Raw genomic sequence first — 57,671 nt, 5'->3', positions numbered from 1 at the left:
ACGGTCAGCAATGTAATGGGCGTTTTTCACATTCTCAGTCCAAAGTCCGGCTGCAAGGCCGTATTCCGAGCGGTTCGCCCGCTCAATGACTTCATCTACCGTATCATACGGAATGGCGGCTAAAACAGGGCCGAAAATTTCTTCTTTTGCGATGGTCATGCTGTCATCCACATCCGCAAATACAGTCGGGGAGACAAAATACCCTTCTTCAAACGGGCAGCTGCCGCCCGCGACAGCTTTGGCTCCTTCCGCTTTTCCTTTTTCAATATATGAAAGCACGCGCTCATGCTGTTCCTGACTGACGAGCGGGCCGATTTGTGTATCTTGGTGAAGGCCGGCGCCTTGCTGAAGCGATTTCGCATATGAAACCATTTCGCTGACGACCTCATCATATTTGTCTTTGTGAATGAAGACACGGGAGCCTGCGCAGCATACCTGCCCCTGATTAAACATGACCCCGTTTAAAGCGCCGGGAATCGCTTTCTTCAAATTGGCGTCAGGCAAAATGATGTTAGGTGACTTTCCGCCAAGCTCCAGTGTCACGCGTTTAATTTTTTTTGCGGCTTTTTCCATGATTTTTTTGCCGATTTCTGTAGAACCGGTAAAAGCGAGTTTATCGACATCGTCATGGTTGGTCAGCGCTTCCCCGGCCGTCTCGCCGAACCCTGGGACAATATTGATGACGCCGTCAGGGAAGCCCGCCTGATCTATTAACTCCGCTAAATAGAGGGCGGTCAGCGGTGTCTGTTCCGCCGGTTTCAAAACGATTGTGCAGCCTGTAGCAAGGGCGGCGCCCATTTTCCACATCGCCATAAGGAGCGGGAAGTTCCAAGGGATGATCTGCCCCACGACGCCGACAGGCTCATGGCGGGTGTAATTAAAATATGAGCCGGCGACCGGAATCGTTTGTCCGGTTATCTTTGTAGACCATCCGGCATAATAACGCATATGCTCAATTGCGAGCGGGATATCCCCATTTGTCGTTTCATTAATCGGTTTTCCGTTATCAAGTGTTTCAAGCTGCGCGAGTTCCGTTTTGTGCTCTTCCATTAAATCGGCAAGTTTATACATCAGCCTGCTTCTGGAAGCGGCCGGCATAGTGCGCCATTCGCCGTGATCAAAGGCTTTGCGTGCCGCTTTCACTGCACTGTCAATGTCTTCTGACTGTGCCTCGTAAAGCGTCATCAGCGTTTCTCCGGTTGCCGGATTCGGTGTGACAAATGTTGATCCTGAAGCGCTCGGAACAAATTTTCCGTCAATATAAAGTTTCTTCGTGCCCTGTAAAAATGTTTCCAGCCTTTTTGTGATCTGCATCGTTAAAGAACTCATTCGTAACAAACCTCCCGAAATTTTTTTATGGTCTGTTTTGAGCATCTTGATGTCCGCGCAAAGTAAGCGCATACAGTCATTCTATAATAACACCTCCGGTAAAATCAATCGATAACCGTTATTGCAATTCACAAGAAAAAACGGCTACAATAAGCTTATCGATTAAGAAAAGGAGTTTTATAAATGATTCATAATAATTGGCAGACAAAAGAAAGCGTCAAAAAGGTCAAATGCGTACATACAGATGCGAAAAAATACATTGTCAAAAATGTGCTGACGCCGGGTAAAGAGTATGAAGTCAAAAATGAAACAGAAGAATTCATTTTTGTTGTAGACAATACAAACAAAGTCGGAGGCTTCTACAAAGAGTATTTTGAAGAAGTTTAAAGCTGAATGAATTCATTTTGCCTGAGCCATACTAAAAAAGACTACATATAAAAGGTGGCTGCAAAATGAAAAAAACAGAGCAAGACAAACAAAATAAAACATCAGATCAGCTCCAGCAAGTGCAACCTGAAGAAGGCACCGACACGACGATGGAACAAATTTCAGATACCTATAAAGAAGGAACGATTGAAGATACGGATCGTTGATGTTTTGTTGAAACCGCGGCATTGGAAAAGCCGCGGTTTTTTATGGCGAGAATAAAAAACTGACTTTTCGAAAAAAATACCGTTTTCTTGAAACCTTTTCTTTCGCTGAACCGTACTACTTCATAACAGCGGCACCTTTCGCGAAGGGCTTTTTTGATGAACGTTCTAAAAATGTAATCTGTTCGTAATGGTTTAAATGCCGTCTATGTCGTATTCTTATATAGGGATAAAGAACTTATTTTTTTATGATTGTAATAAAACAATAGTATAGAAGCAGAAAGTGGGGTTCTTCATTGGGAATTTTTTCTGTCAGCAGATCAACCGACACAAAAAAGCTGGAGGCTTTGCTCGTTGAGGGAGAACGGATCGAAACGATTTATAAACTGCGGGTTGACCAAATATGCTTTACGAATAAACGAGTGATTTTCTTTGATAATAAAATGTTCTCCAAAAAGAAAGTGCGCGTATTTCTTCCATATAAAACAATTGAAAGCTTCGCCATTCAAGAAGCGGGGATGTTTGATCCAGATACCGGGCTTGTATTAATGACAAGGGGAAAAACTTTCGAATTGGAATTTGCAAAAGAAACGGACTTGACTGAGGTTCAAGCCATCTTAACAAAATACTTATGCAGTTAAATATCACATAAAAGCCATCCGAATGCATGCGGATGGCCTTTTTATTATATAATGCTTGTTTTTCCGGAGTTCGAATCAATGAGATCCGGATCAGCAATAGAACTGATGGGGATATAAATCGGCGCCAAATCACCATTTTCTTCACCGAATCCGTAGTTGATCTTATTGGATAAAAAATAATCGATTTGCTGATACGGGCCGATCGTAATGGAAGAACCGCGGTCGACTGCATTTACTTTAAAGCCTCCTACATTTACCAAAACCGGCGAAAACATCATAATGGGCCTCCTTTTCCGGCAGGGATTTTATCGCATGCAGACTCAAAGGTAGATGGAGAATCAATTTGATCCCGGTCATCCACTTTGCCGTTCGTGCCGATGAAGCCGCTTGCATCTCCGAAGTTCTGTCCGTATCCCTGATTCTTTTTATCAGAATTCTGCCATTCCGCCAGTAAATTTTGTCCGACATTCACCGCTGAAGCATTTTCAAAGGAATTAATTTTCAACATGAAAATATTAATATTGATATATGGAGTTGGTTGAACCACAGGCAAACCTCCTTTAATACAGGTGTATGCCGGCTGTTATGACCGTATGCTTAGACAGGAGGCGATAAAAATGGATTTCGATAAGATGAAGCAGTGGATGGAAATGGCGCAAAACATGTCCGGCGGCGACTTTTGGAAAAACGTTTTTGATGATGAACAACTGAAATCATTTCAAAACGGCCATTCTCATTTTCCCTTTCAACAGGGAGATGGGCAAATGAAAAGAAATGAGGATGCTTTTCCTCTTATAGATATTGTGGAAACCCATGATGAGCTCCAATTTTTACTGTATCTGCCCGGCTACCGGAAACAAGATGTTCAGCTGCTGTCCTACGGAGAATATATCGTCGTAAAAGGCACGAGAAAATCCTTTTTCAATGAACAGGATTTTAAACAGAAGACCGGAAAATACGGCGATTTTGAAAAAAAACTCGACCTTCCGCATTCCGCTCAGGGAACGAAGGGAATGCAGGCGGTATTCAAAGACGGGATTTTATATATATCGATTGCTAAACATCTGGGGGATGCAAGCCAGATCATTATCGAAGGCTGATCTTGTTTGCTGTGCCATCTATCAGATCTGAATCATCGATACTCATGATAGGGATGACGACAACGGTGCAATCACCGTTTTGTTCACCGTACCCTTCATTTCTTTTATTGGCTGCTGTGTTTCTCACCATAACGGAAGAGCCGGTGTTAAAAGTTGCTCCGCCGCTGATTCCGTTCATTTTTATATACTCAAAATTGATAACGGATGGAAAAAACATCATGATTCGCCTCCTTTTTGTATATCATGTTTATATATTCGCAATGCGGGACGCATAGAACTTTCCAAGAGTGACGGGGAAAGAAGTGATTTTTTTTGAAAAAAATAATGAAAGAGATTTTCAAAAAAGTGTGTGAAGAGGAATTAGACCGGCTTAAGAAAGTGGAACAACAGCTTGATGAGCTTCAGGATAAGTGTCATTTTGAGCCGCAGACGGTGGAAGGGGAAAAAACATATGTCCATATTGAGCACGTCAAAGTGGACAAGGTTGAATACAATATTGATTTTGAAAAGCTGAGTATAGAAGAGCTGAGCGGTATGCTGAATATCGGCGCCACTTACCATACACCGGCGCACAGGCTCAAACAAGCCTGCGCTGAAGAATTTCGGGACAACCCGCAAACTGATGCTGCGAAAGAAAAAAGACAGACAAAGCAGCAGACACCCAATGTCACCATCAGGGGGAGAAAGCATTGACCCCGTTGTTTCAGCCTCCTTTTTCGAGGGTATGTATTAGCAGATACAGCGAAGAATACAGACGAAAAAGGAGATGATGAATATGTCATTATCAAAAGTACAGCAGGACAGCCTTTATCATAAATTAATCGATTTAAAGGAAAGTCTTCAGGGAGAATCAAAAGAAAATCATTCAATGAGTGAAGACACAGGAGAACTGTCGAACGGAGTAGATAACCACTTAGCTGATCACGGAAGCATTTATTTGGACAGGGTCACGAATCAGACGCTGGACGGTGTCGATCAGAATCTTTTAGATGAGGTGAACGCCGCGCTTGAACGAATGGATAAAGGAACATACGGGATTTGCGAGAAAACGGGAAAAGAAATTCCTTATGAAAGACTTGAAGCCGTGCCGTACGCCAGAATGACCGTCGAAGCGCAGCGAGAAACAGAAGGGGATGTGAAAACAGACGCTCCGTCATATGAAAGGGAATTTCACGAGCAGGTGAAAGACCTCTCAAATAAAGAAACCGTTGATCAAAAAAGCTCACAAACATACGAAATCCTGGATCGCGAGCAGGATTCACAATAATAGCAGCAGGTACATTCATATGTACCTGTTTTTTTATTCCATAAAAAATCTCAAAATCGAAATAAAATCATTGACTTTATATAAAAAAGAAAGTAACATACTATTTGTAAGTAAATATTAAAAGATTACCGGGAGGAATTTAGAATGTCTCAAGTATTATTTGTAAAATCAAGTGACCGTACGGCTGAAGAAGGCGTATCCGTAAAATTATACGAAGCGTTTCTGGCTGCTTATAAAGAAAACAATCCGAATGATGAAGTGATCGAACTTGATCTTCATAAAGAAAACCTTCCTTACCTCGGAAGAGATATGATTAACGGAACATTCAAAGCTTCAAAAGGAATTGAAATGACAGACGAAGAGAAAAAACAAGCGTCAACTGCTGACATTTACTTAAATCAATTTGTCAAAGCTGACAAAGTCGTGTTTGCATTCCCGCTTTGGAACTTCACAGTGCCTGCTGTGCTTCATACTTATGTTGATTACCTGTCTCGTGCAGGAGTTACTTTCACATACACGCCTGAAGGCCCTAAAGGTCTGATGGGAGATAAAAAAGTAGCGCTCTTAAACGCACGCGGCGGCGTATATTCTGAAGGACCGATGGCATCTCTTGAAATGTCATTAAACTTCATGAAAACCGTTCTCGGTTTCTGGGGTGTCCAAGATCTTCACACTGTTGTCGTTGAAGGCCATAATGCTGCACCGGATAACGCTCAAGCGATCATTGAAAAAGGACTGCAAGAAGCGAAAGATCTGGCTGCAAAATTCTAATTTCCATTAACTCTTGCGCCCCTACAGGGTGTGAGAGTTTTTTCTATTATAGAAGAAACTGGCGGCTGCTTTTGATCTGATCTTATATTGATATATTGATATTTTGTCGAAAAAACAATTTTTATGTAGAATAAAGCATTTTTCACAAAGAAAAAAGGTTTTCTGTAAAAGAATTAACCCTCTTGCCAAAATACGACTGATGGTGTAGGATATAAGAGAAGCTACATTGTTCGTATTGTTAATTAAGTTTTAACCTTTAAGCTGTAATAGGGAGTTTTATATCGAAGCCGGAATGTCATGCCTCCATTGCAGAGGACGACAGGAACGCTTCTGCAAACACCCACTTTGAGGAGTGGTGGTTTAAAACTTTCTTACTTGCGTACGGCATACGTAGCGAAAGCCATTTCCCTTGCGGAGATGGCTTTTTATTTTGAATTTCCCTTGAGCAGCGTACTTTATCAGTATGATAAAATAAAAGAATCAAAGACAAAGTGAGGTTTTACAAGATATGCTGGAGAAAGCCCAATCCCTTCTGGCGCATTATTTTGGCTACGACAGTCTTCGCGCGGGCCAAAAGCAGGCGATACAATCAGTTGCAGAGGAGAGAAAAAACACGGTCTGCATTATGCCGACGGGGGGCGGAAAATCAATCTGCTATCAGATTCCCGCACTGCTGTTTGAAGGAACCACAATCGTTATTTCCCCTCTTATTTCCTTAATGAAAGATCAAGTCGACGCGCTTGAAGAAGCGGGTATCGCGGCAGCTTATATTAACAGCACCCAGACAAGCCGTGACATTCATGAGCGCCTGACCGGTTTGAAACAAGGGGCTTACCGGCTCTTTTACATCACACCGGAGCGTTTGACTTCTTCTGAATTCATTCACATCCTGCAGAATATTACGGTTCCTCTTGTCGCCATTGACGAAGCTCACTGTATATCGCAATGGGGACATGATTTCAGGCCGAGTTACCGGAATATCGAAATCCTTTTTAATGAATTAAAAGAACCGCCCGTCATCATCGCATTAACGGCGACGGCTACGCCTGAGGTTCATGATGACATCTGCAAGCAGCTTCATATTAAGAAAGAACAAACTGTATATACCGGTTTTGCCAGAGAGAATTTAACGTTTAAAGTAGTAAAGGGCGAAAACAAAGACCGGTTTATCGAGCGGTATCTGGAAAAGAATAAACACGAAGCCGGCATTATATATACAGCGACAAGAAAAGAAACCGACCGTTTATATGAGAAATTAAAACGCAGCGGCATCAATGCCGGCCGTTATCACGGCGGATTGGCGGATGATGACAGAAAAGACCAGCAGGAGCGGTTTCTTAACGATCAGATACAAGTGATGGTAGCTACGTCCGCTTTCGGAATGGGAATCGATAAGAGCAACATCAGATTCGTTTTGCACGCGCAGATTCCGAAAGATATGGAGAGCTATTACCAAGAAGCCGGACGGGCCGGGCGCGATGGTCTTAACAGCGAGTGTGTGCTCTTGTTTTCGCCGCAGGATATTATGGTGCAGCGTTTTTTAATAGACCAATCGGCCGCCGGAGAAGAAAAACAAAAACAGGATCTCAAAAAACTGAGACAGATGGTGGATTACTGTCATACGGAAGATTGCCTGCAGCGGTTTATTCTGAAGTATTTCGGCGAGGATGAGGCGGAAGCTTGCGGAGCATGCGGCAATTGCACTGATACAAGGACCGCCCATGACGTCACAAAAGAAGCGCAGATGGTATTGTCATGCATCATCAGAATGAATGAGCGCTTCGGAAAAACGATGGTGGCGCAGGTGCTTAGCGGGTCAAAAAATAAAAAAGTGCTGGAAAACGGCTTCAGCAGCCTGTCCACTTACGGCATTATGAAGCATCAATCCGCAGCGGAAATCAGTGATTTTATCGAATTCCTTATTTCCGATGAATATATCAGAATGGCGGACGGCACATTTCCGACGCTTATGGTCACCCAAAAAGGCAGGGACGTTCTGCTTGGAAAAAGCGCAGTCGCGAGAAAAGAAGCCTTACAGGCCGCCGCCGTTACCGAGAATGATGAATTATTTGAGCTTCTCCGGCGTCTCCGCAAAGAAATTGCAGCTGAACAGGGTGTGCCTCCATTTGTCGTGTTCTCAGATCAGACGTTAAAAGAAATGTCGGCGAAACTTCCGAAAACGGATCAGGATCTTCTTTCCGTAAAAGGGGTCGGGGAACAAAAAAGATTGAAATACGGAGCGGTTTTTTTAGAAGAAATCCGAAATTATGTAAGAGAAACAGAGTGAAAAAAAGTTTTTTTAGAAATTTGCACATTGTGTTTTTCATTGGCGCCGGAAAAATCAGAAGCTTGAAAACCCTTGCTGTATCAAGGTTTCAGCAAGACTTACCAAGCGAGAGAAATGTTTCATGTAAAGGAACTGTAATCTAATTCAAATCGTTTTGTTATTGAACTGACATTTTCATATGTTACGATATCACCTGTTAGCCGCCAATAAAAAGCTAACAAGGGAGGATTTACTTATGAAGAAGACGATTATGTCCTTTGTCGCAGTTGCAGCAATTTCAACAACTGCATTTGGAGCTCACGCTTCTGCTAAAGAAATCACGGTGCAAAAGGGTGACACGCTCTGGGGGATCTCGCAAAAAAACGGAGTGAACCTAAAGGACTTAAAAGAATGGAATCAGTTATCTTCTGATTTAATCATTGAAGGAGAGAAACTGACTATTTCTTCAGTAGAAACAACCACATCTGGGCAGTACACAGTGAAGCAGGGCGACAGCCTCTGGAAAATTGCTCAGAAATTCGGAACATCAGTCGGCAATCTGAAAAGCTTGAATAACTTGCAATCAGATATAATTTACGCAGGCACAACGTTAAATGTGAAAGGTCAGGCTCAGGCTGCACAGCCGGCTCAAGAAGCCAGCCAGCCGCAAACTGAACAAAAACCAGCTGCCGAGACAGAACAGCCGAAACAAGAAGCTGTCAAAAACGAGCAGCCTAAACAAGAACCTGTTCAAGAACAACAACCTAAACAAGAAGCGAAGGCTGTCGAAGCAAAACAGCAGCCTGTTCAATCAAATACAAACCAACAAGAGCCTAAAAAGCAGCTGACAATGACTGCAACTGCTTACTCTGCTAACGACGGCGGCATTTCCGGTGTAACGGCAACCGGTGTTGACTTAAACAAAAACCCTGATGCAAAAGTCATCGCGGTAGACCCTAGTGTCATTCCGCTTGGCTCTAAGGTTTATGTTGAAGGTTACGGAGTGGCAACAGCAGCAGATACAGGCGGCGCAATTAAAGGAAATAAAATTGACGTATTTGTTGCAAAGAAAAGTGACGCTAACAACTGGGGCGTCAGAACAGTAAATGTTAAAGTATTAGACTAGTTTCATATAGAGATGAAGAACACAAGGCGAAATGCTTTGTGTTCTTTTTTTCTTCCCTTTTTTGACTGTATATAATCGTTATATGCGGAAAAAGAAAAAGCGTTTCTCTAATATAATAAGGAATGGATGTGAAAACGGAATCTGAAGGGATGTATGAATCTGATGGAGCCGGAATTTATATGTTTATGGAATGCCTTCACAGAATCACCGGTGTTTCAAGCAGGTATATGCACCGCTTTCGCCATTGTGCTCGTTATCGGACTGTCTATGCCTGCTGTCAGGCTGTTTCAGGCGCTTGACAGAGGGAGAGGAAGGCCAGCCGTTATTGAAAAGGTGAGACATACTGGCGTGATGAAGAATGGCAGGCACGAGCTTGTGCTTATTTTAAACGTAAAAAACCAAGACGGAACGCATGATAAACGTGAACTGACACACGCCGTATATAATGAAGAGATCAGCCATTTTTATGAAGGAGCTTCCGTATGGGTAACGGCAGCGGCTGGCGGACAAATTATGATCGCTCCGCGCACGCCGCGGCATAAGGCGTCAAAATAAAAAGACGGGGCGGTTTTCCCGTCTTTATGTATTAATGCCGATCGATCCATATCCGTCCGCCTTCTGAGCCAGCTTCTATCCTGCATGTTCCTCCGATCGGGAATGTCATCAAAGGGGAGGTGTGGCCGAAATCAGCATTTGCGATAACAGGCATGGATGACAGTTCTTCTTTTGTACGGATGACGGCACGCAGAGCCTCCTCAGACACATTTGAAGCATGCTGGAAACGTCCGATGACAATTCCCTTCACGGCTGAAAAAGCGGGAAGATGGATGAGTGACTGCAAATCCCGGTCAAACATATGAATGTCCGACATATGATCATCTTCTATAAACAGAATCACTTGTTCCATCTCCGGAAAGTATTCGGTGCCCTGCAGAAGATTCAGCGTGCATAGATTTCCTCCGATCAGTGTTCCTTCCGCATATCCGGGTTGAATAACGAGCGGTCCCGGATTCCGATAAAAACGTCTGTCCTCCTGGTTCAAATACCATTTATCATCACTCCACTCGGATGAAGGCTTTACCTCATACGGGCTGTCAGAAGCACAGCAGGCCAAGAAAGAGTTAATGGTATAGTCCAGCCCTTTTTTCATGGCAAATGAAGAAAAATGGGGACCGGAATATGTAATAAGGCCGGTTTTTTGATATATGGCATGGCCGAGAGCGGTAATATCTGAATAGCCGCAAAGGATTTTCGGATGCCGCTTGATGTTTTCATAATCAAGATAGCGGAGCAGCTGATTTGATTGGAACCCGCCGAGTGTCGTCAAAATCGCTTTGATGTCAGGATCAGCGAAAGCTTCGTGCAGATCCTGTACACGCGATTCAATGGATGATGAATCAAATTCATTTATTTCTTTCGCATGCTCTGAAAAAGAGACACAAAAGCCCAGCTCCTCCAATTTTGTCTTCGCGGCATTTATATTTTCATCTGACATAACGGACATGCTTGTGGCCGGAGACACAATACGAATGCCGTCACCTTTTTTCAATTTTTCCGGATACAAAAAAAACCCTCCTTATATGGTTTAATCTATTACACCATATAAAAGAGGATTTCTCTATTATTTTTTTACAGGTCGACCCATTTAATGCCGCCTGATTGCGTATCATTGTCAATCCAGACATCAAAGTGATGCTTTTCATAAAAATGAATGAGTCTGTCGACATGATCCCAATCACGCTTAGCGATGTCGCCCGTCACTTTCGGGATATTCTGCTCTCTGGCGATATGTTTTAAAAATTTCATGCAGATCGAGCCGTAGCCATGGTTCGGCGGGCCTTTAATGTCCCCGATATGAATGGCATTGTCATAATAAGAGGCGATCAGTGAAAAACAGCCTCTTCCCCGGTAGGCTGACTCACAGTCAGTCAGCATAATCTTACATGTTTGGCCATCATCAATCGAGGAAACAATGATCCAATCGTCATTGTTCGATTGATCAATACCAAGCACTCGCGCGTCTTTTGATACATCTATCAGATTTTCCCGCATTCTGAAAATCTGAAATTCAAGTTTATGAAGCTCTTTTTCCAGCTCTTTCTGATCTCTTTCTTCTGCAGTAAACAAAATCATACTCCTTTCACAGCGTAAAAGTCTTAGTTAAACACAAGTATCCATTGTAGTAAATGATGTCTTGGTTTGTAAATGGGTTTTGCAAAAACTTTTTTAGAAAAGTCTGCCGTTTATATGTGGATTGACGTTTTTAAGGCGGTGCGGATAGGGAAAGGAACAGTGAGCAGCGGAAAAAGGAGGAATCTATAATGGCAATTGACTCACTCATCGGCAAATTGAAGTACGTAATGACGGAATCTCCTGATAAAATGCTTTCCTTATATGTAAATACGGATATGAGAAATCCGGATCAGCAGGGGGGAGAGTGGAAAATCGCCTTGAAAACCGGTTTTCGGAGATTAAAAGAGTATCTGTCTGCCAGTGATCCGGAAGAAGAAAAATCTCTCGTCCGCATCATGGAACGTGTCTATCAATATATCGAGGGGCTTGGTAAAGAGATGCCGCGAAGTCTCGTATTTTTTGCATCGGGAGAAGGCGGTATTTGGGAGACGATTGAATTGCAGGTGCCTGTCGAAACACGATTTTATTGGGAAGAGACGGCTGTCCTTGATCAATTAGAACTTCTTCGTGAACAATTTCCGAGCACGGCTTTTATTCTCACCCAGCAGAATGAAGTGAAGATCATAGAAACCGTACTCGGAAAAATTGAAGGAGTGGAGCATTATCATTACGACGTCATCAATGAATCGTGGAAACCGCAGGATGTAAGCGGAAGCTCCGCATCGATGGACGAAGACGCCGCCAAAGCCCACGTCGAAGAAAACCAAAACAGGCTGTATAAACGATTGGCTTCAAACCTTGATCAAAAGGCCGCTTCACACCAATGGGAGCGTCTCGTAATCGCAGGGGACAAAGAAACAGCCGATATTCTCGATCAGCACATGAATAAACCGATTGATCGGATCATTCCAAAAAATCTGTTGAATGAAAACGAACATAAGGTGATAGAAGAACTGTTGAAGGAAGCATAATATGACGAAAGGCCGGGTCTCAAACATCCGGTCTTTTTAGGGCTTAAGTTTGTCTAATTTCTGACGAAGCGGGCGAAACCGTTGACATCAAAGCTGAATTCTCATACCATTTGGATAGTCAGTAAAATTGAGAGAGGTCATAAGATGAATCAGACAGAAAACAAACCTAAAAGTTATACCGGTGTCGTGCTGACATTGACCGTTCTGATCAACGGATTAATTGCGGTGCTGTTTTTTATGCCGAAATCGGGACAGGTCAGCATTGCCAATATTCATATTCTGCCGATGTTAAATGCCATTTTTAACAGCTTCACGTTTATCTTTTTGCTGGCAGCGCTCTTTATGATTAAGCAAAAAAACATTCAAGCGCACAAACGCTTTATTTTAGCGGCGTTTACGACGACTTTGCTGTTTTTGATCTGCTATGTCGTGTACCACTCGATAGCTGAGAATACTTTATTCGGCGGCCACGGCATCATGCGCGGGATTTACTTCTTTATTTTAATTACGCATATTTGCCTTTCCTTCATTATCGTGCCGCTTGCGCTGTTTACGCTGATCAGAGGATTCAGTATGCAGGTGGAGCGCCACAAAAAAATCGCGAGATGGACGATGCCGCTCTGGCTGTATGTCAGTCTGACGGGTGTCATTGTATACTTAATGATCTCACCGTATTATTAAAAAAAGCCGTGCTCTGCGCGGCTTTTTTCTATTGATTGAAAAAGGCGCCTCATCAGGGCGCCTTTTACTCTTCAAGCGTTTCAAGTGTTGTTACATTTAAGGATTGTTCAACGGTTTTTGTTTTTGCTTTTACTTTTTCTGCGTACGTGTAATCACCATAGCAGTAGGGATAACGGAAATTGTCTTTGTTCCCTCCGCAAGTGTAAAGTTTCGGATTCTTTTTGACCTGCTGCTCGGAGTATTGTTTTGCCAGTTCCTCAGTATGCGATCCTCCATGTTCAGCCACAAAATCAATATAGCCGGCTCCCATGTTGTAGCTTTGTATAATCGTATCCAAGTCTACGCCTTTTTTCTTGCCTGTTTGGTACATGAGAGTGAATTGTTTGATTCCCTGTTTGATACTGGTTTGAGGGTTTTTAATCTCATTTCGCTTTAAACCCAGAGATTCTGAAGACTGCATGGGATCATTTCCTCTTCCTTTTGACTCCTGATATATCATGCCGAGTACAAGCGATGTATATTTGGTGAGTCCTTTTTCATCCAGTTCGTCTTCAACAAGCGGTTTGTAATCTGTCAGCCGTTCAAGGACGATCGGCTTGACATCAAACGGAAGACTTTTGAGCCATTCATTATTTGAAAATAACAGAATGAGGAAGAAGGAAACCATGACAAAAACACATATCATCATAAGACCCGCGGCAGCGAAACAGCCTTTTTTCTTTTTCTCCACTGTGTTTCACCCTCAATTTCAGGAGCATTATGACTTTTTCATTATGACACAGATGAATGCGCGAAACCAAGCGGAAACCCGTATTTGAAACATAAATTTAAAATAACGGTTCTTTTGTCAGGCGCAGGATGTATCTGCATCAATTGACATTTGGTATAATTGGGCTACTTGAGAAAAGAAGGGTGAGGTATATGACTGAATTTCACGAATCCGGAAACAAAAATGACCCCGCTGTCGATTTAGATGAGGAAACTTTATTTTTGGTTGCCCAGACTTTTAAGGCGCTGTCTGATCCGACCAGAATCAGAATTCTCCATTTGCTGTCACAGGGTGAGCACGCGGTAAATGATATCGCAGAAAAGCTGAATTTGCTGCAGTCTACCGTTTCTCATCAGCTGCGTTTTCTTAAAAATCTGCGCCTCGTCAAATCACGCAGAGAAGGAACATCCATTTATTATTCTCCTGAGGATGAACATGTGTTAGATGTGCTTCAGCAAATGATTCACCATACGCGGCACGATTAAAAAACATCCCTGCTTTTTAGACAGGGATGTCAGCCGTACTGACTGTTATTGGTTTGGTCTCTGCTCGTTTTTAAAACATAAAAAGAGAAGCCGCTGTAATAAACTGCGATGAAATAAAAGATACTGATGGTCAGCGGATCGGCCCCGACCGTTTGGCTGTATGCCTCCGGATGGGTAAAGTCCGCTGTGACCCGGTACATTTCAATAACGCGATAAAAAAATCTCGATAGGAATAACGTTAATAGAATAAGTTCAATCCACAGGTGAGTGCGAAAATACATTTTTCCGCGGCGTTCTTCAAATGAAATGTTCCGTTTTGCAAACAGGACCAGAAGCCAGCCGCAAAAAGTGCCGAATATAAGATGGCCGTATAAAGCCGGGTGTGTGATGCTGAAAAACGCCAGAGCTGCGGCCAGCAATGAAAACAAAATCATTCTTGTATAAAGCCAGCGGGGTTTCAAAGGCTGAAAGCCGACGGACCGTTTCACCTTTTTATACAGAAAAAAGGCAATCATTAAGACAGGGCAGATGCTTTGAAGTGTGATATGCATGGTGTGGAACTCCCCCTCCGTTGAGTAGTGTATGCTTATCCGGCTGGTTTTAGTAGTCTGATTTATTCGCAGGCTGAAAGCATCTTTTATCACAGTATGCACGTTTCTTTTTTTTGCATAAGAGAAGCGCCCGCGCCTTTTTCAGGATTTAAACAGAAAACTCTTGAAAAACTAACGGTATTAGTTATAATAAAACTAATGATATTAGTTTTTAGGGGGATGTTGATGAGAATCTTACAATACGGAACCGTTTGGCAGCTGACTTTTTTTCCCGCGCTCTTCCCGGTGAATTGTTATTTGGTTGAAGAAGAAGAAGGAGTAACCCTGATTGACGCCGGACTGCCTAACAGTCATAAAGGAATCAAACAAGCATTGCGGCAGCTTGGGAAGCCGCTGAATGACATATTACTCACCCACGCGCACGGGGATCACATCGGTTCGCTTGACTCATTAGCTGCGGAATTTCCGGATGCTTCCGTCTGTATTTCTGAGCGGGATTCTTTCTTGCTGAAAGGTGACACTTCATTATTTGAGCATGAAGCACAAACGCCGATAAAGGGGGGAGTGCCGAAAAATGTTCAGACCGAACCTGATCGCCTGCTGAAAGGCGGCGAGCGGATCGGATCTTTACTTGTCATTCCCGCTCCCGGTCATACGCCGGGAAGCCTCGCTTTTAAAGATATGAGAAATGATATGCTGATCGTCGGAGATGCCTTTCAAGTACGGGGCGGCCTTGCTGTTTCAGGGAAGCTGAAATGGAAATTTCCGTTTCCGGCTTTTGCTACGTGGAATAAAGAAGAAGCTGTAAAAACAGCAAGAACGCTTATCGCTCATCAACCAAGCAGTCTGGCCGCCGGACATGGAAATGTTCTCTGCAATCCCGTTGAAATGATGGCTGAGGCTGCTGAGGAAGCCGAACGAAGCCTGCCGGGAGGCCGATCATAATGTCACCGAGAGTCGGAATGAGCCTTGACATGATATTGAGAGCCGCAGCAGGCATCGCTGACGAAAAAGGGCTGAATGAAGTGACGCTTGCGGCTGTTGCAAAGTCCTTAAACGTAAAACCGCCTTCCCTTTACAATTTTGTCAATGGCCTTCAAGGAATTAAAGCAGAGCTGGCTGTCTCCGGTTTAACTATGTTATATGAAAAAATGGCGGCCTCTGCAGAAGGACTGACGGGTGAAACGGCTTTGCTTGCTCTCGCCGATGCCTATATCAATTTCGCCGAAGCCAATCCCGGATTATATGACGCAACATTTCAAAAGATAAAAGATGGCCGGATTGAGAATCTGTCAAGCCTGCTTGTAGGGCTTGTTGTCAGGCAGCTGACAGCTAACGGATATGCACAGTCTGACACTGCGATTCATGCTGCGAGAGGACTGAGGAGCCTTCTTCACGGATTTGCCGTGTTGAGAAAACAGAGTGCATTTGAATTAACCGAATCAATTAAGGAAAGCCGGAAGTTTGCAGTTGTTGCTTTCCTAAGAGGTTTGCAGGAGAGGAAACAATAATATTATTATGTAAACTAAATAAAAAGACGCATCATGTAAAAAGGAGGGACAAATGGATTCATTACAACATATCATTTGTGAGCGGCGCACCTATTCACATATTTTTGATTCTCATGCACACACATACTGTCAAATGCTCTTTCCGCTCGAAGGACAGCTGGACCTGGAGACAGAAAGACGTAAAATCAGATTAAAACCTGATCAAATGTTGTATATTCCGCCCGGGCATGAACATCGGTTCCGTTCTTTGGAGCGAAATGAATGTCTCGTTCTCGACATACCGGCATATTTTTTCAAAGGTTCATTTGCCCCCGGCGTTCTGAATAAGCTTGATCCTTTTTGGACATCGATTCGGTTTCTGCTGACAGAAGAGACAAAGCAGCAATCGGCTCATTCATTGAGTCTGCTTGCAGAATATATTGCTGAAAAGATACAAGAAAACCGTACAAATGATTCAATTGCGTATATCCGCCGAAATCTCTCAAAGACTTTTACAATTAAAGAGCTTGCCGCAATGGAACATTACCACCCGGCGTATTATTCCGACTGGTTTAAAAAGCAGACGGGGAAAAGCCCGCAAGCTTATATTGCTGAGCTCCGTATGAAGAAAGCGGAACAAATGCTTATTGAAACAAAATGCCGGCTGACAGACATCAGTCAGGAGGTCGGCTTTCAAAATTTGTCTTCCTTTACCAGATGGTTTGTCAGACATAAGGGAATAACGCCGCGTGTCTTCCGAAACACCTTTCAATCTGATAAATAATCCTGAAAATCGGTTAAATAAACTGCTTCTTTTTTTGGTAACATGATTGTAAAAAAGGAGTTTTTGATATGGCAGTCATTGAAGATTTTATCAAGCTTGATCTCAGAATAGGAACGGTCGTAAAAGCGGAAGTATTTCCGGAAGCAAAGGTGCCGGCCATTAAGATGACAATAGATTTCGGCGAAGAGATCGGCATGAAACAATCAAGCGCCCAGATTACAAAACGGTACGAACCGGGTGATCTGACGGGCAGACAGGTGACAGCTATTGTCAACTTTCCGCCGCGGCGGATCGCCGGATTTAAGTCAGAAGTTCTCGTTCTCGGCGGCATCCCGGAAAAAGGAGACGTTGTCCTGCTTACGCCAGAGCAGACAGTACCGAACGGAACGAAAATCGGATAATAAAAAAAGACGTTTGCAGAAGCAAACGTCTTTTGCGTATTGAGGCGATACACCACACGCCACATTCGTGTGTGCCGCAAGGGCATGTGCATCGGCTTACACAATTCAGCTCATCGCTATATCAATATAGCATGGCGGGTGTAGAAATGCAAGAGATTTTTTAATATATGTTATATCTGGCTTTGTTTTGCCGATCCCAGATTCCTTCGTGTAAGGTTTTCTTTGAAATTTTATGATCTTGAATAAAGCAGTTCGACAAATGCAAGAGATTCATCTAATCTTATATCCTATGGTAAAATTTAGACGGAAAGAAGCAGAAAGGAGCCGTAAATGAAAGTATTTGAAGCATCCTCGTTAATCTCAGCAGCGGAGAAACGAGCAAAAGAATATGATCAGGTTAGAGACCAATTTATCAATCTCAGGAAAGCTTTTCAGGGAATGGCTGATTTAGATGACAGTGAGTTTTCAGGTAAAGGTGCTGATAACATCAAAGCATTCTTCCAAGATCACGCTGGTGTCACAGACAGCTGGCTTGATCTGATCGATATGAAAATTGCTTTTCTTAACAGTATTTCAGGAAAAGTAGCTGATGCCGGATTGGCCGATTCGTTTGTGGAAGAGTCCTTTTTAGAACACGAGCTGATCCATGCGAAGAATAAATCACAAGCCATCATGCAGGAGCAGCGCAATGAAATGAAAGGTATCCTTGATGAAATCAGAGATATCATTCATCTTGATGTTTTCTCTACAGAAGATGTCGATCAAAAGCTGGAATCAGCAGACAAAAAACGGGACGATACCATACATAAGCTCGGAAAGCTTGATCACAATCTAACGAAAGAATACGCAGAAACCGAGGCAAATGAACATTTCATCCAGGCCGATTTTCAGCAGCTCCAAAACGCAACAGGCAAAGGGAAAAACGCCACTCCGCTTCACTATAACGCCAAGGCGTACAGGGAAAGTGACATACATAAGAAAAAAGGCGAGATTGCAAGACACTCAGACACATATTTAACGTTTAAGAAGGAAGAAGCAAAAGAGCGGGAAATCAAGGATCTGAAGAAAAAGCTCGCTGACGGTGTGACCGATCCGGATGAATATTTGGAAATTGCGAAGAAGATCGGCTATGAAAACTTTGAACCTTCTCAGCAGCAATATGTCATTCAGCTTGAACAAGCAAAACAGATGGAAGAAGCCGGAGAAGTGACTTGGGATATTTTAAAAGGAGCTGGCGTTGGTTTATATGATGTCGGGAAAGACACGGTAACCGGTCTATGGGACTTCATAACCGATCCGGGGGAAACCTTGTCAGCACTGGGGAATGCAGTACTTCATCCTGTTAAAACATATGATGCTGTTTCAGCAGCAATCGAGGAATCGTATCAAAAGGATATGGTAAATGGAGATGCTTACTCCAGATCAAGATGGGTGACATATGCAATTGGTTCAGCAGCTGTGGCTGTCGTCGGAACGAAAGGCGCAGGAGCCGTTAACAAAGCTGATGCGGCGGGGAAGGTCATAAACAAGGCAGGACAGGCAGGGAAGAGAATTAAGGACGTCAAGATTCCAGATTTGCTTCCGTATAATCCTAAGTATAAGCTTGCTCTGTCGGGTGACGTACCATACAATGTGGTTGACAGCCAAAACCTTAAAAATGAACTTTTGACCAATGCAAAGAAAATCCCGGATGGAACGAGAAAGCCGTTTACTGGTCAAGAAATAAACCTTCCTTGGTTAAATAAAGAAAAGTATGGTGCTGTTGAAATAGACGGCAAAGTAAAAGTTAAAGGACAAATTAGAGATGTAAGCCGTAGAGTCTATACCTTAAAGGACATTGATATTAATCAAAAAACTCCAAAAGGAAAAACCAACCTGGAATTAATGAAAGATGGTAAGTCTCCTTATGCTAAAGACGGAACACAGATTAACTTACATCACCTCATACAAGAAGAAAGTGGACCGTTGCTTGAGATACCTAATAGTTTACATACAAAGTATAGCGACGTAATACATGGCCTTAAAGGTAATGGAGAAAGCTTCCGGAATGATGTTTACCTGGAGAAACAGTACAATAACTTTAAGACAAGGTATTGGAAGTGGAGAGCAAAACAATATGAGAAAGAATAAGGGGTTATAAACCATGGATTTTTATTTAAAAGTAAAAGAATTCATAGCTGATAATGCAAAAGAAAAAGATTTTACGGGTGGGATTGGAGAAGATAAAATTTTAAAAATTGAGCAAGATCTTCAAGTCACGTTGCCAGATAGCTACAAATGGTTTCTTAGAAAATATGGTTCTGGCGGGGTTTATGGAATCGATTTATTAGGCTATGATTTTGGCGGTGCTTCAGTTGTAGAAACAACCAGGGAATATCATGAATATAGGGGATTGCCAAGTGGCTTAGTAGTCATAGAACATGTTGATTTTTTTGGGTATTGTTTAGATACCAATAAAATCAACAGTGAAGGAGAATGTCCAGTTGTTATTTGGAGTGAATTCGGTGGCTATAAAGAACTTAATTCTGCCCATTTTATAAAGTTCTTTTATGAAAGACTTCATGAGATGAAAGAAAACTGGGAAGAAGATGAAGACTGGGACGATTAATAAAAGAAAGCTCTCTTTTAGAGAGCTTTTTTCAGATTTTCAATTTTTAACAGGCTTTATAATGAGCAAGCAGGCATTACTCAAAATACTCGCCGCGCCTATCCAAAGCAGCCATTGTGTTGCGGTCAGCCATGAGGCAGTTAGGATAAAGAGTCCAATGGCAATTGATATATAATTGCCGGCTCGGTCCAGTTTACGGTTGCAATGAATTTTGTATTTAGTATGAGAAATAAATTGATCAATTTTATCTTTCAGCTCATAGCATTTTTCCTTCATTTTATCCTCTGTTTCTTTTACTTTTCGATAAAGCATATTATTCATCGTCTGCACTCCCATATCGCCGTTTTGAAAATTCAGTCATGATTTTTTCTTCATAGTCATCTGAGATGAATTGTGCCTGATCTTCAACTTTCAAATGTGCTTTTTCTTCAAAACCATCCTGTTCTTCACCATCAAAACGATAAAGTTTTTGCAATAGCCTCCAGAATGTTTCAATTTCATCAGTTGTGAAGTCATGAAACATATCCGCTAAAAAATAGGTGGATTTTTCTGAACAGGAAATTAACGCTTTTTTTCCTTCAGCGGTAATCTCAATATTGATTGCACGTTTATCCAGTTTGCTTGGCACAGTGTGAACATATCCTTTTTTCGCGAGGCTTGAAATTAATTTGTTAGCGGTTTGTTTTGTTGTGCCCAGCTTTTTAGCGATATTCATAAGTGTGGTATCTTCCGTCGGTAAATGGGCAATAGCAATAAGAGTCATGTGCTGTCGGGAAGTCAACATTTCTAAGTATTCGTCCCCCCGAGCCTGCACTTTATTGACAACCGAAAATAATGATGCGTAACTTTGTTGCATAACATGCAGTTCCTTCATTAATAAATTAATATCCATAAGGTATCTCCTATCTGAATTGTCACCATGTTGACAATTATAATATACAACGAAATGAGAAACAAGTCAACATGGTGACTAATGGGAGGGGTTACGGCTGTTTTCAAAAATGTCACAGGTAATCGGAATGTTTACAGAAGGGGTAATAAGTAAAAGAATGCGAAAAGGGCATTAATCCAAAGTGAGAAGGTGTTTGACATGCAGAAAGTGAACTGGTCAGAACAGTATGAATGGTTCAATAAACAAGATGAAAAAGACGGGCGTTTAATGGCGCTCCTTCGTCATGAGCTTACATATGAGGAAGTCATACGGTTATATAAGAAAGGGTTTTATTTGAAATCTAAAGAAGGGGATGTTTCGTTACGTAAGAATGATATCTATCGTATGTTTGGGGTTGAAGAGAGGCAGGGCGGCGAATCTTAATAAACGGGAAGAGAAAAACTCTTCCCGCTTTTCATGGCAGCTGTTATTCTTTTTCCAGCATGGAAGTCAGCCATTCTCTTAATGCAGTTTTCTGTACATACCGCTTTCCGTTTCTCGTGATATGCGGAATGTCAGAGGTGTCGGGCAATTTGTTTTGCTTCTTCCTTCGTAACTCCTAAATAATAACCAATATAGAAGTGCAGATCTTTTTCTTTAATGAGAATGTGGTCAGTGTGTTCATGAGGATCAGGTGATTTAAAGTTTTTCAATCCGTCTCCTATGAAATATCCGGCTAAAGCGATTCCGATGCCGGTATGATATCCATACAGCAAACCTCCAATAAACGTTATCACTTTTTATACGTTGAAGCCGGCCGAAAGGATTCAGCCTTCATCAAAACCGCCCGGCGTTTATTGCGGACGGTTTTGATTGCTGAGCTTTTCCACCTGCACCTTTCCGGAGAAGAAAACAGCGCCTCCGCCCATATCCGCCAGCCGATCGGGCGTGAGCGAATTGACGAGCTGTTTTTTATCATCCATATCGGCCCAAAGACCTTGGCTGACTGCAACGCCGGGAAGCACCTGTTCGCCGACTGAAACTGTTAATTCACACTCGCCGCGGTGATTCCAAACTCTAACGGTTTCCCCGTCTTCTATGTTCCGGCGTACAGCATCCTCTGTATGAATAAAAAGCTTTGGCGCTTTTTCCAGTTTTACGTGTCTTTCGTTATTCGAAAATGTCGAGTTTAAAAAATTATGATTCGGTCCCGGGACAAATAAAAGCGGAAAATCGTCATCGCTTTCAAGAGGGATATGTGTCGGCAGCGCCGGATAACCGTCTTGTTTCATCTTTTCCGAATATAATTCAATTCTTCCGCTCGGTGTCTTGAGCTTTCCCGGAAAAAGCGGTTTTTTCCGTTTGGCTTTCATGAAGGAATGGCGTGAGAGCGCTTCGTAATCAATATCCTCGATATACGGATTGTCGGGAAAGTCCAGCGCCTGTCTGATCAATTCTTCATCGGAATCCTGAAGCTCCTGCTCGGTAAATCCCATTGCTCCGGCAAGCAAACGGAACACTTCCGTATTCGATTTGCTGTCCCCGTAGGGTTCGATCACCGGTTTTTGCAGCTGAATAAAATGATGCCAGTAAGACGTGTAAAAATCCGTGTTTTCAAAAGCGGATGCAGCAGGGAGCACGATATCCGCATATTTGGCGGTTTCCGTTAAAAACAGATCGTGAACGACTGTAAATAAATCCTCCCGCATCAGGCCTTTTCTGACTTTATTCGCTTCCGGCGCAACCACTGCGGGATTCGTACCGTAAATAAACAGGGAGCGCACGGGCGGTTTTGTTTCTAAAAGAACGCTTCCGAGCCTGTTCATATTAAATGATCGTGGCTTCCTGCCGTAAAGCAGATCAGGCCGCTGGAGCGCTTGTCTGTTATAGTTTAATACCGCGCTGTTATGCTTGATTGCGCCTCCTCCGGTGTTGAGCCACTGTCCTGTAACAGCCGGAAGGCAGGCAACGGTGCGGACGATCATTCCGCCATTGTCATGGTGCTGAATGCCGTTTCCGATCCTGATAAGGGAAGGGGAGGTTTCCCCGTACATTCTCGCAAGGCGTCTGATATCGTCGGCTTTAACGCCTGTAATAGCAGAAACCGTTTCCGGATCATAGTGTTTGACATGCGCTTTTAATTCGTCACTGCCTTCGGTGTATTCTGTGAGAAATGCTTCATCGTGAAGGTTTTCGTCGAATAAGACATGCATGATACCGAGGGCGAGTGCGGCATCTGTGCCGGGGCGAATGGGAATAAACCAATCGGCAAGCCGGCCGGTTTGGTTCTTATGTACATCGATAACGACAATTTTAGCCCCTTTTTTCCGGGCTTTTTGAGCAATCATGACTTGGTGCATATTCGTGCTGACGGCATTGATCCCCCAAAAAATAAAGAGCTTTGCATGTATGGTCTCCTCCGGATCAGTACCCGCTCCTTCTCCCATTGTATAGTTATAGCCTTCAGAACCGGCTTTGCTGCAGATCGTCCGTTCGAGATGACTCGCTCCGAGACGATGGAAAAAACGGCGGTCCATTCCCTCTGCCGCCAGTTTTCCCATATTGCCGTAAAAGCTGTACGGAAGAATGCTTTCCGCTCCTTCTTCGGCAATAAGCTCTTTCCAGCGCGCACTGATCGTATTGATCGCTTCCTCCCAGGAAATAGGCGCAAACGCGGCTTCACCTTTTTTACCGATCCGTTTTAACGGAACGGTTACGCGCTTTTCATCATAAATGCGCTCAGCCATGTGTCTGACTTTGTTGCAAATATTCCCTGATGTGACCGGGTGATCGGGGTCTCCCTGAATGTTAACGATTTTTCCGTCTTTTTTTGTCACAAGCAAGCCGCATTGATCGGGACAGTCTAGTGAGCATACCGACTTAAAGACCCCGTTCGGCTGTGTTGCAGCAGAATTCATAGCCCATTTCTCCTCTTTGTTTATATTGTAAGCATTATAACATTTCAAAATCGAACGTCAATTCAGAAAAAAAGTGTTGACATCATGGAAAGACTTTTCTATGATGAGTTTATTCTTTTAAACAGCCTGACAATTTCATCATTTTATTTTCTATCCAGAGAGGTGGAGGGACTGGCCCTACGAAACCTCGGCAACATTTATTGTGCCAATTCCAGCAAGCGTATGCTTGAAAGATAGGAAAGAATGATCTATACATATTTGTGCGCTTCAAGCGCATAAAGACGGTATATGAATCTCTTTCCTTCTTTGGGGAAAGAGATTTTTTTATGAAAAAATTTATGTGAAAAGGATGTTTTGCACCATGACGGTTTTAATTACCGCACCATATCACGACGAGGGGCTGAAAGAGCTGACTGAGCTGTTCGGCCGGACTGTGCACCGGCCGTGGAAGAAGCACGGCCGGGCCTATCGGGAAGATGAATTAATCCGAATGATTCAAGAGACAAACGCGTCGGGGCTTATTACTGAACTTGATGAGGTGTCTGAGCGTGTTATTGACATATTGCCCGATTCCGCTTTTATCGGTGTCTGCAGAGGAATGCCGTCTAACGTGGATATTGCGGCGGCGACTAAAAGAAAAATCCCCGTTTTCTTTACACCGGCCCGCAATGCCCAGGCTGTTGCTGAAATGTTTATCGGAAATGTGATTTCATTTTTGCGTCATACGTATTCTTCCCATCAGTGGCTGAAGGACGGGAAGTGGAATGGTGATTATTTGCAGGCTTATGTCAAATTCAGAGGAAATGAGCTGACGGGGAAAACAGTCGGCCTTATCGGTTTCGGAGCTGTCGGACAGAGAATCGCCCGGTTATTGGCCGCTTTTGACTGCAGGGTGCTTTACTATGACCCATTTGTCCATCATGAAAACCGGGAGTATGAAAAAACGACGATTGAACGGGTATTTTCTGAAAGTGATATTGTTTCCGTTCACTTGCCGCGCACAGAAGAAACCATCGGCCTTATCGGCGCCCGGCACTTTCAATTGATGAAACAGGAAGCTGTTTTTGTCAATACGTCAAGAGCGGCGGTTACAGACAGGGAAGAGCTGCTGCGGGTGCTGAAAGAAGGGCGGATTAAGGGAGCGATCCTTGACGTGTTTTATCACGAACCGCCTGAATCTTCTGATTATGAATTGATCTCTTTGCCGAATGTGTTAGCGACTCCCCATTTAGCGGGCGCAACATTTGAAGTGGAAGATCATCATGTGAAGATTTTAAATGAAGCGCTTTTCAAATGGAAACAAGATCAAACCTGCTCAATACGTGAACTTTATAACAAAAGAGAACTTGAAACGGAAGGAGGAGGCTGTAATGGCTGAACAAAAAGGCTACCTTGTATTTGATATCGGGACGGGGAATGCGCGAGTCGCGGTCGTGACTGCCGGCGGCGAAGTGACCGCGCTTGAAAGGGAAGACATTGAATATGTGACGGATCCGCTTTATCCGGACGGACGATATTTCTCACCGGAAGGGATATGGAAGCAAATCAGCGCTATGGCAAGGAAGGTTATTGCCAAAAGCCCACATATTACATTAATCGGAATCACCTCAACAAGCCAGAGGCAGGGAATTGTTCTGATCAATAAAGGTAAAAAGGCATTTCTCGGTTTGCCCAACATTGATAACAGAGGCCGTGAATGGGAAGACGGGATTGAGACAAAAGAAGAAGTGCATCAGCAAACCGGACGTCTTCCGAGCGCTTTATTTTCCGCCATGAAACTTGTCGGATTAAAAGCCAGACAGCCGTCTTTATGGAAAGAAGTGAAGTACATCACAAGCATCAGTGACTGGGTGACATTTGAGCTGAGCGGTATTTTAAGCTATGAACCGTCACAGGCTGCTGAAACACTGCTGTTTGACGTAAGGAAAAAGGCGTGGTCAGAGAAATTATGCAACATCTTCGGTGTGCCTTCTGCCATTCTTCCTTCACTCGTCCGATCTGGGACGGTTGTCGGAATGTTAACGTTTAAGAAAGCGGCGGTTCTCGGCCTTTCTGAAAGAGTGCCTGTGATTGCAGGCGGGGGAGACACACAGCTTGCCATCAAAAGTGCAGATGCAAAGCCGGGAGATATCGTCATCGTATCCGGCACGACGACGCCGATTACAAAGATAACAGCGGAGACCGGAACCGAAAGTTTAAAGAATGCATGGCTGAATTGCCATACAGAAGAAGGTCAATGGCTTCTTGAAACGAATCCGGGTGTAACAGGACTCAATTATCAAAAATTAAAATCCATTTTTTATCCGAATGAATCCTACGGCGTTATGGAACGGGAAATCGCAAGTCTGCCGAAACATGATCATGCCTGTATTTCTGCGTTAGGCTCCTATTTATCGCCTGAGAAAAACGCACTGGCAAAAGGCGGATTTATTTTTGACGCTCCGCTGTCCCAAAACTTAAGCAGAGCCCATTTTGTCAAAGCCGCACTGCTGGAAATCGCTTTTTCAATCAAATGGAACTATGAGGCGTTAACAGAGGTGGCTTCCTTTTCACAAGATGATGTGAAGGTGTGCGGCGGCGGTTTCCAAAGTGATGCTTTGACGCAGTTTCTTGCTAACCTTCTCCAAAAGAAAATCTATAAGAGAGAGGGGTTCAGCCAGGCATCCGCAATGGGAGCGGCGATGATTTGCAACGAAGCTCTCGGTGTGAAAGCAGAGCTTTCGAGCCGCACAAAGGTAATTGAGCCGGAAGCGGATCAGACGGATCTCTTCCTATATGAAGAATGGAAATATACGCAAAAATTATTTACTCATTTTCAGCCGGCGGTGAAAGCCTGACTTGGGGATGAGATGACAACATGAAAGATTGCTGAGGAGGAACAAAAATGCTTAATAAAATAGGAATTCCGAAACAGCTCGCATGGGGATTTTTAGGAGTCGTGCTGTTTATGATGGGGGACGGCCTTGAACAAGGCTGGCTCAGCCCGTTTTTAGTTGAAAACGGCTTGACGGTACAGCAATCAGCAGCCCTGTTTACGGTTTACGGTGTTTCTCTCGCTGTGGCGTCTTGGTTTTCAGGGGTCTGCCTCGAAGCCTTCGGCGCAAAGCGGACGATGTTTATGGGGCTGTTGTTTTACGTTATCGGAACAGCCGCGTTTATCGCATACGGATTTGAAAATCTTAATTTGCCGGTGATGTATGTCACGTATTTTATTAAAGGGCTGGGTTATCCGCTGTTTGCCTATTCTTTTTTGACATGGGTGATTTACCGGTCGCCGAAAAACAGGCTCAGTACGGCGGTCGGCTGGTTCTGGATTGCATATTGCTGCGGGATGTTTGTATTCGGTGCTTGGTATTCAAGCTGGGCCATCAAATCCTTCGGCTATTTGAATACACTGTGGAGTTCAATTTTCTGGGTCTGCCTCGGCGCGTTTTTTGCTTTGATTTTAAATAGGGACCGCTTTGAAAAGAAAAAGGCAGATAAGCGGGAAAAGGCGCAGGAATTAATGAAGGGAATCACCATCCTTGCTGAAAATCCGCGCGTGCTCTCTGGGGGGATCATTCGGATCATTAACAGCATCGGTACATACGGATTTCCGGTATTTCTTCCGATGCATATGGCGCAGCACGGCATTTCTACAAATGTATGGCTTCAAATTTGGGGAACGATCTTTCTCGGAAATATCGTCTTTAACTTAATCTTCGGCGCAGTCGGCGATGCATTCGGCTGGAAGAAGACTGTCATGTGGTTCGGGGGAGTGGGCTGCGGCATTTTTACTCTTTTATTATATTATGCTCCTGTTGTATCACATGGGAACTTGCTTTTCGTCAGCATTGTCGGTTTTATATGGGGAGGGCTCCTCGCCGGATTCGTTCCGATCGGGGCTATCGTGCCGACGGCGGCCGGCAGCGATAAAGGTGCTGCCATGTCTGTGTTAAATCTGGCTGCGGGCCTGTCGGCATTTGTCGGCCCCGCGCTTGCCTGGGCGTTCATCGGGCTTGTCGGCGCACAAGGCGTTGTATGGATTTTCGCAGCGCTCTATTTCGTAAGTGCAATCTTGACCAATCAAATCAAAATACCTGAAGAGAAAACGGCAAAACACAATAAAGCATTGCCTGAATACGCTTCTTAACAGCAGCGCCCCGAAAATTCGGGGCGCTTTTTTTACAGCTGCTGAAGAAACCCGGCAAAGCGCTGAATTTGTTCACGTAACGATTGTTTGTTTTCGTGAAATTGTTTGAAACGATGTCCGTTTGCTCCGGACGGATGCGGGAAGCCTTCCAGAATGACCGCATGACCCATTCTGCCGTTCTTCTTCAGCATGCGGCAGGCTGATTCTGCTGCTTTGCCGAGAGGGATAAGCAGAATGTCCTTTTTCATCATTTCTATTTCATCCGGAAAACATGTCAGCGCGTAACGGCTTAGAAGAGCTGACCTGCTGATTGCCGGCCGATGTCCCGTATAGTTTTTCTGTTTATAAAAAACAGGGTGTTTGATAACGGACGTTGTATGAAGAAGCTCCCGTTTTGAATCAAATAACCGGGATGAATCCTCAACGTGAAGCGCGGCCGGCAGACCGCATTCATTAAGCATTTCGATGATGTTCTGTCTCATTGAACCGGAAAGTCCGGCCGCTTTTTTTGTTTCATAGGCTATCGTTTCAAGAGTTTCGCCATCTTTTAAAAGCTGTGCCGCTTTTTTGTAAGCCAGCTGCATTTGAAAAAAACCGGGTGTGATTCCGGAAATGGCAACGACTGCATAAGGGTTAATATATTCATTATGAGGCGAATAATACAAATCCAGATCTCCGTCCTTAGCTAAATGGAAAGCCGGAGTCAGCAAATCCGATTTTGTAAACCCTCCCGAAGAAGGTAGTGCTTTAAGCTGCTGCAAAAAATGCGCAAGCCGCTCACGATCGCAAATCATGTTATGCCTCCTTGAATCCGCCGGTTTCTCTTAGTGTCATCAAAAACGTCGGATGACATGCAGGCTCATACATCACTTTTACCGGCGTTCCAGAGCATCTTCAGGACGTGAGGCGTTCCTTTAACTTCGGCCGCCGTCGTTTGCACGGCTGTTTTTTTAGTGAGAAAATCTTCTTTCAGCTCTTTCTGCTTTTGCGATAACAGATCGGTTTCTGTTTTGATTTCATCAACGGCCGTCTGCATGGACGCTGTCGCGGCGTTAATCTTCTTTATATCAGGCGCTGTGTTTCTTTTAAAATGCACGGCGGATACGGCTGCATAAATTAATGCGGCAGCCGCAACGGCAGCACTGATATACAAAATGATGATCATCTGCTTTTCACTCCTTTTTTTCAGTTGATACCCTTTACGGATCGTGTTGAATCATTTTATTTGCTAATTGTTTTTTTTCTGCTTATAATGTGAAATCGTACATAAGGACATTCAGAAAGGGTGAAAGACGTGGAAAGCTTACAAAACAAAACGGCTCTTATCACGGGTGCGGGCAGAGGAATCGGCCGCGCCGCCGCTATCGCTTTAGCCAAAGAAGGAGTCAATATCGGTTTAATCGGGCGCACAGAAGCAAATGTCGAAAAGGTTGCGGAAGAAGTGAAAGCCCTTGGTGTAAAGGCATCATTCGCTGCTGCCGATGTAAAAAACCAAAAAGAGGTTGAACAAGCCGTCTCCTCTATTAAAGAAGAACTCGGTGAGATTGACATCTTGATTAACAATGCCGGAATCAGCAAATTCGGCGGATTTTTGGATCTTACGCCTGAAGAGTGGGAAGACATCATTCAAGTTAATGTAATGGGTGTATACCACGTGACACGCGCCGTTCTTCCTGAAATGATTGAGAGAAAATCAGGAGATATCATTAATATTTCTTCTACGGCGGGCCAAAGAGGCGCCGCGGCGACAAGTGCGTACAGCGCTTCTAAATTTGCCGTTCTCGGTCTGACTGAATCTCTCATGCAGGAAGTCAGAAAACACAACATCCGTGTCAGCGCAATGACTCCGAGCACGGTTGCCAGCGACATGTCTATTGAATTAAATCTGACAGACGGCAATCCGGAAAAAGTCATGCAGCCTGAGGATCTTGCAGAATATATGGTTGCTCAATTGAAATTACATCCGCGCATTTTCATCAAAACTGCCGGTTTGTGGTCAACCAATCCTTAAACAAAAGGGGACCTGTCTTCATGACGGGTCTTTTTTATTCCATTCGAAACGGTCCATCGGCGCTTCTGATTATCTTTTGAAGGGAATGTTAATAGATCAAAAGATTCGTCTTCTGAATTTCCGTGAACGGGGGAGTACCAGCGAAGCTGTCACAACCCGAAATAAGGAAATATCAAGATTAAAATAAGTTATAATTGGGGTAGCGTCAGAAAAATGCGGATTTACAACGTTAAGCAAATAAAGTTCCCAAAAGACGCTTTGGGAACTTTGGAAATTACAATTAATAATATAAACATTCAATCCTGCGATAATATAAAAAACGTTGGATAACATACATTTATGATTATCCTGTTGTTTTTATTTTTACTATAATCACTACAATTCTAAGTAGATATCTAACTTGGTGATGGCACAATGTATAGCAATTTTTTCACCTGCGTACACCGCCAAATATTTAATTCTTATTGGACTAACGTGCAGTTTAGTGCAAAAATCAAAGGTAAGGGAGGATTTTCACCTTTACCTTATTTTAACTTTAGCTCTAGTATAGGGTATGGACGTCCAGAAGAATCTGTTTCCGTTTCACTTTCTATAAAAAAGCCATTATTAATATAGAATTTAGTTGCACTCTTATTGTCTTTATTTACATCAACTGTTGTAATATCAAAGTCTTTAATTAAAGAATTAATAATAGCTTTACCGTATCCTTTACCTATTTTATTAGGTTTTAAGAATAACATTTCTAAGTGTTGTTTATTTATAGCAGAAAAGCCAATTAAATCTTCTTTCTCATACCATAACTGGACATTAAGATGTGGGAAATATGAGGGTATTTCTTTTTTAAACTCTTCTCTATCGGTATCTCTTAAAAAATGATGAGTAGCTAAAACCGACTCTTCCCATATATTCAAAATTGTATCATAATCTTTCTGATTTGCTTTTCTATATATCATTAATATCTCTCCTTTAGTTTTAAATTATCAACTCCTTCCCAATAAGTATTTTATGATTTTCATGTTATATAACCAAGAACTTAAAATGTTCATTAATAAAACCTCCAAATAAACATTTCGATAATTTGATTATAATATCAAATCTTTATTATTACTTTACAGTATTTTTTCATTTTAGGGGGTATTTTGTTTTTTAACTTGATAGTGATGTGGTACTACCCCTGAACGGAAGAATGAAATATCGGCACAAACATGTTATAATTATACTAAATAAACTATGTACCAAATGTTCATTTATTCAATTTTTCCCTCTATCCATAAAAACAACAAGATACAAATAAAACTGATACAGCATATAAAAAGGGAAAAGGGCATCTATAGAGAATATTTAGTACATGGAATTATTTGTTAGAGGAAAGGGTGTGCACATATTGAAAGAAGAAAAAAGAAGTTCAACCGGTTTTTTAGTGAAACAAAGAGCTTTTTTAAAGCTTTACATGATTACAATGACAGAGCAGGAACGGCTTTACGGACTGAAGCTTCTCGAGGTGCTGCGTTCGGAATTTAAACCCATCGGTTTTAAGCCGAATCATACCGAGGTGTACCGTTCACTTCACGAACTATTGGATGACGGGATTTTAAAGCAAGTAAAAGTGAAAAAAGAGGGAGCCAAACTCCAGGAAGTCGTTCTCTATCAATTTAAAGACTATGAAGCTGCGAAGCTTTACAAAAAACAGCTGAAGACAGAGCTTGACCGCTGCAAAAAGCTGATAGAAAAAGCCATTTCAGATAATTTTTAAATCCGGCCGGAACGCACCCGGCCTCCCGGGCTCAAAAGGTATGTTCTGTGATTCATTATACATAATAGCAGGCTCGGAACAATACATATCAATAAAACCTTCAAACTTGACATCGACTCTTGAAGTGGTAACATAAAAAACGTGTGAAAAATACGAACAAAATACGAACAAGGGAGATGTTACCGATCTTAGATCAAAAGAAAGTTGCTTTTATCGGAGCAGGATCAATGGCTGAAGGAATGATATCAGGCATGGTCCGCGCAAAAAAAATTCCCAACCAAAACATCTGCGTGACAAACCGCCGCAATACAGAGCGACTCGCTGAATTGGAACATCAATACGGTATTCAGGGCATTGCTTTTGACAGCATGAAAACCGAAGACATTGATGTCTTTATTTTAGCCATGAAACCGAAGGATGCTGAAATCGCTCTGGCTGCGCTGAAACGGCGTATTCAACCTCATCAAATCATCCTGTCTGTTCTGGCAGGCATAACAACCTCATTTATACAACAATCATTACATGATAATCAGCCGGTTGTAAGAGTGATGCCGAACACATCCAGCATGATCGGCGAATCGGCAACAGCTGCGGCTTTCGGAGACCATGTCTCTTACGGTTCAGCAAAAACCGCGGTATCCCTTTTGGAATGCCTCGGGGAAGTGTACGTGATCAAGGAAGATCAGATGGACATTTTCACCGGCATCGCAGGCAGCGGACCGGCGTACTTTTATTATTTAATGGAGTTTATTGAAAAAGCAGGTGAAGAAGCCGGCTTAGACAAACGGCTGTCCCGCAAAATCGGCGCGCAAACGTTATTGGGCGCCGCTAAAATGCTGATGGAAACGGGTGAAAAACCGGATGTGCTTCGGGAAAACATCACCTCTCCAAACGGCACGACGGAAGCCGGCCTCGATGCGCTCAGGTCAGAAGGCGGCGGAGAAGCCATTGCCAAAGCCATTAAACACGCGACCGAACGTTCTATTGAGATCAGCAAAACAATTGAAAAAACGGCAGCACTATAATCGTTAAAAAACAGGAGTGATACAGTGACGTCTCGGACGAAGATCAAAAGAGTCGCGGTGAAAATCGGCAGCAGCTCACTGACGAGCCTGCACGGGGAAATCAGCAGAAGAAAGCTGGAAGCATTGGTGGATCAAATCGCACAGCTGAAAGACAGCGGCTATGAAGTGATTTTAGTATCTTCCGGCGCAGTGGCGGCAGGTTATCGGAAGCTCGGATTTATTCAGAAACCGGAAAGCCTCCCTGAAAAACAGGCTTCTGCTTCCATCGGGCAGGGATTATTAATGGAGGCTTATTCAAAGCTGTTTTTAGCGCACGGTTATGTCGCATCACAAATTTTAATTACAAGAAGCGACTTTTCCGATGAATACCGCTACCATAATGTGCGCAATACGATGAACGTCCTTTTGGAACGGGGCATTATTCCGATTATTAATGAAAATGACACGGTCACAGTCAACCGGCTGAAATTCGGAGATAACGATACACTCGCAGCGAAGGTGGCAGGTTTAATTGATGCCGACATGCTTGTGATTTTATCAGACATTGACGGTTTATATGATGATAATCCGCGCAGCAACCCGAAAGCGAAAAGAATCCGTCATGTAAGTGACATCACTCCGGAAATAGAAGCAAGCGCGGGAGATGCCGGGAGTGACATGGGAACCGGCGGAATGCGTTCGAAACTGGATGCTTTTAAAATTGTGATGGCCTCCGGTATTAAAGGCTTTCTCGGGCAGGCTAACATTCCGGACATTCTGCTTCAAGCGGTAGATGAGGCGGCTGAAGGAACTTATTTTGAAGCGAAAGGAACCCTGCCGTTAAACCACAAAGAACAATGGCTTGCATTTAATTCCGGCCCCGAAGGCGAAATTGTGATGGAAAAAGAAAGCAGCCGCGATGTCGCAAACGGAAATATGGAGCTGTCACCGCAGGACATCGAGCAGATTAAGGGCAGATTCAGCAGCGGAGCGGTTGTCAGGCTGCTTGATCAGCAGGGAGAAGAGCTCGGACTCGGCATCGTCAACTATTCCTCAGCCCAGCTGAAGACATTTAAAGAAACGCCGCCCAAACAGACCGATCAATCAGTCATTGATCCGGAAGCGTTTGTCTGCCACGTTGAACTATCCATTCCGATCGGCTGAGAAAGATCTATAAAAATATGAAAAAGCCCGAGGCTTCGTTTTGAAGCTCGGGTTTGTTTTTTATTGATATTGTTCAAGTTTGGAGAAAAATTGAATGACAAAATGATAGAAATCATTTGCAGACGGAGCCAGTTCCCTTCCTTTTGGTTTAATAATGCCTACGGTGCGCTTCACTTGAGGAAATTCAATCGGAATTTTGACCGTGAACCGGGGTGTGGTTTCTGCAAAGGTGCTTTCAGGTAATAAAGTAACTCCCATCCCCGCGGAGACTAATCCTTTAATGGCATCTAAATCCTCGCCTTCCGTCGATACAAGCGGCGCAAAGCCGGCCTGTCTGCAAGCGTCAATCGCCATGTTACGGAGAATAAACCCTTCAGGAAATAAAACAAATTGGTCGCCGCGCAGATCAATTAAATGAATATTTTTCTGTTTGGCAAGCGGATGATGCAGCGGAACAAGCGCGTAAATCTTTTCCGTGAATAAGATATTGCCTGTTATGTCGGGGAATTCCGTCGGAACGGGGCCGAGCAGCGCCGCATCTATATCCCTGTTTCTTACCGCTTCGATTAAAAACTTATAAGAACCCTGGCGGAGCAAAAACTCAACGTTCGGGTATTCCTCTTTAAACGCCGAAATCACCGTCGGCAAAAGCTGGCTTGCAAGGCTCGTCGGAAATCCTATTTTGACGGTTCCGCGATTCGGATCAAGATATTCATCGATTTGTTCCTTCGCGTAATCAATTGCTTTCATCGCCGTTTTAATATGTTCTAAAAATTGTTTGCCGATCGGCGTTAATTTAATATTTCTGCCTTCCCGTTCAAATAAAGTGACTTGCAGCTCTTCTTCAAGATTTGCAATCTGCCTGCTGATGGCGGATTGTGCGACATGCAGATGATCAGCCGCTTCTGACACATGTTCCCGTTCTGCTACCTCCACAAAATACCGAAGCTGGCGTAATTCCATTGCGTTCACACCTATCTATCTCATTTTGAGATGTATTTGATCTAAATTATATATTGTTTATATTGTTTTGAAAACTTACAATTAATTTAAAGTTGTCAGATTTTATGACCGATAATTAACGGAAACTGATCGGGGGAGAGGAATTATGACTTACAATCAAATGCCGAAAGCACAAGGTCTCTACCGTCCGGAATTTGAGCACGATGCATGCGGAATCGGCTTGTATGCCCATTTAAAAGGGAAACCTTCACATGACATTGTCAAAAAAGGACTGAAGATGCTTTGCCAGCTGGATCACAGAGGAGGACAGGGCAGTGATCCGAATACGGGTGACGGCGCCGGCCTGATGGTTCAGATCCCTGATGCTTTTTTTAAGAAAGAGTGCGGAGAAATGAGACTGCCGGAAAAAGGCCGTTACGGGGTAGGAATGGTCTTTTTCTCGCAAAATGAAGAGGAAAGAAAAAAGATCGAAAAACAGGTGAATGCATTCATTGAGCAGGAAGGACAGATCGTTCTCGGCTGGAGAACCGTCCCTGTAAATGTCGGAAAAATCGGAACAGTGGCACAAGGCACTTGCCCATATGTGCGTCAAGTATTCATCGGCGCCGCAAACGATTTGAAAGACAGCCTTGCTTTTGAACGCAAACTGTATGTCATCCGGAAGCAGGCGGAAAATTGGGGCGTTCAAGAACAGCTTGATTTTTACTTCGCAAGCTTGTCAAGCCAGACTATTGTTTATAAAGGGTTGTTAACGCCTGAGCAGGTTGACGCTTTTTATTTGGATTTGCAGGATGAAACCTTCGTATCTGCATTTTCACTCGTGCATTCAAGGTTCAGCACAAATACCTTTCCTACTTGGGAACGTGCCCATCCGAACCGCTATCTGATTCATAACGGAGAAATCAATACGCTCCGGGGCAATATCAATTGGATGAGAGCGAGGGAGCAGCAGTTCGTTTCAGAAAGCTTCGGAGACGATCTTCACAAAGTGCTGCCGATTCTAAATGCTGAGGGCAGTGACTCATCCATTCTTGATAATGCGTTTGAATTTTTCGTGATGGCAGGGCGGAAACCGGCACATACGGCAATGATGCTGATTCCGGAACCATGGACGGAAAACACTCACATGTCTAAAGCGAAACGGGCTTTTTATGAATATCACAGCTCTTTAATGGAGCCGTGGGACGGGCCGACCGCCATTTCGTTTACGGACGGAAAACAGATCGGCGCCATCCTTGACCGTAACGGCTTGCGTCCGGCACGTTACTATGTGACAAAAGATGACCATATTATTTTCTCATCTGAGGTCGGCGTTATTGAAGTAGAGCAGGAGACCATTCTTCATAAAAAACGTCTGGAGCCCGGAAAAATGCTGCTCATTGACTTAGAAGAAGGCCGGATTATTTCAGATGAAGAAGTGAAAACAGAAATTGCCAATGAATTCCCTTATCAAAAATGGCTTGAAGAAGAATTGGTTCAAGTGAATCCTGACCCGGAAATCCGGGAAGAGGAACAATTCGATGATCTTCTCGTCCGTCAAAAAGCGTTTGGCTATACGTATGAAGATATTCAGAAGTATTTAATTCCTGTTATTAAAGAAGGCAAGGACCCGCTCGGCTCTATGGGAAATGATTCGCCGCTCGCCGTTTTATCCGACCGCGCCCAATCACTGTTTCATTACTTTAAACAGCTGTTCGCGCAAGTCACAAACCCGCCGATTGATGCGATCCGCGAGCAGCTTGTGACCTCTACGGTGACCTGGCTTGGAGCTGAAGGCGATCTGCTGCATCCGAGTGAAAGAAATGCACGCCGCATAAAATTGTATACTCCTGTATTATCAAACGAACAGTTTTATGCGCTGAAAACACTTGTGCATCCTGACATTAAGAGCCAGAACATCCGCACGCTGTTTTCCGATGACCTAGAAAAAGGCCTGAAGGATTTGTTTCAGCAGGCGGAAAAAGCGATCAAGGAAGGCGTATCTCTGTTAATTTTATCTGACAGGGCAATGAGTAAGGAATTGACGCCGATTCCGCCGCTTTTGGCCGTCAGTGCGCTGCATCAGCATTTGATCCGTCAAGGCCTGCGAACAAAAGCAAGCATTATCGTTGAATCCGGGGAAGCGCGTGAAGTTCATCACTTTGCGGCTCTCATCGGGTATGGTGCAGATGCTGTCAATCCGTATTTGACTTACGCTACGTATAAGCAGGAAATCGATGAAGGCCGGCTTGATATTCCGTATGAAGAAGCTGTCAGCAAATACGGAAAGAGCGTAACAGAAGGCGTCGTGAAAGTGATGTCAAAAATGGGGATTTCAACTGTGCAAAGTTACAGGGGCGCCCAAATTTTTGAAGCGGTCGGCATCGGTGAAGACGTTATCGCCAAATACTTTACCGGTACTGCATCTCAGCTTGGCGGAATCGATATCGAGACGATTGCGCAAGAAGCGAAACAGCGCCATCAAGCGGCGTACAAGGATGATTACAGCCAAACCCTTGATCCGGGAAGTGAATTCCAATGGCGGAACGGAGGAGAGCACCACGCTTTCAACCCGAAAACCATCCATACGCTGCAATGGGCCTGCCGCAAAAATGATTACAGCCTGTTTAAGCAGTATTCTCATGCAGCGGATGAAGAACGAATCGGATTTTTACGCAATCTGTTCGCCTTCAAAGAAGACCGCAAGCCTTTAAAATTAGAGGAAGTTGAATCAGCTGCTTCCATCGTGAAACGTTTTAAAACAGGAGCGATGTCATTCGGTTCATTAAGCAAGGAAGCCCATGAGGCTTTAGCGATAGCGATGAACAGGCTTGGCGGAAAAAGCAACAGCGGAGAAGGCGGCGAGGACCCGAAACGTTTCGTTCCGGATGAAAATGGCGACGACAGAAGAAGTGCGATTAAACAGATTGCTTCCGGCCGTTTCGGCGTAAAGAGCCATTATCTCGTCAATGCGGATGAATTGCAGATCAAAATGGCGCAAGGGGCGAAGCCGGGAGAAGGCGGTCAGCTTCCGGGCAACAAGGTATATCCTTGGGTCGCGGATGTCCGCGGTTCTACACCAGGTGTAGGGCTGATCTCACCGCCTCCTCACCATGATATTTATTCAATTGAAGATTTGGCGCAGCTGATTCATGATTTGAAAAATGCAAATCGAAGCGCGCGAATCAGCGTCAAGCTCGTGTCAAAAGCCGGCGTCGGCACGATTGCGGCCGGTGTGGCAAAAGGCACTGCGGATGTCATCGTCATCAGCGGCTACGATGGCGGAACGGGCGCGTCACCGAAAACAAGTATTAAACATACGGGTCTTCCGTGGGAGCTTGGTCTTGCAGAAGCTCACCAAACGCTGATGCTGAACGGTTTACGGGATCGCGTGGTATTGGAAACGGACGGTAAGCTGATGACAGGCCGAGATGTCGTAATGGCCGCCTTGCTCGGTGCGGAGGAATTCGGCTTTGCTACAGCGCCGCTTGTCGTTCTCGGCTGCGTCATGATGCGCGCCTGCCATTTAGATACATGTCCTGTAGGTGTCGCGACGCAAAACCCGGAGCTCCGCAAAAAATTCATGGGCGATCCTGACCATATCGTAAATTACATGCTGTTTGTCGCAGAAGAAGTGCGTGAATATATGGCGCAGTTAGGCTTTAAGACGCTTGATGAAATGATCGGACGGACAGACGTTCTACATGTCAGTGAACGTGCGAAAGCGCATTGGAAAGCGGGCCAGCTTGATTTATCCACACTGCTGTACCAGCCTGAAGGCGTACGCACTTTCCGTACGGCGCAAAACCATAAAATCGACGAGTCGCTTGATATGACGGTTATTCTTCCGGCGGTGCAGGCTGCAATTGAAGCCGGTCAGGAAGCGGAAGCTGAAATCAAGATCAATAATACAAATCGCGTAGCCGGGACCGTGACGGGAAGTGAAATTTCTAAACGCTACGGAGCGGAAGGCCTGCCGGATGATACGATCAGACTTCATTTTACCGGATCAGCCGGACAGAGTTTCGGAGCATTTGTCCCTAAAGGGATGACGCTTCATTTGAACGGGGATTCAAATGACTACGTAGGCAAAGGGCTTTCAGGCGGAAAAATCATCGTGAAAGCGCCTGATGCCTTCAATTGTGAAACGCACGATAACGTTATTATCGGGAACGTCGCATTTTACGGAGCAACAAGCGGGGAAGCGTACATTAACGGGCGCGCAGGTGAACGTTTTGCAGTCCGTAACAGCGGAGTCAATGTCGTTGTAGAAGGTATCGGAGACCACGGCTGTGAATACATGACAGGCGGCCGGGTTGTCGTCCTCGGCGAAGTCGGCAAAAACTTCGGGGCGGGAATGTCAGGCGGTATCGCATACGTCCTGAGTGATGATGCCAAAGCATTTAAACGCAAATGCAACATGGAAATGATTTCATTTGAAAAGCTGATGGATGAGGCGGAGATCAAAGAAGTGCAAGAAATGGTCAAACGGCATGCGGCGCTGACAAACAGCAAAAAAGCCGCAGATCTTCTGGACAATTGGGAAAAAGCCGCAGAAACCTTTATCAAAGTCATTCCGAAAAACTATAAACAAATGCTCCTCAGCATCGAAGAACAAAAAGCGGCGGGTTTATCAGAAGAAGACGCAATTATGTATGCTTTTGAAGCCAATACAAAGGTTCACCAAACGCCTGCCAAAGTCCATAAACAAGCGGTAGTACAGTAAGAAAGGGGAGAGGAACATGGGGAAACCAACTGGATTCATGGAAGAAAAACGAGAAAAACCGGCTGAGCGGGACCCTCTCACTCGCTTAAAGGATTGGAAAGAGTATTCGGCTCCATTTTCAGATGAAGCGTCAAAGCGGCAGGGGGCGCGGTGTATGGATTGCGGCACACCGTTTTGCCAAATCGGCGCTGATATCAACGGTTTTACGTCCGGCTGCCCGATTTATAATCTGATACCGGAGTGGAATGACCTCGTCTATCGGGGGCGCTGGAAAGAAGCCTTGGAGCGCCTTCTGAAAACGAATAACTTTCCTGAATTCACAGGGCGGGTCTGTCCCGCTCCTTGTGAAGGATCTTGTACGCTGGCTATTTCAGATCCGGCTGTTTCAATTAAAAACATCGAGCGGACGATCATTGACAAAGGTTTTGAGAACGGATGGATTCAGCCGAGAATTCCAGCGAAACGCACAGGTAAAAAAGTCGCTGTCGTCGGTTCAGGCCCGGCAGGTCTGGCAAGCGCTGATCAGCTGAACCAAGCCGGTCATTCCGTAACGGTCTATGAGCGTGCCGACAGAGCCGGCGGTCTGCTGATGTACGGCATTCCGAGCATGAAGCTTGAGAAAAGTGTCGTCGAACGCCGTATTAAACTTTTGACGCAGGAAGGTATAGATTTTGTAACAAATACCGAAATCGGCGTTGACATAACGGCAGATGAGCTGAAAGATCAATTTGATGCCGTCATTTTGTGCACAGGCGCCCAAAAGCAGCGCAATCTGCTGATTGAAGGCCGGGAAGCAAAAGGCGTCCATTATGCGATGGACTATTTAACACTGGCGACGAAAAGCTATTTAGATTCCAACTTTAAAGACAAACAATATATAGACGCTAAAGGGAAAGACGTCATCGTAATCGGCGGAGGAGACACAGGAGCTGACTGCGTGGCAACCGCGCTGCGCCAAAAAGCGCGCAGCGTGCACCAGTTCGGGAAACATCCTAAACTTCCTCAAACGCGCACGAACGACAATATGTGGCCTGAACAGCCGCACGTCTTTACCCTTGAATACGCCTATGAAGAAGCGCAGGCAAAGTTCGGCAAAGACCCGAGAGAATATTCAATTCAGACGACAAAAATGGTGGCCGATAAGCAGGGCCGCTTACAAGAGATTCACACCATTCAAATGGAAAAAGTCAGAAACGAATTCGGAAAGTATGAATTTCATGAACTGCCCGGGACAGAAAAAGTATGGCCTGCTCAGCTGGTGTTCATCGCCATCGGTTTTGAAGGGACGGAACAGCCATTATTGAAACAGTTCGGTGTCGATTCGGCAAATCATAAAATTCAGGCGGCATATGGGGATTATAAAACGAATGTTGACGGTGTTTTCGCCGCAGGGGATGCGAGAAGGGGCCAAAGCCTGATTGTATGGGCGATTAATGAAGGCCGGGAAGCAGCGCGCGAAGTCGACAGTTATTTAATGGGGAGCACTGTTTTACCGTAAATAAAGGGGTTTATTTATAAAACCGGCTGGGATCAGCCGGTTTTTCGTATTGAAATGAAACCTCCTTCTTCCTTTATTGGTCATATAAAGGTAACGTGGAAGATAATATATAGAATTTTGTTTTACAGAGTGGAGAGATTGTTTTCTTCCGCAGACTGAGACGATTTGCAAGCCTTGAGCAGTCGACCACGGTGCTGCTGACGGGCTCTGTGTGTATGCAGTCGATTTGCGGGCAGATTTTAATTGATGAAGAAAAAACATATTGAATTTCAAGCGGAAACGCTTATAAACAAATAAGCAAACGGACGGGTCCGCTCCTCTTTTTTAGACATCCAAACGTAAGCTGATATTGCCGAACTGCCGTCCTTCCCGCATTCTGTTAAAAGCGGCAGCTGCTTCACTGAGAGGGTACATGCGGTCGATAATGGGACGGATGCCGCAGCGGTTTACCAATTCCAGCATATCCGCAAATTCCTCATTGCTTCCCATTGATGTACCGAGAATATGAATCTGCGGAAAAAACAGCGAGCGAATAGGAAATCCGAGCTGATCGCCTGAACTGGCGCCGAATGTTACGATCCGGCCATTCGGTTTCATAATGTCAAGATAGTGTTGAAATAAGGCGGGGCCTACACCGTCAAGTATGATATCTGCTTTTTCGCCATTCAGCGCCTCATTCCAGTCACCGTAGCTGTCAATCGCCCGGTCTGCACCGTATGACAGTGCGGTTTGTTTTTTGTTTTCACTGCGGGAGGTGACGCTGACTGTCGCTCCGATAGCTTTTGCCATTAATAAGGCGTATGTTGCCACGCCGCTTCCGATGCCCGGAAGGATAAGATGTTCGCCTTTTTTTAATTGTCCTTTTGTAAATAAGGCGCGATAAGCGGTTAATGCTGATAACGGCAGCACGCCCGCTTCCTCCCAAGTCAGGTGTTCGGGTTTTAAAACGGCATTTTCCTCAGGAACGATGACATAAGGTGAAAATGTTCCGTCGCTCGGACCGCCTAAAATGTCAGGGACGGCCGGTACGTCCTCAACAGTCTTCCAATTCAGCACCGGGTTGATGATGACTTCTGCATGCAGTAAATGAGACCGGACGCCGTGTCCTATTTCGGTTACGATTCCCGCGCCGTCTGAACCGAGAGTAAATTCATGGTTTCCGGTTTCGTGGTTTTTCATTAAAAACAAATCACGATGGTTTAATCCGGCTGTTTTCAGCTTTATTTTTACTTCGCCGTTTCCCGGCCTTTTGTCAGGTGCCTGCCTGAAATCAAAGCCATTTTCGTGTATGATAAGGGCATTCATCATTCTTCTCTCCTTTATGATTGATGAGAAAGATTTTACAGGCTGTATCAGCTGCAGTAAATAAATGAAAATTGATAGCCGGCTATCAATAAAAATCATAGCAAGAAGGTGCCCTTACATGGAAAGCGGAGACTTAAAGATTTTTCAGGCTGTCGCCCGCAAAGGAAGTATTTCAAAGGCGGCAGAAAGCCTGCATTATGTTCAATCAAATGTGACAAACAGGATTCAGCAGCTGGAACGGCAATTGCAAACACAGCTTTTTTACCGCACAAATCGGGGGATGACGCTGACGCCTGCAGGTGAAAACTTATTGAAAGACGCAGACAGAATCCTTCAATTGCTGCATGAGGCGCAAAAAACGGCGCAAGAGGCAGGCGATCCGAACGGTCCGCTTCGAATCGGTTCTCTTGAAACGGCGGCAGCCGTCCATCTCCCTCAATTTTTCACAGAGTACTGCAGCCGCTGCCCGAAAGTACAGCTATCTCTGTCAACCGGTGATACACATACCTTAGTGCAGCGCGTCTTACGCTATGAGCTGGACGGCGCTTTTGTTTATGGTCCGGTCGAATACGAAGATCTTGAGCAAGTCGCTGTATTTCAAGAAGAATTGGTCTTGGTTTCAAATAAGCGGGAAGGCAGTTTGCAAGACTTGTTGCGAGAGCCGATTCTTTATTTTGCCGCGGGCTGTTCGCACCGCCGTAAAATACAGAACATACTGAAAGAAGAGGAAGTACCCGCACATAAAATCATTGAATTCGGTACGTTGGAAGCCATTATTGGGGCGGTGCAGGCGGGGATGGGGGTTTCCTTTCTGCCTGCATCAGCCGTCCGTTATTTTCAAAACAGGAAAAATCTTTTTCTTCATGAGCTCCCTGAACAGTTTCGGGATATGAATATATCATTCATCTACCGGAGTGATTTATTTTTGACATCGGCGTTTGAAGAACTGCTGAATGGATTAAAAGCATTACCGAACGGAAGATGAGAAAACAGGACAGCTGTGTACGCCCAAATTTTTCGTTCCGGTTTTTCTTAAAAAAACTTTCTTTTTCGGAAAATTTATGTATAATAAAAGAAAGTTTTTCGGATAAAGTATCTGCAATGATAAGGACATGAGACATTTTAACCGGCCATACAGAGAGGGAAGGCACGGCTGAGACCTTCCCGGCACGAAGAATGAGCTTACCGCCTTTTGAGCTGTATTGGTGAACGAAAGCAGCCGATACCGTATAGCCGCGTTACGGCAAAAATGAGCCGTCACTTGAAGTGGCGGGAATTTGGGTGGAACCGCGGGTCTGACACACACTCGTCCCTTCTTTTGGGATGAGTGTGTTTTTATGTTTATATAAGAAAAATGGCAATGATAAGGACATGAGACATTTTAACCGGCCATACAGAGAGGGAAGGCACGGCTGAGACCTTCCCGGCACGAAGAATGAGCTTACCGCCTTTTGAGCTGTATTGGTGAACGAAAGCAGCCGATACCGTATAGCCGCGTTACGGCAAAAATGAGCCGTCACTTGAAGTGGCGGGAATTTGGGTGGAACCGCGGGTCTGACACACACTCGTCCCTAGCTTTGGGATGAGTGTGTTTTTTATTTTATTAAAAATAAAGGAGAGATCAGACCGTGAAGGAGCCACACATTGTGATTACTTTTCCTGATGGGAAACAAAAAAAATACCGGAAAGGCGTTACGTTAGAAGAGATCGCACAATCAATCAGTCCGAGTCTGAAAAAGGCATCTGCCGCCGGAAAGATAAACGGATCGTTATTTGACCTTAGAAGAAGCATTCAGATTGACGCGGCGATTGAACTGTGCAGTTTTCAGTCTGAAGCGGGACTGGAAGTGATGAGACACACAGCAGCACACGTATTGGCGCAAGCGGTAAAACGTCTGTATCCGAAGGTTTGTTTAGGGATCGGACCCGTTATTGAAAATGGCTTTTATTATGATTTTGATATGGATGAAACAATTACTGAAAAAGACCTGGCCGTCATTGAAAAAGAGATGAACCGAATCATTTCGGAAAATCCGGAAATTATCAGAGAAGAAATCTCCAGAGAAGAGGCAGAGCAGCTGTTTGCTCATGAACCGCTGAAGCTTGAGCTCTTAGCGGGTATTCCGCAGACTGATACAATCAGTATATACCGCCAGAGCGAATTCATTGATTTATGCCGGGGTCCGCACTTGGCGTCTGCCGGACAGATAAAAGCTTTTTCGCTCACTCATGTATCAGGGGCTTATTGGCGCGGCGACAGCAACCAAAAAATGCTCCAGCGCATCTATGGAAAAGCATTTTCCTCAGAAAAGGAGCTGAACAGACATTTTCAGCTGTTGAAAGAGGCGGAGATGAGAAATCATCGGAAATTGGGATCGGAGTTACAACTTTTTATGTTTTCGGAAGAAGCGCCGGGTATGCCTTTTTATCTGCCGAACGGTCAGTTTATCCGAAACACGCTTGAATCATTTCTGCGTTCGAAGCAGGATGCCTATCATTATCAGGAAGTGCGCACCCCTATGATGATGAACCAGCGTCTTTGGGAGCAATCCGGTCACTGGGAACATTATAAAGAGAATATGTATTTCTCGGAAGCCGATCATCAGCGCTTCGCGTTAAAGCCGATGAACTGTCCCGGCCACATGCTCTTATTTAAAGAAAAGCTTCGTTCTTATCGTGATCTTCCGATTCGGATGGCTGAGTTCGGTCAGGTGCACCGTCACGAATTCAGCGGGGCGCTTAATGGCCTGCTCCGCGTCAGATCTTTTTGCCAGGATGACGCACACATTTTTGTAACGCAGGATCAAATCGAGAGTGAAATCGCTTCGGCGCTGCAGCTTATTCACGAGGTGTACACCGCATTTGGTTTTTCCTATGATATTGAGCTGTCAACAAGACCGGAAGATTACATGGGAAGCGAACACTTGTGGGACAGGGCTGAGAGCGCATTAGAAAAAGTATTAAAAGAACAGGGATATCGTTTTCGGTTTAATCGGGGAGATGGTGCATTTTACGGACCGAAAATTGATATTCATATAAAAGATGCGCTGAACCGGAGCCATCAATGCGCCACTGTCCAACTGGATTTTCAAATGCCGGAGAAATTTGATTTAACATATATTGATGAAAAAAACCAAAAAGTCCGTCCTGTTGTCATTCACCGGGCGGTATTCGGATCTCTCGACAGATTTCTCGGAATCATTACAGAACATTTCGCAGGAGCGTTCCCTTTATGGCTTGCACCGGTACAGGCAAAAATCATCCCAGTATCAAACACCGCACACCGGGACTGCGCAGAACAGGTGCACCGGCAAATGAAGAAAGCGGGTATCCGGGCTGAGCTTGATCAGCGTGATGAAAAACTCGGCTATAAAATCAGAGAAGCACAAATGAAAAAAATCCCGTATATTGCTGTTGTGGGAGATCGAGAGTGCCGCCATCAATCTGTACATGTAAGGCAATACGGGCGGGAAGACACATTTGAAGAGAATGTGAGTGATTTTATTTCCCGGATCATAAGAGAGGCAAAACAAAAAATAGAGATTTAATAAAAACAATATTGACATATCGTAAAATCACGATATAATAAAGCGTATGAAACCTATTGATGTTTTTAAAGCGTTGTCTAATGAGTCACGGCTTGAGATTTTGCAATGGCTGAAAGAGCCGGACCGTCACTTCGCCCCGCATGATGGCATTGATATGAATGAGATCGGAGTATGTGTCAGCCAGATCACCGATAAGCTTCAGATGACACAGTCAACGGCGTCTCAATATCTTTCCATCCTTCAGCGGGCGGGCCTTATCCAAACAAAACGGATTGGCAAATACACCTATTATAAAAGAGATGAAGACGCGATAAAGGCGATGGCCGATTATTTTCAGCGCGAAATGTAGGCTGAATCCTTTAGAAGAGGGATTCAGTTTCTTTTTCCGACTACACATCGACATATTGCGATTTGTTTCTGTTTGTTCACCTCTTTATATCGATATATCACAATATATCTTTATATAAATCATCAATGAAGGAGTGTGTCAGGTGCAAAATACCTGGAAGATTTACATTTTGGCAATTATCAGTTTTTTAGTGGGGACGTCTGAATATGTGATATCAGGGATGCTTGATAAAATTGCAGGTTCCTTGGGAGTTACTGTGGCAGCGGCAGGGCAGCTGATTACGATTTTTTCACTTGTTTATGCAATCGGAACGCCTGTCATGATGGCCCTTACAGCAAAACTGGACAGAAGGAAGCTCATGATCTATGCTCTGGGGCTGTTTGTTATCGGGAATATCATTTCTTTCCTTGTGCAGGGATTCGGCTTATTTGCGGGAGCGCGGGTGATCATGGCGCTTGGAGCAGGAACTGTGGTGGTCACCGCGCTTACGATCGCAGCAAAAATCGCTCCCCCGGGAAAACAGGCAAGTTCTCTCGCAACCGTCATTATGGGGTTTACGGCGGCGCTCATTATCGGTGTTCCGATCGGAAGAACCGTGTCTGAAGCTTTTGGCTGGAAGGTGGTTTTTGCCGGAATTGCGGCAATCGGAATCATTGCCATGCTTATTATACGTTTCGCGTTGCCTGAGATAAAAGGAGATAAACCGGTGCCGCTCATTCAGCAATTTTCTCTTTTGAAGAAACGAAAGGTGGCAGTCGGGCTGGCCATTACGTTTTTTTGGCTCGGAGGCTATTCGGTTACGTATACGTACCTTTCTCCGTATTTACTGAACGTTACTCATATCGGAAGCGGAATACTGAGTACATTGCTGCTTATTTTCGGTGTTGCAAGTCTTGCCGGTTCTAAAGCAGGCGGTTTCAGCGCAGACAAATGGGGGGCGCGTATGACATTAACCGGCGGAATGGCGCTTCATGCTATCATGCTCATGTTATTGCCGTTTGTCACACATTCTGCTTTCGGAGCGGCGGCAGTGCTTATGTTTTGGTCCTTCGCCGCCTGGTCATCTGGGCCTGCTCAGCAGTATCATTTGGCAACGATGGAGCCTGAATCATCGGGTGTATTACTTGGCCTCAACCAGTCTGTGATGCAGCTGGCTATGGCGGCCGGGGCGGGCATCGGGGGCATTGTTGTCACTCATTTGTCTCTTGCATCAGTGACATGGATCGGATCAGCGGGTGTTGTCATCGCGATGTGCGGTGTGCTTTCGCTTGCGTCATTAACGTCTGAAAAAACCTCATCTGAATACAGTGCAGAATAAACAAAAGCCTCGTTTCTCAGCTTGAGAAACGAGGCTTTTCACCTTGTCATTTTTCGCATTTTTTCAAGTTTACGCCGATTGCGGCTCCGTTTCGGCTTGAGTCGGCAACTCCGGTGAAGGTGCCGTTTTCACGGTCGATCAGGATGCTTTGCACATTCCCGATATCAACCGGGCTGCTGCCGAATTTATGCCCCATTTCGTTCAGTTTTGTGCGGGCTTCTTCCGGCACTCCTTTTTCATATCGATAGGATGTCATGCTGTTTGTGTAAATTCTCGGCTCTTCGACCGCCGCTTTCAGATCCATGCCGTACTCAACTTTGTTCAGGATCGTTTGCAGGACGGAAGAAATAATCGTTGCTCCGCCGGGGGAGCCGACAGTCAGGACAGGTTCGTTATTTTTGAATAAAATAGTCGGAGTCATGCTGCTGAGCGGACGTTTATTCGGCTGCACTTCATTTGCGCCGCCAGGCACCGCATCGAAGTCTGTTAACTCATTATTCAACACAACGCCGTATCCGGGAACCATAATGCCGGAACCGAACAGCTGTTCAATCGTTGTCGTATAAGATACGACATTGCCGAAGCGATCAGTTACCGTGAAGTGAGTCGTTTGGCCTTCTTGTTTGTCAGTCGGCTGCTCCACTTGTTTATAGTTTGCAGAACCTTCCTGATAGGCCCAAGGGTCGCCGGCTTTCGGTTTTTTATTGACTTTATCAATATCTATCAGCTGTCTGCGGGCATTGATATAATCTGGATTCAAGAGGCCTTTGAGAGGGACGTTGACGAATTCTGGATCCCCGGCAAATGCGGCGCGGTCAGCATAAGCCAAATGCATCGTTTCTGCGAGAAGCTGATATTTTTGCCAAGAACGGATATCATATTGAGAAAGCTTAAAATCATCCAGGAGGTTCAGCATTTGCAACAGGAAAACACCGCCCGAGCTTGGAGGAGGAGCAGTTGCGATATGATAGCCCTGGTAATCTCCCCAGATCGGTTCGTCAATCGTCACATTGAAGTTTTTAATATCTTTTTCTGTCATTGAGCCGCCGAATTCCTGCACTGTTTCCGCAAGCTTTTTGGAGAATGCTCCGTCATAGAATGCTTTTGTGCCTTTGTACTTAATAGCTGTAAATGTTTTGGCTAAGTCTTTTTGGATGAGTGTGTCTCCTTCTTTCAGAGGTTCTCCGTCCGGAAGAAACACGTCTTTTGCAGCAGTGTGTGATAATTTGTCTTTATAATCTGAGATGGCATCAGCTAAAACCGAATCGATCGGAAAGCCTTTTGAGGCAAGTTTAATGGAAGGGGTGATGAGTTGTTTCATGGAGCGTGTGCCCCATTTGTCGAGCGCTTTTTCAAGTCCTTTTAATGTTCCCGGAACACCGACTGCAGTCCCTTTCGTAACGCGTTCGGAGAAAGGGATGGCTTTGCCGTTTTCGTCAAGGAACATATCCGGTGTTGCGCCTGCCGGTGCGCGTTCTCGGCTGTCGATAATGGTGGTGTCTTTCGTCTTCGCATCATAAACCATCATAAATCCGCCGCCGCCGATTCCCGACATCATCGGTTCAGTTACGTTTAATGCGAATTGAATGGCAACCGCGGCGTCAATTGCATTGCCGCCTTTTTTCAGCACGTCTGCACCGATTTGCGAAGCGAGAGGATGGGCGGTGGCAACCATGCCGTCCTTGCCGACATCTACCTGTTTGTAGTCGTCATAGGAAAACGGGTGTTTCTTAGCCTGAGCGTGATAAGGGATGCTTCCGGCCGCGAGCAACGTACTGAGCAGAACGATAAAACAGAGATTCATAAACTTTTTCTTTTTCATAGTCTGCCTCCTTTGTTTTCCGCTTACAATTATAGAGTAAGTAAAATGTGCTGTTTTCACAAGTGACAAACGGAATAGTCCGGTGCGCAAAAAGCCGGAGTTTCTGTGTGAATGTAATCAGTCGCAAATAGGCTAAATGGGAAACCGGACTGAAAAAGCTGTGAAACAAGCATAAAGACAAAAAATAAGCTACAATAAACAAAACAGAATTCACTCACATGACATATGAAAGGAACGTGAGCCATGTATTTAACGATCAAAGAGACAGCTGAGTTTACCAGTCTTCCTGAAGAATATGTGCACAATCTTGTTTTGACGAATAAAATAAGGGCCGTCCATGACGGGCAGCAATATTTAATCAACAAGGAACAATTTCAAACCCATCTCGAACAGCTGGAAAAATATAAGGAAATGATTCATGAGTTTTTAAATGAGCCGCTTCCTGAAGACATTGATGTAAAAGATGAAGACTAGGACACAATTTCATATTGTGTCTTTTTTTTGCATTTTTTTCGGTTGCTCACAAAAAAACGGATGCTCAGATTTCCTTTTAAGGACGTTGTTTTCATTTTTTAATGCCTTGGGTCTCTATTTGTTTAAAAGCTTGTCACCGGGCTGAAAATGATGTTTTTGAGGAATTTATTGAAACTGCGTATCTGATTCACCTTATGTAACACTATGTATATTATGTTACATAAGACCCTTTATCCTTTATCATTCAACGGGTTTCGTCTATAATAGTAACATAAAGCTCAATATGTTACTTTACTATTATAAGGGGTTTTTTGATGCATATCGTACAGCCGATCCGAAGTTTGGAGAAGATCCAGGAAGTCAAACAGTATTTAATGAAGAAAAGTGATCGTGATTATTTTTTATTTATTTTTGGCATGAACAGCGCACTGCGGATTTCTGATGTTCTGCCGCTTCGCGTGAGGGATGTCAGGAACAAAGACCATGTGTGGGCAACCGAAAGCAAAACGAGAAAGAAAAGAAAAATTCTGATACTGGAGTCTTTAAAGGCCGACATATACGCTTATACAAAAGACATGAAAGAGGATGACTATTTGTTTAAATCGAAACGGACGAATAAGCCCATATCCCGGATTCAGGCATACAGAATATTAAAGGAAGCGGCTGCCGCTTGCGGATTGGAGGAAATCGGGACGCATACGCTTAGAAAGACGTTCGGGTATCATTTTTATCAGAGGACAAAAGACATTGCTGAACTGCAGAGGATTTTGAATCATTCTTCTCCGTCTATTACAATGCGTTATATCGGAATAGATGAAGATACGACGAGAGCCGCCTATAAAGTGTTCGGAGGGCTGTAGACTTGAAAAAAACGGCCGCCAGCGTTACTATAATAGAAGCAGGCTCTAGTAGCACAGCGGATAGTGCAGCAGTTTCCTAAACTGCAGGTCGGGAGTTCGAATCTCTCCTAGAGCGTTTTTTGTATGAGATAGGCGCAGCTTAATAATGTCGGTAAAACAAAAACCCCCTTGTTATACAAGGGGGTTTTGAGTTGAATATTTTGTGAAAACCTGGTGGAAATGATGTGAAAAAAGCCCGCTGTAAGCAAGCGGGCTTTTTCTTATATGACAGCATCAAATTGATTGACTTTCCAAACGTTGTTTTCTTTTACGAATGTAACATCGCGTTTTGCTGACAGAGAACCGTCAAGAGTGGGTACAGTGAAGCGGTATGTTTGGACGCTTCCTTTTTTAGAAAGAAGGGTCATTTTTGCTTTTTTCCAATTCAGGAGGTTATCTCCGTCGCCGACCGGAACAGCCAATTTGCCGTCTTTTACAGTGAAGTGGTAATCTTTGAGCCCTTTGTCAATCGCTTGCTTTGTAAAAGCGGGTGTCAGATATTTTACGGCTTTCGCTTTTGTTCCGAGGTCTTTGCACATAAATACATATTGCAGATTTTGATATTCAAACGGTTCAGATGAGCAATTTGCGTTTGATTTAAGCGCACCGCCGCTCATTGTATTCCAGAAATGTTCTCTCGCTGACAGGGCCAGCTGAAGTGCTTGTTTTTGTGTAAGGTCATTAGGTGCATTTTTTGCAGTCGCCGCAGTGCCCAATGACAGAATCAATGTAATAGTAGTGAGGAATAATAGCCATTTTTTCATGATATAATCTCTCCTTCAATCAATCTCTTTCTCTTATGTTACAAATGTTACAATAATTACGGTAAGATTACAATACCTTTTCAGAAATATTTTCCGGACTTTTTATTTTTATGGTTTATTTCCATGTAAGACGTGAGAAAAAGATAAAGAGTTTCATTGAACAAAAGGTTTTTACAAGCTGTCTGCTGAATAATAAAATGGAAGAAAATCAAAAAAGGAGTCCTACATATGGAAGTACAAGATCATTTAGAAACAGCGGAAGGCCGCGGCCAGTCAGTCTGGCGATCGATGTCACTGTTTTTAGTGCCGCTGCTTTTAAGCAATGTATTGCAATCTGTCGGCCAATTGGTCGGAATGGTATTTGTCGGAAGGTGGCTCGGAGTCGATGCGCTTGCCGCTGTATCGTCTTTTTTTCCGCTGTTTTTTCTGCTGATCTCCTTTACGATCGGAATCGGTTCAGGAAGTTCCATTCTGATCGGGCAGGCTTACGGCGCGAAAAACGAAGAGAGGATGAAGGCGATTGTCGGCACTACACTGACTTTTACCTTTATGCTCGGTGTTGTTCTGGCAGTTGTCGGCAGTGTGTTTACGCTTGATATTCTGCGGCTGATGGGAACGCCGGAAAACGTAATAGATGTCAGTGTCCGATATGCGCGCATTTTGTTTTGCGCAATGCCGCTGATGTTTTTATATTTTGCGTATACGACATTTTTACGCGGAACGGGAGATTCAAAGACTCCGTTTTATACGTTAATCGTCAGTACAGTCATAAACATCGGGCTCTTGCCCTTATTGATTCTCGGGCTTTTCGGACTTCCGAAGTTCGGCATTTACGGTTCGGCGTATGCAACCGTGATTTCAAACATCGTGACATTTATCGTACTCATGGTTTATTTGCGGAAAAGGAAACATCCATTGGCATTTGACCGGACTGCGCTCCGTTCTCTTAAAATGGACAAAAAGCTGCTCGCGCTTTTACTCCGTCTCGGTATTCCGTCGAGCATCAATATGATTCTCGTGTCACTTTCTGAAATTGCGGTCATTTCATTTGTCAATCATTACGGATCAAACGCGACGGCTGCTTACGGGGTCGTCAACCAAGTGGCGAGTTATGTGCAGATGCCGGCGGTAAGCCTCGGTATCGCCGTTTCCATTTTTGCCGCCCAATCCATTGGCGCCAATCAATTCGGCCGGCTGAAACAGGTCATCAAAGTCGGCATCGGCCTGAATTATTTGATCGGCGGGGTTTTGATTGTGCTGATTTATACCTTCTCCCGGCAGATACTTGCTTTGTTTTTAACAGATCAGGACACGCTCCACATTGCCCGCAATCTGATTATGATTACCCTTTGGAGTTATTTGATTTTCGGTCACGCTCAGATCGTTTCAGCAACGATGCGGGCGAGCGGTACGGTGTTATGGCCGACGATTATCAGTATTTTTGCGATTTGGGGAATTGAAGTGCCTGTGGCCTTTATTCTTTCTCATTATACGAATCTCGGCATTCTCGGCATTTGGGTCGGTTATCCGGCGGCTTTTGTCGTCAGCCTGCTGCTGCAATACGGATATTACCGGTTTGTATGGAAGAAAAAACAGATTACCCGATTGATTCAATAAGGTTTTACCGCACATCGCTCAGTTCATACGGGCGATGTTTTTTTTAGAGAAGGAAAATGAGTTTAGAAAATGGAATTCCTATACATGCTAGAAAACAAGGAAAGGGCAGGTGCTTATGACGATTGAACATACGACTTATTTAGGGGTTTCAGCCATAAAAGCGGAGACTGATCAGGCTGAATGCATCATTGTGCCGGAGTGGGGATCAAATGTCATATCGCTTCGGGATAAAAGAACCGGTATGCGGCTTCTGAGAGAACCGGAAACTGCGGAGCAATTCCGCAAAAAACCGATGCTGTACGGCATTCCCGTTTTATTCCCGCCGAACCGGATTACGGACGGGACGTTTCGTTTTGACGGCCGCGCGTATCAATTCGAGATAAACGAAGAGGATAAACATAATCATATTCACGGCTTTCTTCACAATCAGCATTGGAAAGCGGCGGCAGCGAAAGAAGAGGGGGATGGAATGAAAGTCGAAACAGAAATTGATCTTTCAAAGATTCCCCGTGTTCATAAACAATTTCCGCACGATGTCATTGTCCGGATGACCTATACATTAAAAGACAATGTGTTTACGCAGCGGGCGCTGATTATGAATAAGGGAACGGAGGCTTTTCCTTGGGGGCTCGGCTATCATTCAACTTTTGTTTTCAATGAAGAGCGATCCCGTCTATTTTTGACGGCTGACCGCATGTGGGAATTAAATGAACGTTTCGTGCCGACGGGCCGTTTATTGGATGTGCCTGATAAAGAAGCGTTCCGTCATGGGATGTCTTTGAAAAATAAACAGTTTGACGATGTTTTTCTTTCTTCCGGACGGAATGGCGGCAATAATGAAGCTGTTATTTATCATCCGGATGAGCAATTATCCGTTTTGTATCAAGCAGACACGTCTTTCAAGCATTGGGTGGTATATAACGGTGACGGAAAGCAGGGGTTTGTCAGTCTTGAGCCTTATACTTCCGTTACAGATGCATTTAATCTGAATCAGCCTGCATCACTGACAGGGCTTCAGATTCTGAAACCGGGCGAAGAAGCGGCTTCGTCATCCAGGATCACCATTTTGCATGACGAAGAATAGGAAAGAGGCGGGATAACATTGAAAACATATGTGAAACGCTTGAGCGCGGTGATTCTGCTTTTGATCATTGCCGCAGTTCCTTATATTGATGATGCGGCTAAGGCGGCTGAACAAAAAAATACTTTGCAAAAAGAGCTGGAACACATTCTGGATGAAGAACCTGCTTTAAAGGGAGCTTCAGCGGGCGTCAGTGTCCGGTCAGCAAAAACAGGGGAGGTGCTGTTCGGCAGCCGGGAAGATATGCGGCTGAGGCCTGCATCACTGATGAAGCTGCTGACGGCATCTGCGGCGCTTTCCGTTCTCGGAGAAGATTATACCTTTAAGACAGAAGTACGGGCAGACGGCGCCGTAAAAGGAAAACAGCTGCGCGGAAACCTTTATCTCAGGGGAAAAGGTGATCCGACCCTATTGGCTTCTGATTTTGAGAAGATGGCTAAACAGGTCAAAGCCAGGGGCATCCAAGTCATTAAAGGAGATCTGGTCGGGGATGATTCGTGGTATGACGATACCAGGTATTCAGTTGATCTTCCGTGGAGTGATGAAGGCCAATATTATGGCGCGCAAGTATCAGCTCTTACCGCTTCACCAAATGAGGATTATGATACCGGAACGGTGATTGCGGAAATCAGCCCGGCGAAACAGCCCGGTAAAAAGCCGCGCATTTCGATTTCTCCCCATACGGACGTCGTTCGTGTGAAAAATGAAGTGAAAACCGTCGCTTCTGATGAAAAGAAAGATTTGACGGTTGAACGGGAGCACGGCGGCAATGTGATTACGATAAAGGGAACCATACCTGCCGGCTCGGCACAGGCAAGAGAATGGGCGGCAGTGTGGGATCCGTCGTCCTATGCTTTAGATTTATGGAAACAAGCGCTTACTAAACAGGGTATAACTGTAAAAGGGAAAATCAGAACAGGGCGAATGCCGCACCGCACCCAGCTCGTCACATCACGGACATCCATGCCTCTTTCAGAATTATTGATCCCGTTTATGAAACTGAGCAACAACGGACACGCCGAAATTCTGATCAAGGAAATGGGAAAAGTGAAAAAAGGGGAGGGCAGCTGGGAAAAGGGCTTGGACGTGATGAAATCGGAACTCAAATCGTTCGGGCTGAATCCGGATGAATTGATTGCAAGAGACGGATCCGGCGTTTCTCATATTAACGGCGTATCCGCCGGCCAAATCGGAGAGCTTTTGTATGCGGTTCAGAAAGAAAAGTGGTACCCGGCTTTCCTTCGTTCGCTCCCTGTCGCCGGTGCAAGCGACAGAATGACGGGAGGAACCCTTCGGAACCGGCTGAAGAATACTCCGGCAGAAGGCAAAATTAAAGCGAAAACCGGGTCACTAACATCAGTCAGTTCGATTGCCGGCTATGCAGACACAAAAACAGGAGATACGCTTATTTTTTCCGTGCTTCAAAACGGGCTGCTTGACGAAGATGACGGAAAAGACATTGAAGACAAAATCGCAGTCGTGCTGGCAAATCAATAAGAAGGGCCGAATCCTTAGAGGATTCGGCTTTTTTTGATGTCTGTAAAACATTATATTGCGATTATGAATCAATCTTTTCAAAAAGTAATATCGGTAATATCCTTCCTTTTTTTTACATACCGCTTTCTTACATGTTCACCGATTATTCATTTTTTAACATAAAACTTCTTTTCGGGAGGAAAACCTTTTTAAAAGCGCAATTAATTATACATTTTATTCCTTATTATAGTGTTTAAGAACCAGTTTATAGTATGCATACATACCGTTTTACATGGTATAAAGATTATAGAAATGAAGAAGTGAAGTGAGGAATATATACTATATTCTAAAAAATGTTAGAGAAAATTTAATTTTTTATTGTGATTTCTAAAATATGTTTTAAAATAATGCTTATATGGATGATTAAGTCATATGCTGTCGAAATTTAATTGTAATTATTTCACTTTCTTATCCTCTTAAATTGAAGCGGAGGGATTCCATTGGAGAACACTGTTTATTCTTTAACTCACGCACAAAGAAGAGTGTGGTTTACGGAGCTGCTCGAACCGGGCACAAGTATCTGCAATCTCGCGGCATGCGTCAAATTCAGGGGGGACATCGATTTTGACGTACTGCGCCAGGCTTTAGATTTTTCTATCTCGCAAAATGATTCGCTCAGGTTTCAACTGACAGAAGGGGACGGATCAGAACCCCAGCTGTATCTGGCGGGGCATCGGCCGATTTCTCTAGAGACTGTTGATTTTACTCATACTGATCAGGCAGAGCGGGACGCATGGATTGACACGCAGACTCGTGTTCCGTTCAAGCTGTTTCATTCACCTCTGTATCAATTTACTCTTCTTGTCATGTCAGACAAAGAAGTTTGGCTTTATTCAAAATTTCACCATATTATCATGGACGGCATCTCGCTCAACCTGCTCGGCAACCAGCTCATTGACATCTACCAAAAGATCATGCGGGGCGAGGATTTAACTGAACATCACAGACCTTCCTATCTCAGCTACATGGAAAAAGAACAGCAATACTTACAGTCTTCCCGTTTTCAAAAAGACCGTTCATTTTGGACTGAAACATACCGAACCGTTCCGGAACACCTTTCACTGGCGGAACGAACCTCTCATCTTAGACAAAGCACTGCGGCTTCCAGAGATACTATCACTCTTTCTCACTCCTTAGAACAATCTATCCGGCGTTTTTGCAAAGAAAATAATATCAGCATCATCTCTCTGTTTATGGCTTCGTTATACATATGCATCAGCCGTCTGACGGCTAAAAAGGATATTGCCATCGGCACTTATTACGGAAACCGGGGCTCCAGGCTCGAAAAGGATATGCTCGGCATGTTCGTCAGCACACTGCCGATCAGAATGACGGCAGATCCTGATGCGGAGTTCCTGTCCTTTGTCCGCAGCGTAGGAAAAGAGCAGCTGTCTGTTATGCGGCACCAGAAATATCCTTACAATCTTTTTGTCAATGAATTAAGGCAGATTCATCACGACCTGCAAAATATCATCGGGATTTCGATGCAATACCAGCCTCTCGCGTGGCGTCAGGCAGAAGGTTTCGATTATGAAACGGCGATGTTTTTCAGCGGGCATACGGCAAATGAGCTGTCCATTTTAATTAAGGAGCGGACAGATACGGGATTGATTGAGCTGAATTTTGATTACCAATCCGCTTTATTTACTGAAAAATCAATCAAACGCATTCAAACTCATTTGCTGACGATCGTTGAAAATGCCGTTAGAAATCCAGACCGGCTGATTCGGCATATTGATATGGCGGATGAAAATGAAAAGAAACGGGTGTTAACTGCGTTTAACCGTACAGAAACGGCTGAACCGTCGGCCCCGACGCTTCACGGGCTGTTTACCCGCCGTGCCGCGCTTTCGCCGCATCGTCCGGCGCTCCGTTTTCCGGGCGGTATGCTGACGTACGCCGAGCTTGACCAGTACACAGACAGGCTCGCCGCTCGGCTCCGACAAAAAGGCGTCCGCAAAGAAAGCATGGTCGGT

At 44.4% G+C, this 57,671-nt stretch carries 57 protein-coding genes, 1 tRNA gene, 1 other RNA gene, 1 pseudogene and 1 riboswitch (1 of these 61 running past the window's edge); of the genes and pseudogenes, 41 read left to right on the top strand and 19 right to left on the bottom strand.

Features of this window, described 5'->3' with window-relative positions:
- Positions 1-1,329 carry the 5' portion of an aldehyde dehydrogenase family protein gene (locus V7728_RS12740; RefSeq protein ID WP_024085472.1) on the bottom strand. It extends 159 nt beyond the left edge of the window, so 1,329 of the gene's 1,488 nt are visible here — the first part of the coding sequence; it begins with the start codon at positions 1,327-1,329; the stop codon falls past the left edge of the window.
- A 183-nt stretch (positions 1,330-1,512) separates the two neighbouring features.
- Between V7728_RS12740 and V7728_RS12735 the strand changes: the two genes are divergently transcribed.
- The 3 genes from V7728_RS12735 (at position 1,513) to V7728_RS12725 (ending at position 2,560) form a co-directional block, all read left to right on the top strand.
- Positions 1,513-1,716 carry a DUF6501 family protein gene (locus V7728_RS12735; protein WP_007407979.1) on the top strand — a complete coding sequence of 68 codons (204 nt, stop codon included), beginning with the start codon at positions 1,513-1,515 and terminating at the stop codon, positions 1,714-1,716.
- Between the two features lie 65 nt (positions 1,717-1,781).
- On the top strand, positions 1,782-1,922 hold the full coding sequence (locus tag V7728_RS12730) for a DUF4025 domain-containing protein (protein ID WP_003153781.1): 141 nt from the start codon (positions 1,782-1,784) through the stop codon (positions 1,920-1,922).
- 293 nt (positions 1,923-2,215) lie between these two features.
- Positions 2,216-2,560, top strand: coding sequence for a PH domain-containing protein (locus tag V7728_RS12725; protein ID WP_003153783.1), 345 nt, complete (start codon positions 2,216-2,218; stop codon positions 2,558-2,560).
- Between the two features lie 44 nt (positions 2,561-2,604).
- Here the strand turns inward: V7728_RS12725 and V7728_RS12720 are convergent, their stop codons facing one another.
- Positions 2,605-2,838: a hypothetical protein gene (locus V7728_RS12720; RefSeq protein ID WP_003153785.1), complete on the bottom strand. Its 234-nt coding sequence runs from the start codon at positions 2,836-2,838 to the stop codon at positions 2,605-2,607.
- Entirely contained in the window at positions 2,835-3,107 is a 273-nt protein-coding gene (locus V7728_RS12715) for a hypothetical protein (protein WP_003153786.1), read from the bottom strand. Before V7728_RS12715 ends, V7728_RS12720 begins: the two co-directional genes overlap by 4 nt.
- Positions 3,108-3,177: 70 nt before the next feature.
- On the opposite strand from V7728_RS12715, the gene V7728_RS12710 reads away from it, so the two are divergent.
- On the top strand, positions 3,178-3,660 hold the full coding sequence (locus V7728_RS12710; RefSeq protein WP_025284853.1) for an Hsp20/alpha crystallin family protein: 483 nt from the start codon (positions 3,178-3,180) through the stop codon (positions 3,658-3,660).
- On the opposite strand, the gene V7728_RS12705 is transcribed toward V7728_RS12710, so the two are convergent.
- Entirely contained in the window at positions 3,647-3,880 is a 234-nt protein-coding gene (locus tag V7728_RS12705) for a hypothetical protein (RefSeq protein ID WP_012117743.1), read from the bottom strand. The two genes, V7728_RS12710 and V7728_RS12705, sit on opposite strands and share 14 nt — an antisense overlap.
- 92 nt (positions 3,881-3,972) lie before the next feature.
- On the opposite strand from V7728_RS12705, the gene gerPC reads away from it, so the two are divergent.
- The 7 genes from gerPC to V7728_RS12670 all read left to right on the top strand — a co-directional run bounded on the left by gerPC (position 3,973) and on the right by V7728_RS12670 (position 9,645).
- Positions 3,973-4,353: a spore germination protein GerPC gene (gene gerPC / locus V7728_RS12700; protein WP_025284852.1), complete on the top strand. Its 381-nt coding sequence runs from the start codon at positions 3,973-3,975 to the stop codon at positions 4,351-4,353.
- 82 nt (positions 4,354-4,435) lie between these two features.
- Positions 4,436-4,927, top strand: coding sequence for a TraR/DksA family transcriptional regulator (locus V7728_RS12695; RefSeq protein ID WP_025284851.1), 492 nt, complete (start codon positions 4,436-4,438; stop codon positions 4,925-4,927).
- 144 nt (positions 4,928-5,071) lie between these two features.
- The gene (locus V7728_RS12690; RefSeq protein WP_003153791.1) at positions 5,072-5,698 is read left to right on the top strand and encodes an FMN-dependent NADH-azoreductase; all 627 of its coding nucleotides are present in this window, start codon (positions 5,072-5,074) and stop codon (positions 5,696-5,698) included.
- A 215-nt stretch (positions 5,699-5,913) separates the two neighbouring features.
- Positions 5,914-6,099: non-coding RNA, 6S RNA (gene ssrS, locus V7728_RS12685), on the top strand.
- Between the two features lie 107 nt (positions 6,100-6,206).
- The gene (gene recQ, locus V7728_RS12680; RefSeq protein WP_082998589.1) at positions 6,207-7,985 is read left to right on the top strand and encodes a DNA helicase RecQ; all 1,779 of its coding nucleotides are present in this window, start codon (positions 6,207-6,209) and stop codon (positions 7,983-7,985) included.
- Between the two features lie 235 nt (positions 7,986-8,220).
- Entirely contained in the window at positions 8,221-9,090 is an 870-nt protein-coding gene (locus V7728_RS12675; RefSeq protein ID WP_007407985.1) for a 3D domain-containing protein, read from the top strand.
- 162 nt (positions 9,091-9,252) lie between these two features.
- On the top strand, positions 9,253-9,645 hold the full coding sequence (locus tag V7728_RS12670; RefSeq protein ID WP_099567275.1) for a hypothetical protein: 393 nt from the start codon (positions 9,253-9,255) through the stop codon (positions 9,643-9,645).
- Between the two features lie 31 nt (positions 9,646-9,676).
- On the opposite strand, the gene V7728_RS12665 is transcribed toward V7728_RS12670, so the two are convergent.
- Entirely contained in the window at positions 9,677-10,654 is a 978-nt protein-coding gene (locus V7728_RS12665) for a S66 family peptidase (RefSeq protein ID WP_099566834.1), read from the bottom strand.
- Between the two features lie 65 nt (positions 10,655-10,719).
- Entirely contained in the window at positions 10,720-11,223 is a 504-nt protein-coding gene (locus V7728_RS12660) for an N-acetyltransferase (RefSeq protein ID WP_007611949.1), read from the bottom strand.
- A 188-nt stretch (positions 11,224-11,411) separates the two neighbouring features.
- Between V7728_RS12660 and V7728_RS12655 the strand changes: the two genes are divergently transcribed.
- Positions 11,412-12,194, top strand: coding sequence for a VLRF1 family aeRF1-type release factor (locus tag V7728_RS12655; protein ID WP_099566833.1), 783 nt, complete (start codon positions 11,412-11,414; stop codon positions 12,192-12,194).
- A 144-nt stretch (positions 12,195-12,338) separates the two neighbouring features.
- Entirely contained in the window at positions 12,339-12,875 is a 537-nt protein-coding gene (locus tag V7728_RS12650) for a DUF420 domain-containing protein (RefSeq protein ID WP_015239997.1), read from the top strand.
- Positions 12,876-12,939: 64 nt separating this feature from the next.
- Here V7728_RS12650 and V7728_RS12645 read toward each other — a convergent pair whose 3' ends face one another.
- Complete coding sequence (locus V7728_RS12645; RefSeq protein WP_003153802.1) at positions 12,940-13,605, bottom strand: lysozyme family protein; 666 nt, start codon at positions 13,603-13,605, stop codon at positions 12,940-12,942.
- Positions 13,606-13,796: 191 nt separating this feature from the next.
- On the opposite strand from V7728_RS12645, the gene czrA reads away from it, so the two are divergent.
- Complete coding sequence (gene czrA / locus V7728_RS12640) at positions 13,797-14,129, top strand: Zn(II)-responsive metalloregulatory transcriptional repressor CzrA (RefSeq protein WP_012117736.1); 333 nt, start codon at positions 13,797-13,799, stop codon at positions 14,127-14,129.
- A 29-nt stretch (positions 14,130-14,158) separates the two neighbouring features.
- On the opposite strand, the gene V7728_RS12635 is transcribed toward czrA, so the two are convergent.
- Complete coding sequence (locus V7728_RS12635; protein ID WP_015239996.1) at positions 14,159-14,680, bottom strand: hypothetical protein; 522 nt, start codon at positions 14,678-14,680, stop codon at positions 14,159-14,161.
- Positions 14,681-14,905: 225 nt separating this feature from the next.
- Here V7728_RS12635 and V7728_RS12630 point away from each other — a divergent pair, with 225 nt between their 5' ends.
- The 6 genes from V7728_RS12630 (at position 14,906) to V7728_RS12605 (ending at position 19,963) form a co-directional block, all read left to right on the top strand.
- Positions 14,906-15,625, top strand: coding sequence for an MBL fold metallo-hydrolase (locus V7728_RS12630; protein WP_014418104.1), 720 nt, complete (start codon positions 14,906-14,908; stop codon positions 15,623-15,625).
- Complete coding sequence (locus V7728_RS12625) at positions 15,625-16,191, top strand: TetR/AcrR family transcriptional regulator (RefSeq protein WP_076425261.1); 567 nt, start codon at positions 15,625-15,627, stop codon at positions 16,189-16,191. The genes V7728_RS12630 and V7728_RS12625 overlap by 1 nt, the downstream gene beginning before the upstream one ends.
- Before the next feature lie 52 nt (positions 16,192-16,243).
- Positions 16,244-16,954 (top strand): AraC family transcriptional regulator, encoded by a 711-nt coding sequence (locus V7728_RS12620; protein ID WP_007407997.1) that lies wholly within the window; start codon positions 16,244-16,246, stop codon positions 16,952-16,954.
- A gap of 68 nt (positions 16,955-17,022) precedes the next feature.
- Positions 17,023-17,355, top strand: coding sequence for a chaperone CsaA (gene csaA, locus V7728_RS12615; protein WP_007611940.1), 333 nt, complete (start codon positions 17,023-17,025; stop codon positions 17,353-17,355).
- Between the two features lie 330 nt (positions 17,356-17,685).
- Entirely contained in the window at positions 17,686-19,485 is a 1,800-nt protein-coding gene (locus V7728_RS12610; RefSeq protein WP_099566832.1) for a T7SS effector LXG polymorphic toxin, read from the top strand.
- A gap of 13 nt (positions 19,486-19,498) precedes the next feature.
- The gene (locus V7728_RS12605) at positions 19,499-19,963 is read left to right on the top strand and encodes an SMI1/KNR4 family protein (RefSeq protein ID WP_076425208.1); all 465 of its coding nucleotides are present in this window, start codon (positions 19,499-19,501) and stop codon (positions 19,961-19,963) included.
- Positions 19,964-20,002: 39 nt separating this feature from the next.
- On the opposite strand, the gene V7728_RS12600 is transcribed toward V7728_RS12605, so the two are convergent.
- Positions 20,003-20,284 carry a hypothetical protein gene (locus tag V7728_RS12600; protein ID WP_061581688.1) on the bottom strand — a complete coding sequence of 94 codons (282 nt, stop codon included), beginning with the start codon at positions 20,282-20,284 and terminating at the stop codon, positions 20,003-20,005.
- Positions 20,277-20,855 (bottom strand): MarR family winged helix-turn-helix transcriptional regulator, encoded by a 579-nt coding sequence (locus V7728_RS12595; protein WP_052827535.1) that lies wholly within the window; start codon positions 20,853-20,855, stop codon positions 20,277-20,279. Before V7728_RS12595 ends, V7728_RS12600 begins: the two co-directional genes overlap by 8 nt.
- A 198-nt stretch (positions 20,856-21,053) precedes the next feature.
- Here V7728_RS12595 and V7728_RS12590 point away from each other — a divergent pair, with 198 nt between their 5' ends.
- Complete coding sequence (locus tag V7728_RS12590; RefSeq protein ID WP_099566831.1) at positions 21,054-21,278, top strand: hypothetical protein; 225 nt, start codon at positions 21,054-21,056, stop codon at positions 21,276-21,278.
- Positions 21,279-21,321: 43 nt separating this feature from the next.
- Here V7728_RS12590 and V7728_RS12585 read toward each other — a convergent pair.
- Positions 21,322-21,547 (bottom strand): annotated as a pseudogene (locus V7728_RS12585) (hypothetical protein).
- Between the two features lie 141 nt (positions 21,548-21,688).
- Positions 21,689-23,752, bottom strand: a complete 2,064-nt coding sequence (locus V7728_RS12580; RefSeq protein WP_099566830.1) for a molybdopterin oxidoreductase family protein — start codon at positions 23,750-23,752, stop codon at positions 21,689-21,691.
- A gap of 147 nt (positions 23,753-23,899) precedes the next feature.
- A riboswitch (SAM riboswitch) is annotated at positions 23,900-23,992 on the top strand.
- A 121-nt stretch (positions 23,993-24,113) separates the two neighbouring features.
- Here V7728_RS12580 and V7728_RS12575 point away from each other — a divergent pair.
- Genes V7728_RS12575 through V7728_RS12565 form a run of 3 tightly spaced genes read left to right on the top strand, consistent with a single transcriptional unit; the run spans position 24,114 to position 27,884 of the window.
- The gene (locus tag V7728_RS12575) at positions 24,114-25,130 is read left to right on the top strand and encodes a 2-hydroxyacid dehydrogenase (protein ID WP_099566829.1); all 1,017 of its coding nucleotides are present in this window, start codon (positions 24,114-24,116) and stop codon (positions 25,128-25,130) included.
- Positions 25,123-26,589 carry an FGGY-family carbohydrate kinase gene (locus tag V7728_RS12570; protein ID WP_082998584.1) on the top strand — a complete coding sequence of 489 codons (1,467 nt, stop codon included), beginning with the start codon at positions 25,123-25,125 and terminating at the stop codon, positions 26,587-26,589. Before V7728_RS12575 ends, V7728_RS12570 begins: the two co-directional genes overlap by 8 nt.
- 47 nt (positions 26,590-26,636) lie before the next feature.
- A complete protein-coding gene (locus tag V7728_RS12565) occupies positions 26,637-27,884 on the top strand; it encodes an RbtT/DalT/CsbX family MFS transporter (protein WP_076425201.1) in 1,248 nt (415 codons plus the stop codon).
- 32 nt (positions 27,885-27,916) lie between these two features.
- On the opposite strand, the gene V7728_RS12560 is transcribed toward V7728_RS12565, so the two are convergent.
- Positions 27,917-28,678 (bottom strand): hypothetical protein, encoded by a 762-nt coding sequence (locus V7728_RS12560; RefSeq protein WP_043021803.1) that lies wholly within the window; start codon positions 28,676-28,678, stop codon positions 27,917-27,919.
- Positions 28,679-28,743: 65 nt separating this feature from the next.
- A complete protein-coding gene (locus V7728_RS12555) occupies positions 28,744-29,049 on the bottom strand; it encodes a hypothetical protein (RefSeq protein WP_012117722.1) in 306 nt (101 codons plus the stop codon).
- A 129-nt stretch (positions 29,050-29,178) separates the two neighbouring features.
- On the opposite strand from V7728_RS12555, the gene V7728_RS12550 reads away from it, so the two are divergent.
- The gene (locus tag V7728_RS12550; protein WP_007407344.1) at positions 29,179-29,895 is read left to right on the top strand and encodes a 3-ketoacyl-ACP reductase; all 717 of its coding nucleotides are present in this window, start codon (positions 29,179-29,181) and stop codon (positions 29,893-29,895) included.
- 524 nt (positions 29,896-30,419) lie between these two features.
- Here the strand turns inward: V7728_RS12550 and V7728_RS12545 are convergent.
- Positions 30,420-30,848, bottom strand: a complete 429-nt coding sequence (locus V7728_RS12545) for a GNAT family N-acetyltransferase (protein WP_082998583.1) — start codon at positions 30,846-30,848, stop codon at positions 30,420-30,422.
- A gap of 431 nt (positions 30,849-31,279) precedes the next feature.
- Here V7728_RS12545 and rtp point away from each other — a divergent pair, with 431 nt between their 5' ends.
- From rtp to proB, 3 genes are all read left to right on the top strand, one after another.
- On the top strand, positions 31,280-31,648 hold the full coding sequence (gene rtp / locus V7728_RS12540) for a replication termination protein (RefSeq protein WP_003153833.1): 369 nt from the start codon (positions 31,280-31,282) through the stop codon (positions 31,646-31,648).
- A 176-nt stretch (positions 31,649-31,824) separates the two neighbouring features.
- On the top strand, positions 31,825-32,673 hold the full coding sequence (gene proC / locus V7728_RS12535) for a pyrroline-5-carboxylate reductase (protein ID WP_007407345.1): 849 nt from the start codon (positions 31,825-31,827) through the stop codon (positions 32,671-32,673).
- A gap of 24 nt (positions 32,674-32,697) precedes the next feature.
- Entirely contained in the window at positions 32,698-33,816 is a 1,119-nt protein-coding gene (gene proB / locus V7728_RS12530) for a glutamate 5-kinase (RefSeq protein ID WP_046702310.1), read from the top strand.
- A 60-nt stretch (positions 33,817-33,876) separates the two neighbouring features.
- Here the strand turns inward: proB and V7728_RS12525 are convergent, their stop codons facing one another.
- Positions 33,877-34,779, bottom strand: a complete 903-nt coding sequence (locus V7728_RS12525) for a LysR family transcriptional regulator (RefSeq protein WP_082998582.1) — start codon at positions 34,777-34,779, stop codon at positions 33,877-33,879.
- 145 nt (positions 34,780-34,924) lie between these two features.
- On the opposite strand from V7728_RS12525, the gene gltB reads away from it, so the two are divergent.
- Together gltB and gltD are read left to right on the top strand one after the other, a co-directional pair.
- Complete coding sequence (gene gltB / locus V7728_RS12520; protein WP_253612924.1) at positions 34,925-39,484, top strand: glutamate synthase large subunit; 4,560 nt, start codon at positions 34,925-34,927, stop codon at positions 39,482-39,484.
- 16 nt (positions 39,485-39,500) lie between these two features.
- A complete protein-coding gene (gene gltD, locus V7728_RS12515; protein WP_012117713.1) occupies positions 39,501-40,982 on the top strand; it encodes a glutamate synthase small subunit in 1,482 nt (493 codons plus the stop codon).
- Positions 40,983-41,306: 324 nt separating this feature from the next.
- On the opposite strand, the gene V7728_RS12510 is transcribed toward gltD, so the two are convergent.
- Positions 41,307-42,287, bottom strand: coding sequence for a zinc-binding dehydrogenase (locus V7728_RS12510; RefSeq protein ID WP_015239983.1), 981 nt, complete (start codon positions 42,285-42,287; stop codon positions 41,307-41,309).
- A 118-nt stretch (positions 42,288-42,405) separates the two neighbouring features.
- Between V7728_RS12510 and V7728_RS12505 the strand changes: the two genes are divergently transcribed.
- The 4 genes from V7728_RS12505 to V7728_RS12490 all read left to right on the top strand — a co-directional run bounded on the left by V7728_RS12505 (position 42,406) and on the right by V7728_RS12490 (position 47,502).
- Complete coding sequence (locus V7728_RS12505) at positions 42,406-43,272, top strand: LysR family transcriptional regulator (RefSeq protein WP_099566828.1); 867 nt, start codon at positions 42,406-42,408, stop codon at positions 43,270-43,272.
- A gap of 643 nt (positions 43,273-43,915) precedes the next feature.
- Positions 43,916-45,835 (top strand): threonine--tRNA ligase, encoded by a 1,920-nt coding sequence (gene thrS / locus V7728_RS12500; RefSeq protein WP_099566827.1) that lies wholly within the window; start codon positions 43,916-43,918, stop codon positions 45,833-45,835.
- Positions 45,836-45,881: 46 nt separating this feature from the next.
- On the top strand, positions 45,882-46,184 hold the full coding sequence (locus V7728_RS12495; protein WP_003153841.1) for an ArsR/SmtB family transcription factor: 303 nt from the start codon (positions 45,882-45,884) through the stop codon (positions 46,182-46,184).
- A 142-nt stretch (positions 46,185-46,326) separates the two neighbouring features.
- Positions 46,327-47,502 (top strand): MFS transporter, encoded by a 1,176-nt coding sequence (locus V7728_RS12490; protein WP_015239980.1) that lies wholly within the window; start codon positions 46,327-46,329, stop codon positions 47,500-47,502.
- 46 nt (positions 47,503-47,548) lie between these two features.
- On the opposite strand, the gene ggt is transcribed toward V7728_RS12490, so the two are convergent.
- Positions 47,549-49,324 carry a gamma-glutamyltransferase gene (gene ggt / locus V7728_RS12485; RefSeq protein ID WP_007407357.1) on the bottom strand — a complete coding sequence of 592 codons (1,776 nt, stop codon included), beginning with the start codon at positions 49,322-49,324 and terminating at the stop codon, positions 47,549-47,551.
- Between the two features lie 243 nt (positions 49,325-49,567).
- On the opposite strand from ggt, the gene V7728_RS12480 reads away from it, so the two are divergent.
- The 3 genes from V7728_RS12480 to V7728_RS12470 all read left to right on the top strand — a co-directional run bounded on the left by V7728_RS12480 (position 49,568) and on the right by V7728_RS12470 (position 50,773).
- On the top strand, positions 49,568-49,798 hold the full coding sequence (locus V7728_RS12480; RefSeq protein ID WP_043021794.1) for an excisionase family DNA-binding protein: 231 nt from the start codon (positions 49,568-49,570) through the stop codon (positions 49,796-49,798).
- A gap of 314 nt (positions 49,799-50,112) precedes the next feature.
- A complete protein-coding gene (locus V7728_RS12475; protein ID WP_003153850.1) occupies positions 50,113-50,658 on the top strand; it encodes a site-specific integrase in 546 nt (181 codons plus the stop codon).
- Between the two features lie 42 nt (positions 50,659-50,700).
- Positions 50,701-50,773 (top strand) — tRNA-Arg (locus V7728_RS12470).
- Between the two features lie 145 nt (positions 50,774-50,918).
- Here V7728_RS12470 and V7728_RS12465 read toward each other — a convergent pair.
- The gene (locus V7728_RS12465; protein WP_099566789.1) at positions 50,919-51,461 is read right to left on the bottom strand and encodes an IseA DL-endopeptidase inhibitor family protein; all 543 of its coding nucleotides are present in this window, start codon (positions 51,459-51,461) and stop codon (positions 50,919-50,921) included.
- A 228-nt stretch (positions 51,462-51,689) separates the two neighbouring features.
- Here V7728_RS12465 and V7728_RS12460 point away from each other — a divergent pair, with 228 nt between their 5' ends.
- From V7728_RS12460 to V7728_RS12445, 4 genes are all read left to right on the top strand, one after another.
- The gene (locus tag V7728_RS12460; RefSeq protein WP_007407362.1) at positions 51,690-53,078 is read left to right on the top strand and encodes an MATE family efflux transporter; all 1,389 of its coding nucleotides are present in this window, start codon (positions 51,690-51,692) and stop codon (positions 53,076-53,078) included.
- A 115-nt stretch (positions 53,079-53,193) separates the two neighbouring features.
- A complete protein-coding gene (locus V7728_RS12455; RefSeq protein WP_015239977.1) occupies positions 53,194-54,162 on the top strand; it encodes an aldose 1-epimerase in 969 nt (322 codons plus the stop codon).
- Positions 54,163-54,180: 18 nt separating this feature from the next.
- Positions 54,181-55,656, top strand: coding sequence for a D-alanyl-D-alanine carboxypeptidase/D-alanyl-D-alanine endopeptidase (gene dacB, locus V7728_RS12450; RefSeq protein WP_025284824.1), 1,476 nt, complete (start codon positions 54,181-54,183; stop codon positions 55,654-55,656).
- A gap of 479 nt (positions 55,657-56,135) precedes the next feature.
- The coding region (locus V7728_RS12445) for a condensation domain-containing protein (protein ID WP_335371366.1) at positions 56,136-57,671 on the top strand (1,536 nt) is incomplete at its 3' end.

It is taken from the genome of Bacillus sp. JHAA, from assembly GCF_036961585.1.
Taxonomy (GTDB): Bacteria; Bacillota; Bacilli; order Bacillales; family Bacillaceae; genus Bacillus; species Bacillus velezensis.
The sequence above is the reverse complement of the archived record's forward strand: the minus strand, read 5'-3'. Positions and strand labels throughout refer to the sequence as shown.

Excerpts from the sequence above, each read along its gene's own strand:
- V7728_RS12735 (WP_007407979.1), top strand. The coding sequence starts at position 1,513 with ATGATTCATAATAATTGGCAGACAAAAGAAAGCGTCAAAAAGGTCAAA.
- V7728_RS12730 (WP_003153781.1), top strand. The coding sequence starts at position 1,782 with ATGAAAAAAACAGAGCAAGACAAACAAAATAAAACATCAGATCAGCTC.
- V7728_RS12720 (WP_003153785.1), bottom strand. The coding sequence starts at position 2,838 with ATGATGTTTTCGCCGGTTTTGGTAAATGTAGGAGGCTTTAAAGTAAAT.
- V7728_RS12710 (WP_025284853.1), top strand. The coding sequence starts at position 3,178 with ATGGATTTCGATAAGATGAAGCAGTGGATGGAAATGGCGCAAAACATG.
- V7728_RS12705 (WP_012117743.1), bottom strand. The coding sequence starts at position 3,880 with ATGATGTTTTTTCCATCCGTTATCAATTTTGAGTATATAAAAATGAAC.
- V7728_RS12695 (WP_025284851.1), top strand. The coding sequence starts at position 4,436 with ATGTCATTATCAAAAGTACAGCAGGACAGCCTTTATCATAAATTAATC.
- V7728_RS12690 (WP_003153791.1), top strand. The coding sequence starts at position 5,072 with ATGTCTCAAGTATTATTTGTAAAATCAAGTGACCGTACGGCTGAAGAA.
- recQ (WP_082998589.1), top strand. The coding sequence starts at position 6,207 with ATGCTGGAGAAAGCCCAATCCCTTCTGGCGCATTATTTTGGCTACGAC.
- V7728_RS12675 (WP_007407985.1), top strand. The coding sequence starts at position 8,221 with ATGAAGAAGACGATTATGTCCTTTGTCGCAGTTGCAGCAATTTCAACA.
- V7728_RS12670 (WP_099567275.1), top strand. The coding sequence starts at position 9,253 with ATGGAGCCGGAATTTATATGTTTATGGAATGCCTTCACAGAATCACCG.
- V7728_RS12660 (WP_007611949.1), bottom strand. The coding sequence starts at position 11,223 with ATGATTTTGTTTACTGCAGAAGAAAGAGATCAGAAAGAGCTGGAAAAA.
- V7728_RS12655 (WP_099566833.1), top strand. The coding sequence starts at position 11,412 with ATGGCAATTGACTCACTCATCGGCAAATTGAAGTACGTAATGACGGAA.
- V7728_RS12650 (WP_015239997.1), top strand. The coding sequence starts at position 12,339 with ATGAATCAGACAGAAAACAAACCTAAAAGTTATACCGGTGTCGTGCTG.
- czrA (WP_012117736.1), top strand. The coding sequence starts at position 13,797 with ATGACTGAATTTCACGAATCCGGAAACAAAAATGACCCCGCTGTCGAT.
- V7728_RS12635 (WP_015239996.1), bottom strand. The coding sequence starts at position 14,680 with ATGCATATCACACTTCAAAGCATCTGCCCTGTCTTAATGATTGCCTTT.
- V7728_RS12630 (WP_014418104.1), top strand. The coding sequence starts at position 14,906 with ATGAGAATCTTACAATACGGAACCGTTTGGCAGCTGACTTTTTTTCCC.
- V7728_RS12625 (WP_076425261.1), top strand. The coding sequence starts at position 15,625 with ATGTCACCGAGAGTCGGAATGAGCCTTGACATGATATTGAGAGCCGCA.
- V7728_RS12620 (WP_007407997.1), top strand. The coding sequence starts at position 16,244 with ATGGATTCATTACAACATATCATTTGTGAGCGGCGCACCTATTCACAT.
- csaA (WP_007611940.1), top strand. The coding sequence starts at position 17,023 with ATGGCAGTCATTGAAGATTTTATCAAGCTTGATCTCAGAATAGGAACG.
- V7728_RS12610 (WP_099566832.1), top strand. The coding sequence starts at position 17,686 with ATGAAAGTATTTGAAGCATCCTCGTTAATCTCAGCAGCGGAGAAACGA.
- V7728_RS12605 (WP_076425208.1), top strand. The coding sequence starts at position 19,499 with ATGGATTTTTATTTAAAAGTAAAAGAATTCATAGCTGATAATGCAAAA.
- V7728_RS12600 (WP_061581688.1), bottom strand. The coding sequence starts at position 20,284 with ATGAATAATATGCTTTATCGAAAAGTAAAAGAAACAGAGGATAAAATG.
- V7728_RS12595 (WP_052827535.1), bottom strand. The coding sequence starts at position 20,855 with ATGGATATTAATTTATTAATGAAGGAACTGCATGTTATGCAACAAAGT.
- V7728_RS12590 (WP_099566831.1), top strand. The coding sequence starts at position 21,054 with ATGCAGAAAGTGAACTGGTCAGAACAGTATGAATGGTTCAATAAACAA.
- V7728_RS12580 (WP_099566830.1), bottom strand. The coding sequence starts at position 23,752 with ATGAATTCTGCTGCAACACAGCCGAACGGGGTCTTTAAGTCGGTATGC.
- V7728_RS12575 (WP_099566829.1), top strand. The coding sequence starts at position 24,114 with ATGACGGTTTTAATTACCGCACCATATCACGACGAGGGGCTGAAAGAG.
- V7728_RS12570 (WP_082998584.1), top strand. The coding sequence starts at position 25,123 with ATGGCTGAACAAAAAGGCTACCTTGTATTTGATATCGGGACGGGGAAT.
- V7728_RS12565 (WP_076425201.1), top strand. The coding sequence starts at position 26,637 with ATGCTTAATAAAATAGGAATTCCGAAACAGCTCGCATGGGGATTTTTA.
- V7728_RS12560 (WP_043021803.1), bottom strand. The coding sequence starts at position 28,678 with ATGATTTGCGATCGTGAGCGGCTTGCGCATTTTTTGCAGCAGCTTAAA.
- V7728_RS12555 (WP_012117722.1), bottom strand. The coding sequence starts at position 29,049 with ATGATCATCATTTTGTATATCAGTGCTGCCGTTGCGGCTGCCGCATTA.
- V7728_RS12545 (WP_082998583.1), bottom strand. The coding sequence starts at position 30,848 with ATGATATATAGAAAAGCAAATCAGAAAGATTATGATACAATTTTGAAT.
- proC (WP_007407345.1), top strand. The coding sequence starts at position 31,825 with ATGTTACCGATCTTAGATCAAAAGAAAGTTGCTTTTATCGGAGCAGGA.
- V7728_RS12525 (WP_082998582.1), bottom strand. The coding sequence starts at position 34,779 with ATGGAATTACGCCAGCTTCGGTATTTTGTGGAGGTAGCAGAACGGGAA.
- gltB (WP_253612924.1), top strand. The coding sequence starts at position 34,925 with ATGACTTACAATCAAATGCCGAAAGCACAAGGTCTCTACCGTCCGGAA.
- gltD (WP_012117713.1), top strand. The coding sequence starts at position 39,501 with ATGGGGAAACCAACTGGATTCATGGAAGAAAAACGAGAAAAACCGGCT.
- V7728_RS12510 (WP_015239983.1), bottom strand. The coding sequence starts at position 42,287 with ATGAATGCCCTTATCATACACGAAAATGGCTTTGATTTCAGGCAGGCA.
- V7728_RS12505 (WP_099566828.1), top strand. The coding sequence starts at position 42,406 with ATGGAAAGCGGAGACTTAAAGATTTTTCAGGCTGTCGCCCGCAAAGGA.
- V7728_RS12495 (WP_003153841.1), top strand. The coding sequence starts at position 45,882 with ATGAAACCTATTGATGTTTTTAAAGCGTTGTCTAATGAGTCACGGCTT.
- ggt (WP_007407357.1), bottom strand. The coding sequence starts at position 49,324 with ATGAAAAAGAAAAAGTTTATGAATCTCTGTTTTATCGTTCTGCTCAGT.
- V7728_RS12480 (WP_043021794.1), top strand. The coding sequence starts at position 49,568 with ATGTATTTAACGATCAAAGAGACAGCTGAGTTTACCAGTCTTCCTGAA.
- V7728_RS12475 (WP_003153850.1), top strand. The coding sequence starts at position 50,113 with ATGCATATCGTACAGCCGATCCGAAGTTTGGAGAAGATCCAGGAAGTC.
- V7728_RS12465 (WP_099566789.1), bottom strand. The coding sequence starts at position 51,461 with ATGAAAAAATGGCTATTATTCCTCACTACTATTACATTGATTCTGTCA.
- V7728_RS12460 (WP_007407362.1), top strand. The coding sequence starts at position 51,690 with ATGGAAGTACAAGATCATTTAGAAACAGCGGAAGGCCGCGGCCAGTCA.
- V7728_RS12455 (WP_015239977.1), top strand. The coding sequence starts at position 53,194 with ATGACGATTGAACATACGACTTATTTAGGGGTTTCAGCCATAAAAGCG.